Below are 57,671 nucleotides of genomic sequence, written 5' to 3'. Positions count from 1 at the left end.
ATCATCAAGATAAGGGCTATGACCGCAATTTCTCAGCAAGTAAAAGGCCTTATCGGGAGCAGTTATGGACTGGTAATAGTTAAAGACCTGACTAAAAGGCGCGGTCCAGTCTCTTCCCCCAGAGATAAAGTAAACCGGCACCTGGTAGCTATCCCCTTGGGCTAATTTAAATTGATTGGAAACAATCATTAAGGGAGCTTGAATAGCAATATAATGCGACAATTGAAAGAGAAAAAGTCCATACCATCTTAAATCCATCCAAGAAAAATCAGGCGCGGTCAAGGCAAGCCATGTCCCTTTTAAGGCGTCTGTGAGAGGGTTACCCGGTAAATATTTTCCTGCTACCTGTTCAATGGTTAAATAGTCTTGGGCGGGAATCAAACGATGGTTGAGCTGGTCATCACTAGCCCGTTTTAAAGAGCGAATTTCCAGTAGACCATCCTTATCCCCGGATGCTCGGGCAGCACTTTCCGCCTGGTCAAGCAGGCTCCTCTGGGAAGCAATGATATCAATAATCTGGCTCACTCCCAAATAGGCTCTAACCTTATGGGGATGGGTCTTAATATAGAGGCTGCTCAATTGACTCCCCCAAGAGTGGCCGATAATAAAGATTTTCTCTTGCTTAAAACGGGCCCTTAAATAATCCACGACCTCATCCATATCATCGATGACTTGGGCCAGGGTCATCCCCGAGACTTGCCCTTGGTTTAAGTAATAAGTCCGTCCCGCTCCCCGCTGACTCCAATAAGAAAAGGTATAATCAGCTTCAAGGGCAGGTTGGTAGGCATAGGTCAAGAAGGGATTAGCCATCCCTGGGCCTCCATGGACCCATAAAACCACTGGATTAGTCCTTTGATTACCTCTTAACTGCAGAGCCTGTGGGATGCCACCCGCTTGAACGATGACATTTTCTTGGATTCCTTGGGGAGATCTTATTCGACTTTGTCGGGCATGCTTCTTCCTCTGCAGCAGGATAGCTAGACTACTAAGCCCTAAGAGCCCAATACTGGCCTTGAGGAAACCTTTAAAATTCTGTTTCATGGTCGCTTCTTTCCTCTTCTGTTATTTGTTCAATTATAACACGATTTATCGGCCACTCTGCCCGGCAGCTAGGATTTTGACTGGATAAATGCCCCGCCTTCTAAGGGGAAAATTTATTTTTCAGCGAGGTTACAGATAACTTATTATTTGATTAAATATTAGCCAAAGTTTTTTATTTGTCTTTGGGATTTGCTATACTTAATGCAATTCGTAAAAGCGCTATGAAAGGAGTCCTCTGATGAAATTACAAAAATTCTCACTGATAAGCCTATCTCTATTAACTACTGGTCTCCTCCTCAGCTCTTGTCAAAATCAAGCCAATGAGGCAGCCAGTGCTCAAGCTCAAAACGAAAGTCAGTCTCAAACCCATACGATTAAAGAAGATGCCGATAAAGAAGCTAGTCAGCACAATCTGGAAAATCCGGCTGATAGTACCAAACAAGAAAATATTGACAAAGATGCCAACTACCAAGTCAATCAAACAATTCCAATCTTCTGCCCTGACGATCCAGAAAAATTAATTGCCGAATTGAAAGTAACGCAAGTGTCAAATACTGTCAACGCCCTGCCCCAAGACATGGTTGAAGACCCTAACTACGACCATAAGACCCTGGCCACAATTGAAATTGAATATAAGAATATCGCTTCTCAGGATGCCATGGCCATTGGCCCAGAAAACTTCACAATCACGGACCAAAATGGTAATCAATTAGAAGCCATCGACCGAGTAGATGGGGACAAATCCGTAGACCAAGGCCAAATTGCTCGCTCGCAATTCTTTGTCAAGTATGACCCCAGTCAAGCTTTTGACCAAATTACCATGGACCTCCACCCGCTTAATGCCCAAGAGCCCATCGCTCGTATCCATGCCAAGGTTAGCCACGATTAATGGCTAAGTGATCAGCTCACGATTAAATAATAGCAAAAGTGCATCAGACAGCCTTAGAAGCATTGTCTGGTGCACTTTTTGTCATGTATGCGGCCTTTTATCACTAAAGCCCATGTCTTCTCTCTAAAAACGTGCTAAGCTATGATTAATTATAGATAAAGTTCTGCTTTAGAAAGGACGTTTGATGATGGATTATTTACAATTAATTGAAGATCTAACCAATGCTAAAGGGATGTCCGGCTTCGAAGATGAGGTCATCGAGGTCATTAATAAACACAAGGGAAATTATACCTTGCAAGTAGATAATTTAAAAAACTGCTACCTTAACCTGGACCAGGTCGACCCCACTAAGCCTACCGTCATGCTAGACTCTCACCTGGATGAAGTGGGCCTCATGGTGAAAGCCATTGACAAAGATGGCCTCATCCTCATTCAAACCATTGGAGGCTGGGTTCCCTCTAACTTAACCGCTCAAGTCTTCTATGTCCGTAATCGTGAGGGAAAATATTACAAAGGGATTTCAGCCACCAAGCCCATTCACTTTATGACTCCTGAAGAGCGAGAGAAAAAAATTGCCATCAGCGATATCAAGATCGACATGGGCGCTACTTCTAGAGAACAAGTCGTCAATGACTTGGGGATTGAAATTGGTCAACCAATCGTACCAGCCACTAAGTTCTCTTATAATGAAGTCACCCGAACCATCCTGGCCAAGGCCTTCGATAACCGGATTGGAACCGCCTGTGCGATCGCCATTATGCGCGACTTAGCGGATGAAGTGGGCGATTTCCCCTTTAACCTCGTCGCCGCCCCTGCTGCTCAAGAAGAAGTGGGCACTCGAGGCGCTTCGCTAACGGTTAAACGGGTTCAACCTCATATCGCGATTATCCTGGAAGGGACACCCGCCGATGACTTTACCAATGCCAAAGAGCTCTTACAAGGGCAACTTGGCCAGGGACCACAAATCCGTCACCGTGACAATTCCTATGTAGCCAACACCCAATTAATCGACCTCTTTAAGCAAGCCGCAAGAGCTGAGAATATTCCTAGTCAACATGCTGTCCGCGAAGGCGGCGGCACCAATGCTGGTCCTATTCACCTAGGTAATCTAGGAACACCTTGTGCCACAATAGGTATTCCCAGTCGCTACGCCCATACCAATGCCTGCTTCTGTTCCTATGATGATTTTTTGAATACGATCCACCTGGTTAAAACTTTCCTCCGCCGTCTTACGCTAGAAGATATTCAACAATTTGACCTAAAGACCTATTAAAAATAAATAACGAATTTTCTTGAAAAGGGCCTATGTTTTGAATAGCTTAGGCTCTTTTGTAGTGATTTTGAAACATGCCCTTTATCTTATCAAAAAAACTCTGCTAAGCCTGCCTTACAGTTGAATTGTATGTACAAATTATATTTATTATTGCATTATTTATATTTTAAAAATGAAATAATTAACCGTTTAGAAGTCTTTAAGTTGGAAAACGCTTTTATTTTTATTTAAAATATAATTAAGCATAAGTAAAGTATGAATTGTGCGAATTATATCACTGTAATTGGATTTCTTAAGAAAGGGTGTATCATAATGACTAAGCGTTTTGTCTATGATGTATTTTCTACTAATGATCAAGCCCGTGCTGCGATTAGTGACTTGATCAGTAAGGGTGTTCCCCGTTCTGCTGTCGTTTTAGTATCCAATGCTCCAATTGACCAAGAATATGGTTCAGAGGTTGACGTGGTCACTTCTGATGAATTAATTGAAGGAGAAGAAAGAAGTTGGTGGGACAATGTCTTAGGTTTCTTCTCTGATGACGAAGAAGACTCAAGAAGTGACGATATCGACTACAAGGGTTATGAAGCTTCCTTGAACCGTGGCGATATCTTAGTCCTCATCGACCAAGAATATGAAGGCGCAGTAAGCAACCTCGAACGTTCCCCTTACACCACTGGCCCTGAAGCAGGTGAAGAAGCTACTGGCTATGCTGCCGCTGGTGTGGCTGGCGCAAGTGCTGGTGCGGTTGAACCTGAATATGAAAAAGAAGCTGTCCATACTGATACCCAAAGACCAGTCAGTGAGGCAAGCTCCCGTCAAGAAACCCCTCCAAGCGCTGCTAAAACAGCTGATAACGATACCGAAAGAATCCGTCTCCACGAAGAACAAGTTGACGTTCAAAAACACAAAAAAGACCTCGGTGAAGTTCAAGTGTCTAAGAATGTCGTTGAAGACACCAAGACGGTAGAAGTGCCCGTTCAACGCGAAGAAATTCATATTAAGAAAGTAACCCCTAATGAGGGCGAAGTGGATGACAATGCCTTTGAAGAAGAAGAATTTGTGGTTCCAATTTCTGAAGAAGAAGTTTCTGTGAATAAGAATACCGTGGTAACTGGGGAAGTTGAAATTGAAAAACAAACTCATCAAGATACCGAAACCGTTTCTGAAACCACCCGTCGTGAAGAACTTGATGTTCAAGATGACACGGGTAAGGTAATCGATGACGATGCGAAGAAATAGTTTCCTATAAGCCAGCCTTTCATTACAAAACGATCCGCCATTAGAAGCTTTTAATGGCGGATTTTCTTTTTTTGTCTACCATTGATTATATGAGGGATTTAAAAAAAGGAATAAGCGCAAAAAATAAAAATTGCACAATAATTTTTAGTCAATTTTGTCTACACGACTCTGTCTTATCCGCTTGAGCTTGAATCAGCAAATTGGGAGGAAGAAATTATAATGAATACCGATTTAAAAATTACTAACCAATCAAATGACTTTGAAATTCAGCAAGGACTCCATTTATTAGCTGATGTCGACTGGAAAGCCGCTAGCTACCTAGCCACTAAATTAAAAAATAAATGCTTGAAAAATACTGAAATGATTTATTTTTGTAGGGACCAAGCTGGTCAATTAATTGGCTTTGCCGCTCTACTTTTAGAAGATATTATTTCCAATGCCAATTTTGGTCCATTTTTAAGCACGGTTTACGTCAACCCCTCCTACCGCAATCTGGGTTTTTCATACCAATTGGTAAATGAAATCGAGTTATTTACGAAAAATATTGGGTATAAAAAGATATATACGATTACCCAACATGTCGGCCTCTATGAAAAGATGAACTATCATTTCTTTTGCCAAGGAGTTGACGACATGGGAAGAAATGTGCGCGTTTTAGAAAAAAATTTATCAATCGATAAGTAGTTAGTAAAAATCGTAAAATTACCAGTAGATATGATGACTCCCCTTAGTTGGCATCCTATTTATAGGAAACTTAAGCCCGCCTTTCCTTATAAAATTAGCCACTGCTAGATTGTTTAGGAGTGGCTTTTTTATTGCAAAAATCTGTTCACTTGTAAAGTTTATTTAATAATTGAAACTTTATTTTATATTTACACAGATTACTTTTCTTGTATAATAACCCAATATATATATGCTGTATTAGAGAAAGACTTGAAAGGGACCACTAGTCATTAGATAAAGGCTAAGCTTAAAAAAATTGCCCTGGGTGCTTTACTGAATGCTCAACCCGAAAATAAAATGTTTCTATTCAATTTAAGGCTGGATCTAACTTGTGCCCCTTTTAATTAACTTTCTTTAATCCATTAATTAAATCACTTAAAGGGGAGATTTTATGAAGAAATCCATACAGGGATATCCTGGCTGCCTAGGAATAATACTTTCCATCATATTCATAGGCATTATTTTTAGGCTTTTTGCTTATCTGGCACCATTTATACTTGCCCTATCGCTCTTTTTTATCTTCTATTTTACCAAGAGAAAAATCAATCAGAGAAATAGGAATATCGCCATTCTTTGTGCAGTAGTCGGCCTTTTGGGGACATTATTTGTAACCCCTACCCTATTTGACCACAAAGAAAACACTACTAATCAGGCAGCTGTCAGTCAAAGTGCTTCAAAGACTTCAGAATCCAAAAAAGAAAAAGTTAAAAGCGAATCGGAAAGTAAAAAGTCCCAATCCGATGCTGAAAAGGAATTATCTAAAAGCAGAGAGGTCCCTAAGGATAAGGCCTATGTTGAGGTCAATGGTAATAAACCCTTCTTTACTGATGAGGATTTAAAGAGTAATGAAGCCTATGAAAAATACGGTGATCTAGATAAACTCGGCCGGGTTACCGCCGCCAATGCCGTATTAGGGACAGAATTAATGCCCGATAAGGTAAGAGAAAGTATCTCTGAAGTTAAACCTACTGGCTGGAAGCAAGCCCGCTATGTGAATATTCCTGGTGGTTGGTTATATAATCGTTGCCATCTGATTGGCTATCAATTAACTGGCGAGAACGCCAACCCTAAAAATTTAATGACCGGTACCCATTGGTTTAATAATGAGGGCATGCTCCCCTTTGAAAACTTTGTCGCTAATTACATTGAAAAAACCAACAATCATGTGAGATACCGGGTGACTCCAGTTTTTGAAGGAAAGAATTTATTAGCCAGCGGTATCTATATGGAAGGCTATTCCATCGAAGATGAAGGAAAGGGACTTTGTTTTAATATTTACATTCCTAACCGGCAAAAAGATGTTGACATTAACTATGCCGATGGAAGTAGTAAAGGCCCAGCTGGCCCACAAGAATATTCTAAGGATACCCAATTAGAAAAACTGCCACAGTCAGAAAATAAGGCTAAAAGTGAAAACAAGGCGGAATCTGAAAAGCCGACTCCTGCTGCTGAAGATACCGGTCATCCAGAAGCAGAAGGCAAGCCCGCTGATCAGGCATCCGCTCAAGAGCCAGCGCCTAGTCCAGCTCCGGCCCCAGAGCCAGTGCAACCGCCTGCTCCTGCTCCAACACCTGAACCGGCTCCTGTCCAGCCTTCCGCCCCACAAACTTCGCTAGCCGGTATCGATACGGATGGCAATGGTATTGTCACCATCAAAGAAGCTAGAGCTGCTGGCTTCTCCATGCCTATTCGAAGCGACCACTGGTTATATCCTTACATGATCGATCGCGATGGCGACGGTATGGTTGGGGAATAAAAACTGAATTTAACTTTGATTCTTACTCGTCTTATAGCACTAACCGTTGCTGCGGTTTAGCTACTAAGACGAGTTTTTTTATAAACTTTGGTATCGATTCAATACAGCTCTAAACAGCTATCTTTTAATTATTTTTTTATTTATCATTCAAGCATTTACTATCTTTACCATATTTATAAGTTCATCATTCAATTGCCGAATGGCATGTTAAGCTTTCGTATCTACACAGCCGAGTAATTTTATAAATTAATCTTCGGTGTGGTAATTCATTCTACTTCCATTTTCCTATCATTATTAAACAAGTAATATATACTCCATCTATAAACTATATTACATTTATTTTGAATAATCTTTAATTATATAATATAAACATAGAATGGTTAGAATTAAAACTAACTCTCGAGTAAATTGGTTATATTGTAAAAATAGTAAAATCTACTGTAAGAAGCAGAAAAAAGGAAAGAAACAGTGCCTATATATGATATTTCTGAAGAGTTCAGAGTACCTAGTGATATTGTGCAAAATTTAATTAAATACTATAAATGCAAAGGATAGTTACAGAAAGGAGAATAAACTCATGGACTGGAAAGAGAATATGAATAATCTGAGCTTGAAATCAAAGGAATTAGCTAAAACTGCTAAGGATAAATACGATGATTATAAAGTTATTCAAAAGAAAGCAAATCAAGAAATGTATATGAAAATTGGTAATAAGACTATTCGTCAAGATATCACTGGTCATTATTACTTTGGACGTTACAGTGAAGAGGCTCCTCGTTTTATATTTGAAAATATCGACTTTTCTGGTAGTGAAATCATTACTCATACTAAAGGAAAAACAAAGAGAAAAGGACGTGCGGGTAGTGCCCTTTTGGGAGGACTAGTGGGTAGCGCAATTAATCCAATAGGTGGAATTATTGGTGCTGCTGCTGGAGCAAGTCGAAGTAAAAAAGGATCCTATGAATCAACTTCCACACAAGAGGAAAAACCTGGTAAAGGACTCATTTATTTAAGAAGTATTATCGATGGCGAGATCATGCAAATACCTTTTAAGGCTACTTCAGCAGAATTCGAAAATATTAAAAGATTTTTCAATAAATAGAAAGAAATATTTTTAAAAGGATGATTTCAATGAAATTTGGTCCAAGAAAACCAAGCATGAAGAAACGATTTAAAGCAAGAACAACTGGAAAAGTTAAACGCAGTCTTAAAAGCTCAGTCAATCCCAGTTACGGTAAAAAAGGAATAGGCTATATTAAAAATCCTAAGAGGGCTACATACAACAAAGTCTATAATAAAACAACAACCGGATGTCTCATTCCACTTGTATTATTAATCGTTGCACTATTTCTAATATTCTAATAAAGAACCCCCACTCTCTCAAGTTTGACGATTATAATTCCAAAATAAATTACACTCATACACTCAAAATTCAACTTTTGGGGCTTACTGCAGACTCAAGAGTGGAGCAACACTTTCGAAAAACGCTACCAATGTTGGGGCGTTTTTTATATACAAATTTAATATAGTAAAGATGAGAAATAATATTTTAGTATATGGTATCAAAAAGGTATCACAAGAATAAAAAGACCCTTTAAAAGCCTTTTATATCAAGCTTTTAAAGGGTTTGAAATTTTATTCCCACTCCACGGTAGCTGGTGGCTTAGAGGTAACATCTAAGACCACGCGGTTAATGCCATCTACTTCATTAACGATGCGACGGCTAATGTGGTCGAGAACATCATATGGAATCCGCGCCCAATCCGCGGTCATCCCATCCACTGAGGTAATGGCACGGATAGCAATGGTGTATTCATAGGTCCGTTTGTCGCCCATAACCCCAACTGACTTAAAGCCAGGGAGAACGGTGAAGTATTGCCAAATGTCGCGGTCGAGGCCAGCATTGGCGATTTCTTCACGGAGAATGGCGTCTGATTCACGAACAATGTGAAGTTTTTCCTTGGTGACTTCGCCAATCACACGAATAGCTAAACCAGGACCTGGGAAAGGTTGGCGCCAAACAATGTTATCTGGCATGCCTAATTCCGTTCCCACAGCGCGCACTTCATCCTTAAATAAGGTGTTGAGGGGCTCGATGAGTTCAAATTGCATGTCTTCAGGTAGTCCCCCAACATTGTGGTGAGACTTGATGGTTTCAGCGGTTTCGGTACCTGATTCAATCACGTCAGTATACAAGGTCCCTTGGGCTAAGAAATCCATCCCATCTAACTTGGTCGCTTCGTCATCGAAAACAGCGACAAATTCATGGCCAATAATCTTCCGTTTAGTTTCAGGATCAGAAACGCCAGCTAATTTACCTAAGAAGCGTTCTTGGGCATCGGCTTTGATAATGTTTAAGCCAAATTTGCCACCTAGAGTTTCCATCACTTGGTCAGCTTCGCCTTTACGAAGTAAACCGTGGTCAACAAAGATACAGGTCAATTGGTCGCCGATAGCTTTTTGTAAGAGGACACCAACCACGGAAGAGTCTACCCCACCGGAGAGGCCGAGTAGAACTTTCTTATCACCAACACGGTCACGAATGCTCTTAATTTGCATGTCAATGAAGTCAGCCATGGTCCAGTCTCCCTGGCAACCACAAATCTCATAGACAAAGTTTTTCAACATTTGTTGGCCATGGATGGATGAGCGTACTTCAGGATGGTATTGGAAACCATAAACTTGGGCGTCTTCGTTTTCAAAAGCAGCAGCTGGGCTGTGAGGGGCCACACCTGTGATTTCAAAACCTTCAGGGATCTCAGCAATACGGTCGCCATGACTCATTAAGACAGTTTCTTTTTCAGCTAAATCTTTAAAGATTTTTGAATTGGTCTTTTGAATGGTCATTTCTTGTTGACCGTATTCGCGTTTGTCAGAGGCTTCAACCACACCACCGAATTTCTTAGTGATTAATTGCATCCCATAACAAATTCCTAAAACTGGTATTCCTAAGTTAAAAATTTCCTCGTCAATATCGAAAGAGCCTTCTTCATAGACTGAGTTAGGTCCTCCCGAAAGAATGATTCCCTTCACCTGCCCCTGGTCTTTAATTTCTTGAGCAGTTTGCCGGTGAGATTGTAATTCAGAATAGACTCCCAGTTCACGAATACGGCGGGTAATCAGTTGGTTGTACTGGCTGCCGTAGTCAAGAACGATGATCTTTTCTAGGTCCTTTAAGGCTTTCATCCTAAGTTATCACTCACTTCCCTTATAATTTCTTTCTCATTTTATCAAAAACGCGCACATAATTCTAGTATTCCTTTCCTTTAATTCGGATTTATTCCTTTTTCTATCTATTTAACCGATGCAAGAAGAGATCCTTTAACGGGTTTGTCTTTTTATAAAGTATTTATTAAAATACTGCAGGAGATAATTCCAAGTTGTTATAATTAGGGCTTTTATTGTATGATAAGGCTATTAGAAATGCCGGAAACGAGGGAAAATCATGCGCGAAATTTGCGGAAAATCACATGGAAAATTAATTTTAATGGGGGAGCACAGTGTGGTCTATGGACAGCCATCGATTGCCCTGCCCTTTCGAGCAGTAACCATCCAAGTCAAGCTGGAACCGGCTGGTAATTATTCCTACTTATTCAGTGATATCTATGAAGGCCCCGTTGAAGAAGCCCCCAAGAAACTTGACGCCTTGGTGGGGCTCTTTAACCGCCTCCGCCATGATTTCTTAAGCAGTCATGACCATTTCCTGATTAAGGTGAATAGTAATATTCCGGTTGAACGTGGCTTAGGGAGCTCAGCGGCCTTATCCGTAGCCTTTATCCGTGCCTTTTTTAATTACTTAGGTAAAGATTTATCCAATGAAGTCTTACTCGATTATGCAGACTTTGCCGAAACCATTAGTCACGGGACCCCTAGTGGCCTTGATGCCCGGGTTACGGCCTATAACCAACCCCTCTACTTCAAAAAGGGGGAAACAGCCCAACCCTTCCATTTCCATACCCCCTATTGGCTAGTGATTGCTGACACTGGGATTTCAGGAAATACTAAGCAAACCGTGAAAAATGTTCGGGATGCCTATGAAAGCCCCTTTGCTAGCCGGCAGATTGCTACCCAAAAAACCATTAAACATCTGGGACTTTTAACCACCGACCTGACCCAGGCCTTAAAAGCACCGCAGCCTTCCTTAGAGAAACTGGCTGCTTTAATTAATGCGGCCCAACATGACCTGGCTGCCCTCCAAGTCTCCAGCCCAGAGTTGAGCTGGGGAATTGATTACATGCGCCAACATGGAGCCGTGGCTGCCAAATTAACCGGTGGCGGGGGTGGGGGCTGCTACTATGCCCTAGTTCCTGACCGTCAAAGCGGTGAAAAACTCATCCAGGCCCTAGCGGATAGTCCTAGTGCCTGTCAAAGCTGGTTAATGCCTTTTTCAAGTGAATCAAATACAAGTGAAAAGGAGTAAACTATGGAAAAATATCGTGGTATTTGTCGAGCCCATACCAATATCGCCCTAATTAAATATTGGGGCAAACGTGATGATGAACTCATCCTACCCATGAATAGTAATCTCTCTTTAACCTTGGACCGTTTTTATTCAGAAACCCAGGTCCGCTTCTCTAAGGATATCGTGGAAGACTGCTTCCAACTCGATGGTGAGTGGCAAGACAATAGTGAAGTTGAGAAGATTAGCCGTTTTGTTGACCTCTTCCGTCAATTGGCCCAGGTAGACTTGGCTTGTGAAGTCATTTCCTACAACCATGTGCCCACTGCAGCAGGCTTGGCCTCATCAGCTTCTGCCTTTGCGGCCTTAGCGGGCGCTTGTAACCAAGCCCTCCAATTAGACCTGGATCCCCTTGCCCTCTCCCGCTTAGCCCGACGCGGATCAGGTTCAGCTACCCGGAGCATTTTTGGTGGCTTTGTCGAATGGGAAAAGGGAAGTGGCGACCATGATTCCCAAGCTGTCCCCTTCGATGATGCCAATTGGGATGTGGGCATGGTTGTCCTGGCCTTAAACACCAAAAAGAAGGCCATCAGTTCCCGACGAGGTATGAAGCACACGGTTGCAACCTCGCCCTTCTATCAATTATGGCCTCAGGTTAGCGAGAAAAAACTCCTAGAAATGAAAGCCGCTATTAAAGCTCGAGACCTGGATTGGATGGGAGAAATAGCTGAAAACCACGCCATGTTAATGCACGCCACTACCCTATCGGCCGACCCCGCCTTTACCTATTTAGAAGCCGAATCACTCAAGGCCATTGAAGCAGTCAAAGGGCTACGCCAACAAGGCTATAAGGCCTACTTCACCATGGACGCCGGTCCTAATGTGAAGATTCTCTGTCCCTTTTCCCAATCTCAGGCCATTATCGATGCCTTGGCGCCTGAATTTGGAGCTGACCGGCTAATTGCCAGCAAACCGGGGCCAGGAATCCAATATATTGAGAAATATTCTGCTCATGAGACCAGCAATAATAAGACTGCGCCCTTTTTTCAGGAGCATGATGCCGAAGACGACAAGCTAGAACTGCTAAATGAAGAATTAAGTGAAGACAGCTTAGACAGCCAAGAAGAATTTATGAAACGTTTAGCCAAGCAAAAGCTCACCCTGCAAGAAGAGTTAGAAGAAATTTTTAATCACTCTGCTCCTCACAACTTTTTTAGACCATCGAATCCACTCCCCCATGATCCTAATGATTCACAGGAGGAATTGTAAATGGAAACCATTATTAGTAAACGCCCAGGAAAGTTATATCTGGCTGGTGAATATGCCATTGTCCACTCCTTTCAAGGGGCTTTATTAGTAGCGGTTGACGCCTATGTCACCGTCGAGTTGCGCCCCCTTGACCAAGCAGAGTCGCGCTTATCGACTAACCAGGCCCAAGAAACTTTTATCTGGACAGTTAGTGATGACGGTGAGATCAGTGGGATCCCTAAGCAATTCTTATTAGTCAAGACCTTGATCCAAACAGCCTACCAATATTTACAGGAAAGCGGTCGCGTGGAGGATTCCTTTAAGAATATTGACCTAAAAATCTCCAGTGACCTGGATAGTCCTGACGGGAAAAAATATGGCCTAGGCTCCAGTGCTGCAGTCAGTATGGCTATCCTGGAAGCGATTCTTAAGTTCTACCAGGTTGACCAAGACCACTCTAAGAAGGCTTTTGCCTATCTCCTCTACCAACTAGGGGCTATCACCCAAATCAAAATCGACCTCAAGGGCTCCTTTGGCGACTTGGCTGCTTCAGCTTTTGGGGGCTGCATCTACTACCAAAATTTTGACCATACTTGGTTGAAGGAAAGAGTCAAGCATGAAGGAATGAAAGTCCTAGACCTCATCCAGATGCACTGGGATGGTCTCATGATCGAACCGCTGACTCTATCTCCCGATTGGAAGCTCCATGTGGCTTGGACCGAAAAGCCGAGTTCTACCGAAGCCATGCTAGCGGGGAAGTCAACAAGAAAAACAGACAACCATGAGTTTTCACTTAGCGAACGCCATTTCCGTTACGCCAGTCAACAATGCGTGATTCTAATCCGCCAAGCCATTATCGACCAAGATTACTTTGTTTTCACTAAGGCCTTAACTTATAACAGTCATTTATTGTATAACTATACCAAACACCGGCAAAAGCCTTACTTAACCACCGATTTAAGGGCAGCTATTGATTTAGCCCGAGCTGCCGGAGGAACGAGTAAGGTTTCCGGAGCAGGTGGCGGGGACTGTGCCATTGCCTTTAGCGATGAAACAGCCATTGGAGAGCAGATTGACCAGGCTTGGCATGAAGCCGGTATCCACCAACTCGACTTGGGACTGTGCCCTAGCTTCATCCAGTAATTCAACCACTTCTCACAAATAGGAGCCATTGCCCCATTTAATCTTAAGTTAAAAGGAGAATTCCATGAAGAATCGTAAAGATGACCACATTAAGCTTGCCGATTGGCAGTATGCTCAAAGCGCTACCGATTTCGATGCCATCCGCTTTGTCCACCATTCCCTGCCCCATATTGACGCTGACCAAGTCCAACTCAATACCCAGCTCTTCGGCCAAGAATTCCCCTTTCCTTTCTTTATAAATGCCATGACTGGGGGAAGCGAATGGACCAAGGCCATTAATGAAAAGTTCGCCACCGTGGCCCGGGAAACTGGCCTAATGATGGCAACGGGATCAGTCTCCCAAGCCATAAAAGACCCTGACACAGCCGATAGTTTCCAAATTGTCCGCCAAATCAACCCCCAAGGCTTCATCATCGCTAATATTGGCATGAATCACGGTCTAGCAGGAGCCAAACAAGCCCTTGAAATTACGGATGCTAACGCCCTGGCCATCCACCTCAATACCCCTCAAGAACTAGCCATGCCAGAAGGCGACCGTCACTTCCAAGCGGTTAAGGATAATATCCAAGCTATTGTTGAAGGAGTTGACCGCCCTGTCATGGTCAAGGAAGTTGGCTTTGGCATGAGTCGTGAAACGATTGAAGAACTCCTCTCACTTGGTGTCAAGACGGTGGATGTCAGTGGCCGAGGAGGGACCAACTTCATCGCTATCGAGAACGAGCGCCGCAGTCTTAAGGATATGGACTATCTGACACAATGGGGGCAAAGTACTGCAATCTCCTTACTTGAAGCCCAAAGTCTAAAAGAGCAAGTCGATGTCATCGCTTCTGGTGGAGTTAAAACACCACTCCATGTGGTCCTGTCCTTAGCCTTAGGGGCTAAAGCAGTTGGGATGAGTGGGCAATTCCTCCACCTGGTTCTCAATCACGGCGTTCAAGAAACCATTGATTGGGTAGAAGAATTCAAAGACCAGGTGCGTATGCTCATGGTCTTAAACAATAGCCAAACGCTTAGCGACTTAGAAAAGACCGACTTAATTATTTCCGGACCAGTAAGAGACTGGTGTTTAGCCCGCCAGATCCCCTACCAAGAGTTTAGCCACCGTTCCCGCTAATAGAGTTAATAACTAATCGCTCCCTAGCCTCATGGTTAGGGCTTTTTTTGTCTTATTGACCTTTAATAGCCCAGTCTAGCGATCAGTAATGATTGGTAATTTATTTCCAGCTTTTGAAGTGGTTAGCTTTGCAGAAGAAGTATTATGCGTTATAATAGTATTAGCTACTTGCTAACAAAAAGTAAGTGACAATTTATCTTTCTATCCACAGCTTAAGGAGGAATTTTAAAATGGTTTATAATAATATTTCTGAAGCAATTGGTAATACACCAATTATTAAATTAGCACATGAAGACAAAGATTCTGCTGATATTTATGTTAAGTTAGAATCCCGTAACCCAGGGGGTTCAGTCAAAGACCGTCCCGTTAAATACATTCTTAAGAGCCTACTCGACAGTGGCGAATTAGAAAAAGGCGGAACGATTGTTGAATCCACCTCAGGAAATACCGGGGTTGCCCTTTCCATGTTAGGTGCCGCTTTTGGTCTCCATGTGATTATCGTGATGCCAGAAACCATGTCGGTTGAACGTCGTAACTTGATCCAAGCTTACGGGGCTGAACTGGTCTTAACCCCAGGCTCTGAAGGGATGAAAGGTGCCGGTGAAAAGGCAGCAGAAATTGCTAAAGAAAAGAACGCTCCAATCTTTGGCCAATTTGTCCGTCATGAAAACGTTCAAGCCCATGAAGAAACTACCGCTAAAGAAATCTTAGCCGACTTAGACCAAGTGGATGGCTTCGTGGCTGGTATTGGTACTGGTGGTACCGTAACAGGTGTCGGTAAAACCTTAAAAGCCCACGACAAAAACACTGTGGTTTGGGGTGTTGAACCAGAAGGCTCCCCACTATTAAACGAAGGTAAAGCTGGATCACACAAGATTCAAGGGATTGGTGCTAACTTCATTCCTAAGATCTTAGACCAAAATGTCCTTGACAAAGTGGACATCATCTCCAACGAAGATGCTATCCAAGGGGCTGTTCATTTAGCCCATGAATACGGTATCCTAGCTGGTTTCTCTTCAGGTGGTAACTATGTTTCCGCAAAACGTCTCGCTAAAGAACTTGGCCCTGGCAAACATGTCGTGACTGTCCTCCCAGATACAGGAGAACGTTACCTCTCTACCGGAGCATTCTCAAATGACGGAGAATAAGGCAAGCGGTCAAGATCAGCTTCCCTCTGACATGGAGAAAAAAACCATCAAAATTCAGTCACGAACTGTTCCTGGCATGTCTCTCTCCTCACTCACAAGAGATACCTTAGAATCGATGGAAGATAATGAAGACAAGTGGATCCGCTTAGCCAAGATCATCTACGATAATGATCCCGCGGCCCACTCCTGGCAAGAAGTTTATGACCTCTACCCCAGCATTAAAGCGCTCCGAGCCCATGAACAAGCCCACCACTATTACAATAATGGGGACTACTACCTAGCCCGCCAATTAGCTGAAGAAGCCAGAAAAGAAACTGGGATTGAAATTCACCCAGGAGCCAAACTCAGTGATACGATCTTTATAGACCATGGCATGGGCGTGGTAATCGGTGAAACCGCTGTGATTAGTGATAATGTCAAGCTCTTTCACGGTGTTACTTTAGGTGGTGTTGGTACTGAAAAAGGCTGCAAACGCCACCCCACTATCCAAGACCATGTTGAAATTGGAGCGGGTGCCAAACTATTAGGCAATATTACCATTGGCCACCATAGTAAAATTGGGGCTAATGCGGTTGTCCTAGAAGATGTGCCACCCTATGCGACGGCAGTTGGTATGCCAGCGCGGATTATCCTCCATGATAAAAACTGGAACCGTATTGGTGACTATGTCATCTAATTAAAGCATTCAAACAGCTTATCTCGTCATGAATCACTCCCCTAACTAAGACATCGTTTCATGGCTGATAAGCTGTTTTTGTTTATTCATTCTTATGGGTAAGCACTTATAGACTCTTAAGAAAAAAGCTTATGTTAAAATAGAGATCATTATCAAGATTTGCAGAAAGGAATGTGGGCATTTTGACTGTTGGACTTGTTCTTGAAGGTGGCGGTATGCGGGCCTTGTTTTCCGCTGGAGTATTGGATGTTTTTCTAGCGGAAGGAATCCAGGTTGACCAGATTGTTGGAGTATCAGCAGGCGCCCTCTATGGCGTCAACTATCCCTCCCAACAAAGTGGTCGGGCCCTGCGTTATAACAAGAAATATATCAAAGATAAGCGCTATATCAGCCTAAGCAACTGGTTAAAAACTGGAAATATGGTCTCTACTGATTTTGCCTACCATCAAGTCCCCTTTGAACTCGATCCCTTTGACGAGGAGGCTTATGAAGCCAGTCCCAGCGATTTTTATGCGGTGGTTACCAATGTGGAAACAGGTCAGGCTGAGTATCCCTTGATTGACAATGCCAAAGAGCAAATTGATGTCTTGAGGGCCAGTGGGTCTATGCCCTTCGTTTCTAAAATGGTTCCAATCCATGGCGAGAAATATTTAGACGGTGGTTTAGCTGATTCCATCCCCTATCGCTTCATGCAGTCCTTAGGAGTCGACCGATTGATTATCGTTCTAACCCAACCTTATGGCTACCGCAAGGAAGACAAGAATAATTTCCTTGCGAAAAAAGTCTATGGCAAAAAATACCCACATTTAGTCAAAACCATTGAAAACAGACCCTCCATGTACAATCAACAAGTCGCTGACGTGGAGAAATTAGCCAAAAATAACCAAGCCTTTGTCCTGCAACCTGCCCACCCTCTTGAAGTCAAACGTTTGGAACGTGATCCCGATCGCTTACAAGCCACCTACGACCACGGGGTTGAAGTCGCCGAAAAACAAGTAGCCGCTCTGAAAAATTACTTAGCTTAAATAAAAAGCATGGTTAGCATTCTATCTCAGTCATTCCTGAGATGAAGCTTGACCATGCTTTTTTGTTCGGCATTTGCTAAATTGATTGCCTTATTCATGGGCGGTTAGGAAGACCGTCAACAGAATAAAGGCCATGCCCAAATAATCGATCAAGGCAAAACTTTCGCCTAGTAGCATCACCGATAAAATCGTTGCTGTTAAGGGCTCTACCGAACCAATTAGAGAAGCAGCTAAGGGGCCAATAAAGGTAACGCTGGAAAGATAGAAAATATAAGGAACAATGGTCCCTACAATAATGGTTAAGGTAAACCAAGCTAAAAAGTGAAGGGAAAGTTCTGGTGGGACTAGGTGCTCAAAATTAAAAAATATCAAGAAAATTCCACCAAATAGCATGCCAATTCCCGTAACCGGTAAAGATCCATAGTGATCAATGACCTTTAAAGGAAGGACATTGAGGAGTGCTAGGCCTATTGCCGACATCAATCCCCAGAAAAAGGCCTCTTTGGATAAAATAAAGTGGCCTAACTGACCATGAGTGACCAAGAGAAAGACCCCGATAATGGTAAATAAGAGGGCCACAACTTCCCTTCTAATCGGCCAACGCCTACCAACCAAGCAATAATAAACCAGTAAAAAAATTGGCCCGATAAATTGAAGGATAGTCGCCATCCCGGAATTACTATAATGAATAGTCATCAAATAGGAAAACTGGTTAAAAACTATCCCACAAATCCCAAATATTGCCATTTGTAGTAAAGACCTTTTATCCTTTTTTAATTTATCAAAGGGTAATTTTCGCTTATATGCCAGGAAGAGGAAAATCGAGATCCCTGCCGTCAACATCCGATACATGGTCAGCTGCAAAGGCATCATATTATAGGTCTGCATCAGGTGCTGACTCAAAACGCCTCCTAGCCCCCAGGAACTACAGGCTAAAATCGTGGTAATAATGGCTCGTTTTCTAATCCCGCTTTTAATATGCATAAATAACCTCTCATCTTTATTAGTTAAGTTGATTAATAATAATAAAAACTATAATTAACATACCTAACTAATATTAATTTTTTACTCCCTTAAGAATATAAATTATCTTATAAGTAAATTCAATGAGAACTTGGCAGTTTTTCTAAAAACTCTTTTCTATTTTCGATCAAGCTTGACTAAAAAAGCCAGTTGCTCAAAGTTTAGAAGGACTTGCGTTAAAGGCTTCTTCATAGTGTGAACTGTTAGACTATTCTGAACTAAGTGTATCTTCTTTTTGTGGGGATTTTATCGTATCGGCCATGGCATTCACTTCATCTGTAGCAAAGATCTGTCCCTCATAAACTAAATCCGGTCGATGAGCCGTGTATTCAAAAGCGACCACTGGTAGACTTTTTTGGAGAAAACGATTAGCCTTCTACATTAGTTTTCTAAAAATAAAGCAATTTTAAGTTTTTATACGCTTTAGTATATTGTTTTTCAGTAAAAAGAACATTATTTTAAAATATTGTTCTTTATTTGTATTTTTAACCAATATCAGGAATTATCCAGACCTATAAAGGTTTCCCATTAGTTTTTATCAAGTCTTAGAATTAAAATTATTTTGACCAATTTTCCAAGAAAAAAAGCCCTTAACTTAGCGATTAACTAAGATAAGAGCTTAGGAGGTTCTTGTATTTAGTGTTAACTGAATCTATTTATAAAGTCTGACCTGCCTAGTTGCCCTTAGCTAGGGCTACTTGGTGGTCCTCCTTGATTTGGGCTAATTTATCAGGATCAAGAATTAAATCTAAGCCGGTTAAGGCCAGTAAAGTGGCAGCAATACGGATGGAATCGAGCCCCTTGGCTGACTTCGCTGCGGCCACTAGTTCTGTTGAGTGGCCGGGTACGGGTTCTTCAGAAATGGCTAGGAAGGGTTGGATGGTAGGTACCACATAAGAAATATTGCCTACGTCGGATGAGCCATGGGCTTGGCTATCTGGCTCCTTAACCGTATCTAAATCCAAGCCCACTTCGTCAGCATGACTGAAGAAAATCTCATCAAAGGAAGGCGTTATGATCATGTCATCGACCTTATTTTGGAAGAGGCCAAACTTCAGTTGGGCACCGGTAGCATGGGCAGCTCCTTCAGCAATTTTTTGGACTCTCTCTCTGACTTGGTCGAGCGTATGGCGGTTATAAGCACGAATATAGAAACGCCCCCGGCAGTAATCCGGAATCACATTAGCCGCCTTGCCGCCGTCAAGGATCACCCCGTGGATGCTGACATCATCGTGGAGGTGAAGGCGGAGAGCATCGATCCCGTTAAAGGTCAGGATTAGTGGTTCCAGCGCTGAGATCCCGTCTTCTGGGTTAGCAGTAGCATGCGCTGACTTGCCAAAGAATTCAATATCGACAGGATCATTAGCGTATAAGTGGCCACTAGGACTGGTGTCACCACCAGGATGCACACAGAGAGCCGCATCGACATCATCCAAGAAGCCTTCGCGGACGAAACTTTCCTTGGCTGAGCCGTTCTCCCCACCTTCTTCACCAGGCGTCCCGTAGACCCGAATTTCACCGCCGACTTGGTCGACGACCTGCTTCAAGGCCGCTGCGGCCAGGCTGGAATAATTACCAAAGAGGTTGTGGCCACAGCCATGGCCAATGTCGGGTAAGGCGTCAAATTCAGCCAAGTAAACCAGAGTCGGCCCTTCCTTGTCGCTCTTATAGCGGGCATCGAAGCCAGTGGGATGACCAGCGACGTCTTTTTTCACCGTAAAGCCTTCCTTTTCCAACTGCTTAGTTAAAACCTCTTGGGCAAAGTATTCATGGTTACTGGTTTCCGGGTTGGCGTGGATTTTTAGGGCATTGTCTTGGTAAGTGGCTAAATTGTCTTTGACATAGTTTTTAATGGTTTCTTGTAGGGCTTTTTTATCGGTAGCGGTCATTTGACATACTTCCTCTCCATGTGATGGTTTCGTTTTTTGCTAGGGTGTGGTTAAGGTCTAATTGCGGCCAAATAGTTTCCAAGCAGCAACATTGGCCCCGTTGGATTTATCCTTAATCACTTGTTCAGTTTCGTCGGTTTGGTAGGTATCAACAACCTTCTTATAGGTTGGGTTATCCTTATCTTCTTGACGGGCTACCACAATATTCACATAAGGTTTAGACCGTTCATCGACCGGTTCTTTGAAAATAGCGTCTTGGGGTGCTAAGCCGGCATCCACAGCATAACCACTGTTAATGAGAGCAATATCCACATCATTTAAGGTCCGTGGGGTTTGAGCAGCATCCATTTCTTCAATCTTTAGCTTTTTAGGATTTGAAGTAATGTCATCCACTGTTGGAGTAATCCCAGCAGCGTCATCCACTTCAATGAGGCCAGCTGACTCTAAGAGGATAATAGCCCGGCCCCCATTGGTCACGTCGTTAGGAATCGACACGGTGGCCCCGTCTTGTAATTCTGACAGGTCTTTAATCTTATGGGAGTAGATCCCTAATGGTGCCACTACGGTATTCCCAATGGAGACTAAGTCCGTGCCGAATTGTTCATTGAATTTATCTAAGAAAACTTGGTGTTGGAAGGCATTGAGGTCAACTTCCCCCTCTTCCAAGGCCTTATTAGGTTGGTTATAGTCAGAGAATTTGACGTATTCCAAGTTAAGCCCCTCACCTTTGAGACGTTCTTGGACGGTATCCCAGTCGCGAGTATCATCCCCAACCACCCCCAGTTTGACTGTGGTTTCTTGCTTGCCTTCACTGCCACTGCCACTATTAGACCCACAACCTGCTAAGGCGAGAATACTTAATGCACTTGTTACCAATACTTTTTGCCATTTCTTCATTATAAAGACCTCCTAATATTTTCCATAAAAAAAGTCCCTTACTATTCACTTGAATAGCAAAGGACGACGTATCGTGTTACCACCTTTTGTTCAGAGTCCTACTATTGGATATCATTGTAGCAACTCCCTCAACCTAGCCGAGACCTTAACTGTCTAGACTAGTGCTCCTGCTATCGACCGAGCCCAGCCGACCTTGTCTACTTATTGACAAGATATCCTCAAAGGCCATCTTCAGCGCCTTTCACCTAGTTCCTCTCACCAAACGGAACCTCTCTTCAAAGTGGCTAACACTTACTCTCCTTATCAACGGATGATTTTATGGATAATTAACTATGCACTTAGTCTATCACCAGGAATCGCTCCTTAGCAAGTGTTCGCCTGATACTGGTTTATCATCACTAGTGTTCGTTTTTATCGATAGCTAGATTAGGATGAGCCCTATTTCTTGTTTTTACGGTTACGGAAGAAGAAAAATCCGCCCACAATCAGTAAGACGATACCGACAATTAGGGCTGTTCGAGTCACTTGGGCCCCAGTTTGTGGCAAGCTTTGACTGTAATAGGTTCCCGCTAGTACACTAGTCCCATCACCTAGTAAGAATACCACTAAGGCACTGAAAAGACTTAAGAAGTAAGCCGGCAAATTGTTACTTATTTTTAACATGATCTTTGTATTTTTCATCAGAATCTTCCTCTCTCTCTCATTTTCTAAACCCATTATAGCAAAAATGAGACTTACACCAAATTCATAACTATCCTGCTGACTTTTCGATCGCAACTTAAGCCTGGTGGCCGCCGATCAGCTTATTGCGCTCTAAGCCAGTCGCCCCTTCCACCAAACTATTGGCATAGAAGAGCGAGCTAGGGCCATAGTGGTCGTGGATTTTTTGCATGGTGTCATAGAGACGTTCTTTCTGCAAGGTGCGGTCCGGGTCTTCAAAGAGACTAAGTTGAATGCCCACCTTTTCTTGAAATTTACTAGCACTGAGGGCGATTTGACGGATGGGCTGCTTATCCTCATAGTACAAACGAAAGAGTTCCACCCAGGCGGCATTGAGGTCTTCAGGACGGTCAGTGGGATCAATGGGGACTTGATGGCGGAAGCCACGCTCAACCACCTCGTGGGAATACCCGATTGACAGAGAGACTTGGCCAGCGAGTAAATGGTGTTGGCGTAAGCGGGCCGCGATATCATTGCCCATCTCGCGAATGATAATAGCCACTTGACCTGGGTCAGTATAATCGCGCTGAAGGATTTGACTCTTACCAAAAGACCGCGAGGAAGGCACATATTTGTCACGGATAATGCTGTGATCAATCCCGTTAGCATGTTCAAAGAGTTCAACACCAATAATCCCTAATCGCTTTTGCAGGAGGTAAACATCGGCATGGGCTAATTCTTCCACAGTATAGACCCCTAATTGGTTGAGCCGCCGCTCTAAGCCCTTGGCAATCCCCCAGAAATCCCTCAGTGGGTCAATCTTCCAAAGCGTTTCGGGGATCGATTCATAGGACCAGTAATCAATATAAGGCGGAGTTTTCTTGGCTGAATTGTCCAGACACAGTTTAGCCAAGAGCGGGTTATCACCAATCCCTACCGTGGCGGTAATTCCAAAGGCCTGGTAGACATCGGCTTGGATTTTTTGGGCAATGGCTTCATTACTACCAAATAACTTGTGACTATAAGAAACATCCAAGAAACTCTCGTCAATACTATAGATATGGAGATCTTCTGGGGCGACGTAGTTCAAAAAAATCTCATTAATATCAAGATTAATTTCAATATATTGGCTCATATTGGGAGGGACAATTTGAATATTGTGGTGGCGGGGAAATTCAAAGAGCCGCGACCCGGTTTTCAAACCATACTTGGCCTTGACTGTTGGCGTAGCAGCCAGTACCAGGCCGCCATTAGCTTCTCCCCGTGACATGACGACTAATTCTGCTGTCAAGGGGTCCAGTTGCCGGGCCACACATTCCACACTAGCGAAAAAAGACTTCATATCGATGCATAGGACATCGTGTTTAGGTTCTCTACTATAATCAAAATCATAATTGTAGCGTTTCATAACTATTATCCTCTAACTGATTCAGTGACTGCTTGAACAACTTTTCTTCATTTTACGAACATATGTTCTATTTGTCAAGTGGATTACTAAAGCTAACTTTTAGCCACTTATTAAAAGTACTTACTTTTTGTGAGCATAAAATTTGTCATTGGCTTTCTTAGTGGTTAAACTAGGTAGTGTAGTTAGAAATTTAAAAAATAAAAAACGAAAGTAGGAGATATTATAATGACTAAATATGGTGTTGTTTTAGGTTCAATTCGTAAGAACTCATTTTCAGAAGCGATTGCTAAAGGAATCGTAAAAGGTTTACCTGAAGATGCAGAAGTCACCTTCATCGAAACCGCTGACCTTCCCCTCTATAGCCAAGACTATGACGAAGCACCAGAACAACCTAAAGAATATACGCGTTTCCGTGAAGAAGTAAAAGCCCAAGACGCTATCATCTTCGTTACCCCAGAACACAACCGTAGCGTTCCAGCAAGCTTGAAGAACGCCATTGACTTAGGTTCTCGTCCATACGGTTCCAGTGTTTGGGAAGGTAAACCAGCTCTTGTTGCTTCTCAATCACCAGCAGGAATTGGTGGGGCTATTGCTAACCACACTCTCCGTCAATCCTTAGTCTTCTTAGATATGCCAGTGATGCAACAACCTGAACTCTACATTGGTAACTCCGCAAACTTCATCGGTGAAAACGGTGAAATCACTGCCGAAGATACCCAAGAATTCTTAGCTAACGCTGGTAAATCCTTTGCTGAATTTGCCGCAAAATTCGTTTAAGCCTAAAACTTTAACCAGATAAAATATCGACAACGGGCCGTGACCATATGAAAGTCACGGCCCTTTTTTAATGCTTCACTTTGTATAAAATAGTCAAGCGATTCGCTATTTAATGACTTGAGGAACTTCATTTTTTTCATTTTTAAATAAAGTCTGCTGTGTTATCCTAGACTTAAGAAAAATTATTAGTCACTTAAACTCAGGAAAGGAGTTTATTATGGATAAATTAGCGCTTCCTAACCGGGCGATCCGTCAATCAGAAAAGGAAATTACCCCAAAAAGTCTCAAGTTCTTACTGGCTGACTTTGCTATTATTGTGATTCTTAGTTCTGCCATTGCATCAATTACTGACTTTACCTTTGCCCGTTTTCAATTCTCCGAGAATTCCATTGATTTGGTCAACACCTTGATTTCTACCCTGGTCTTTGCCCTGCTGAGCTATGGGATGACTTGGGGCTTGGTCGACGCAGCGAAAAACCGTAGGCCCTACCAAGCTTTGAGTGTGTTCCGACCTTTTAAGAAGAATTTCTGGCATAATGCTTGGACCAGCCTCTTAGCGCAAATCGTCAATATTATTGTGATTTGGCTAATCTCTTTTCTAACAGCCTTTGCCCTCCTCGTTTTCGCCGCCCTAGTCTTTGGCTCTGACGATGCCTGGCTCATAGTTGTCCTGGTTGGTGGGGGACTTTTAATCGGCTTAATTGCTTATTGGGTCAATATTAGTTTAGCTATGACCCCTATTTTGTTAAAGGAAGAACCTGAGATGGGCGCCTTCCAAGTCATCAAGACCAGTTGGGGCTTAATGAGAGGCAACCGCTGGAGATATTTCTGCTTGATGCTTAGCTATAAGTGGATCGCCTATCTGCTCATTTTCATCTCCCTCGTTGTGAGTTTTGGGGTTATCGTCTCTGTCGACACAAGCTATGGTTCAGGACTCAATTTCTTAGGGTTAGTCCTCTTCTTTGCTGTCGCCCTCTTCATCGTGTTCGTTTCTGTTTACTACGGACTGCGTTCGAAAGTAGCCGCTGCAGTCTTCTACCAAGCCCGGCTCGAACAAGAACGCGGTATTATCGAAGGCCAATTTGAATAGATTTAGACATCAAAATAAAATAATATGCCTAAGTGACTCACTAATTTAGGGGTCACTTTTTGTTTTGTATGGAATCTTTAATTTTTATTCTTGTTGACAAGTTATTTAGCAATATTTATTAGTCATCTAGCGGTAAGCAGTAGTGGCGCTTTGAAATCAGTTCTTAGCCATGAACAAGCAAGCCATATGAAGCTCGCTAGGTGAGGAACCTTAGTCTGAGCCGATGCTGCTTTAACCGTTGGAACATCAGTGACTTACGGATAAAGTACAAAACGGCTTTAGCCGTTATTGACCCTCTATATTTCAACGACTAGATTTCAAAAGCAGAACGAATGCTTATTATTGGATGAAGAATTTTTTACTAGTTATTGTCTAAATAAGCTTATCAAAAGTCCTTCTATGCTAGAATGAGAGTAAATGACTGGCACAAATTATCCAGGAAGGAGATTACTATGGCAGCCATCAGCGAAGAACAAAACCACTTACTTTTATCCACTTGTTTACTGGCCGGTAAGATCATGATGGAATCAGGTTCCGAATCCTACCGGGTCGAAGATACTATGCAGCGGATCGCCCAAAACAGCCACCGTTTCGATACCGCCTCCTATGTCACCAACACGGCCGTCTTTATGAGCTTAAATAAGCACTCAGACATGCAAATGGTCTTAGTCAAAAAGACCTCCACCGACTTAGCGAAAATTGATGACACCAACCAACTTTCCCGCTCTTACGCCGAAGGAAAACTTAACCTAGAAGAACTCTATCAGGCGCTCCAGGCCGTTGATAAGCAAGAAAAAACCTTCCCCTTTAGTGTGCAATTATTAGCTGCGGGCGCCGCCAGTGCTGCCTTTATGCTAATGATTGACTCAACCAACTACTGGGATATTGGTTTTGCCTTTGCCATTGCCATCATTGGTTTTGCTATTTCTGAATACTGCAAGGTAGAATTTGAAATTACCTTCCTCAGTGACTTTTTTGCGACTACCGTCATCGGCTTTTTAGCCCTGTCCCTAAACCGCCTAGGCCTGGTCAATAACCTGGACTCCTTGATCACGGGCTGTATCATGCCTCTCCTTCCTGGACTGGCCATTACTGGCGCCCTCCGTGACCTCTTTGCCCGGCAGTTAATTTCGGGCATGGTTCAAGCGGTTAACGCCATCTTAATTGCCATTGTACTCGGTGTCGGTATTGCCCTCACCTTGCAATGGTTAGGTTAGAAAGGAGTTCAGCCATGTTTACCATTATTGAACAGTTTGCCTTGTCCTTTTTTGGGACGGTCGCCTTTTCCACCATTATTAACGTCCCTAAGCGGGCCTTGCTTTATTGCGGCTTAACGGGAGCCAGTGGTTGGATGACTTATTACTTCTTTATGTCCTGGTTTGGTGACTTAATTGTTGCTAACTTCATGGCGGCTATTGTTATTGGGATTATCTATATTTACCTCTCGCGCAAGCTGCGTTTACCGGTGATTATTTTGAATACCCCCGCTATTTTGCCCTTGGTTCCAGGTAATGCGGCCTATCTCTTTATCCGTTATGCCGTGCAAGGCAATTATCAGTTAAGTGTTTCCTACCTGATGGACGTTTTCAAGGTTTCCGGAGCCATTGTTTTTGGCTTTATGTTTGTTAACCTGGCTGAACAACAGATCCGCCGCCAACGCCAAGAACGGGCTCGCCGGCGTTTAAAGAAAAAAGCGGCCAAAGAAAAGGCCGAAAAAATGAAAATAGCTAAGTCTTAATTCTTCAATTAAATCGCTAGTCATCAAAAAAATCAGTGCCACTGTGAGCACTGATTTTTTCTTATTTTATGGCTGCATGCTTGAAATCTTCCACTTTTTGAAGAAAGTACTGGTGGATCCGGTAATCCTGGGTAAGCTCGGGATGAAATGCTAGACCAATTTGATTTTCATATTCAACACCCACCACCTTACCATCCACTTGTGAGAGGACTTCAACTTCTGGACCATAGTCAGCAACATAAGGTGCCCGGATAAAGACTGCCGGGTAGTCACTAAGAGGACCCACTTGACTTTGAGTGGCAAAACTACCCAGTTGACGACCGTAGGCATTCCGCTTCACCGTCACGGGTAGGGTTCCTAGGTAACGGTTGGGATCATTGGCTATGTGATCAGCCAGGAGAATTAAGCCAGCACAGGTGGCTAGGGTTGGTAGGCCATCTTGGATCAACTGACGCACGGGTTCTAATAGGCCTAACTTTTCCAGCAATTGCCCCTGGACCGTACTTTCTCCTCCGGGTAGGACGAGACCATCAATATCATCCAAGTCTTTGAGTTGACGAATCTCTTTTACTTGGGCTCCCAGCTGGCGGAGGATATTCTCATGCTCAATGAAAGCCCCTTGGAGGGCGAGTACAGCGATGGTCATCTTACTGACCTCGCTCTTCCATAATGATTTGAATTTCACTTGGATTGATCCCCACCATGGCTTCTCCCAAGTCTTCAGATAAGTGGGCAATTAATTGGGCATCTTGGTAGTTGGTCACAGCTTGAACGATGGCAGCAGCCCGCTTAGCTGGGTCTCCTGATTTGAAGATTCCTGAACCCACAAAGACTCCTTCCGCCCCTAATTGCATCATTAAAGCGGCATCGGCTGGTGTTGCCACCCCACCGGCAGAGAAGTTAACCACAGGCAGTTTGCCATGTTCGTGGACATATTGAACTAAGTGATAAGGGACTTTCAGTTGTTTTGCGGCTTCATAAAGCTCGTCTGGTGATAAGGAAGCTACTTGGCGGATTTGAGCATTGATCTTTCGTAAGTGACGGACCGCTTGGACCACGTCGCCTGTTCCTGGTTCCCCCTTGGTTCGAATCATGGAGGCCCCTTCTTCAATCCGTCGTAGGGCTTCTCCTAGGTCACGGGCCCCACAAACAAAAGGCACCTTGAAGGCGGTCTTATCAATATGGTAAACGTCATCAGCAGGCGAAAGAACTTCTGATTCATCAATATAGTCAATCTCAATAGCTTCTAGAATTTGGGCTTCAACAAAGTGACCAATCCGTACCTTAGCCATAACCGGAATCGATACTGCCTCTTGGATACCCTTGATCATCTTAGGATCACTCATCCGCGAAACGCCACCGGCCGCCCGAATGTCAGCAGGAATCCGTTCTAAGGCCATGACTGCTGCAGCTCCAGCAGCTTCGGCAATGCGGGCTTGTTCTGGTGTGGTAACATCCATAATTACCCCACCCTTTAGCATCTGGGCCAGGGCTTGGTTTAGTTCATATTGTGTCTTTGTCATGTAATGACCTCCTTGATTTGTTGCTTGTCGCTTGTTAAGCTATATCATAATTCAAAAGTGGTCTTAGACAAATAGTCAAAATCACAATAAAAAAGAAGCCAGTAAGGAGTAAAATAAGATGTTAACCTACCATCTAAAAAAAGGCCCAAATCCCCTTTATCAACAACTATACCAAGCCATTAAAAGCGATATCATTGCCGGTAAACTAGTTAATGAAGAAAAATTACCTTCTAAGCGCAGCTTAGCGAGAAATTTAGGCGTTAGTACCATTACGGTTGAAAATGCTTATGACCAGTTGATTATCGAAGGCCTGGTCTATAGCCAGGAAAAACGCGGCTATTATGTCAATGATTGGCAAGGCCTTCCCAGTCTAAAAGAGCGTGAAAAAGTCGACCACCATATCCGCCTGCCCGAAGAAGAAGACTTTACTTTCAACTTTTCCGAAAAGCAAAGCCAATCAGATACTTTTCCCTTTTCGATTATGAACCGGATGATGCATGATACCATCGCTAACTACCAAGCTGACCTGCTCAAACCGCCCCTGGGTGGTGGCGTGGCTGCCTTAAGAGAGGCGATTGCTAGTCACTTGGCTTCTTTTCGTGGGATGGCTGTCGACCCCAAGCAGATTATTGTCGGAGCAGGGACGGAATACCTCTACGGCTTACTGATTCAACTCTTGGGACGGGATAAGATCTACTGCATTGAAAATCCGGGCTACCCCAAACTACGGCAAATTTACACCAAACAAGGCGTTGACTGTCGCTTAGCCGGGATCGATGACCAGGGATTACGGATTGAAGCACTCGAGAAGCAGCAGGCCCAAATCGCCCATCTTAATCCGACCCATCACTTTCCTACTGGGACCACCATGTCGGTCAGTCGCCGCTACCAATTGCTGGCCTGGGCCAATGAAGCCAATGACCGTTACCTTATTGAGGATGATTATGATAGTGAATTTCGCTTCCATGGTAAGCCCCTCCCTACCCTTCAAAGCATTGATGCCAGTGCCAAAGTGATTTATCTCAACACCTTTTCCAAGTCCCTGGCTCCGACCATTCGTATTTCCTATATGGTTCTCCCAGCCCAACTGGCCAACCAATTCTATCGAGACCTCTCCTTTTACTCCTGCACCGTGTCAACCTTTGAGCAGTACAGTCTAGCCCAATTTATCCAAGAAGGCTATTTCGAAAAGCACATTAATCGCATGCGCCGCCACTACAGTAAGAAAAGAGAAAAAGTCACCCAGTTGATTAAAGACCACTTTTCCACTGATCAATGCCAAATTATCGAAGGCGAGACTGGTCTTCACCTGGTCTTAAAATTACAGACTTCCTTGTCCGATGGAGAAGTAAAAGACCGATTGCTTAGGCAGGGTATCGGGATTAAGAGCGTCTCCGACTATGATATGAGCCAAGTCGTGGAAAGTCGTCAGCTCTTTCTCTTGAATGATGCCGCCGTTGACCTCAGTAAACTGCAAAAAGCGCTCGCACTCGTCAAGGCCGAGCTATTTTCCTAGTCTCTTTCAAGCGAGCCAATGCTGGGCTGACTAGTTTTTTTAAGGGGAATGATATATAATTAATTAACTTTTTGGGGAGGTTAATTATTATGCATCATTTAGGTAGCCAAAGACTGGAAAGTCAACGTCTCATCTTACGTCCCTTTGAAATGGCTGATGTCAACCAAGCCTACAAGCACTGGACCAGTGACCCTAAAGTCACCAAGTACTTAACCTGGCCCCATCACCAGTCTCCTGCTGTCACCAAAGATGTGATTTCCCAATGGGTGGCTAACTATAGTCGCCCGGACTTCTACCAATGGGCCATTGTTTTAAAGGCAAGCAATGAAGTGATCGGTAGCATTTCCGCCGTTGACGTTAAAGAAAAAATAGCTGCCGTCCATATTGGCTATGCTATCGGCAAAAAATGGTGGGGCTTGGGAATAACCACCGAAGCCTTTGAACGTATTATTCCTTTCTTCTTTGATGAAGTCGGAGTCAACCGGATTGAATCCATGCACGACCCTAAGAATCCTGCCTCTGGCAAGGTCATGGAGCATTGCGGCTTAGATTATGAAGGCACCCTCCGCCAAGCCGACCGTAACAACCAAGGCCTCTGCGATGCCGCTTACTACGGCCTCTTAAGGAAAGACTATTATCGGTAAGACAAAAAGCAGCGAACCAATCGCTGCTTTTTAGCTTGTTCTTTATCTTATTTTTTAAGCACACAAGTTTTTACCAATTTTCCTTGTCCCAAGATAGACCATCCAATTGCCCGCTTGCTTGCTGGTAACGCAAGTCCAGGGCCTCAATGGCCGCTTGGCAGGCTGCGAGATAGGCACGTTGACCGTAATCCTGACTTTCCTTTTCCGCCTTCTCGAGAACTTCTTTGGCCCAGGGGCCTAACGGATCATTTTCAATCATAATAACCTCCTAGTGTCGTGTCGTTTTTGGCAAGGTGGCTTCCAGCATTTCTAATTCATCCAGTCGCCCTTCCCAGGCATCGATCAATAAGTCAATTTTGCTGCTAAGTTCAGAAGAAAAGTCTCCCTGCCGAGCTCTTAAATGATCGATTAACCAACGGCTCCTTTGAATAAAGCCGCCCCGCTTGGGATTCAAGAGATAGTATTGAAAGGCAACGTAGTATTTCTTTTGGTCAGCTTCACTGAGATAGTGGTATTGGCTGACAATAAAGGCAGGTAAAAATTCCCACTTTAAGGTCTGACACAGGGTTTGATAGGGGCTAAAGAGGGTCGATAAGCTGACATTGTTCTTCCCACCAGCCTGGTAATAAGACAAGGGACTCCCCAGCGTCACTATCAAGCCTAGTGACTTACCAGCGAGATGCCTATCATTCTGGTCCAGAAAATCATCACTTAACAGGTCCTGTAACCATTGCACCAAATGTCCAGGCGCTTGGTACCAATAAAGGGGAAACTGTAAATAAATCCGGTCACTCTTCAACAAGATTTCTTGGGATTCTTGAATAAAATCCTCATCATAGCTTGTCGGAACAGGGATAAAATTAATTTCTTCAGGACAAGCTGCCCTTAGAAATTGATGGCTACTAGAATTTTCCAAGTCAGGATGCCCACAAAAGATACTTACTGTCACGCTATCCATCTCCTTTTTCCTGATTCGCTTTCTATTCTAACAAATCACTCACAGCTTAGCAGGCTAGCAAACTCAGAAAAAGCCGTTTTATGAATCATGTTAAATTTAATCGTTAAAAAACCAAGTCAGTTTTGTCCTAACTTGGCTTGTTTTCTATAATAATTGTTTATTAATCTTCCCTAGCATTGACTTGGTCGAGGGCTTTTTGAGCGGTTTCTTGGGCTTCAGCTAAGGCTTCTTCTGCTGGGACCACCCTCCCAAAAACAGCAAAGCAGTAAACAGGGTCAGTACAATCTTTACAAATTTCTTCATCTTGATCATCCTTTCGTCCCTGAGCCAGAAATCCCTTGTACAAACCATTTTTGTAGGAGGATAAAGAGAATCAATAAGGGAACCACAACTAAAGGAGTGCCTTAATCTCATTTAGTACTTATTGGCAGGCAATTAACAGGGGGCATATCGCAATCTACATGGGGCAGTGATCGATAAAACCGTTGACAAGCAGACCAAAAATCAGTAAACTAGACTCCTAATAATTTTTTCATTGCTTTCATAATCCATTACTTATGAAAGCATGGCTACAAAGCATAAAGTCCCTGTTTTGTGACTAGCTTATAGATACAATTGATCACGTAAAAAGGCTCAGTTTATAAACTGAGCCTTTTTTCGTTACTTTAATTTTGTCGCACTCTATTTATTTAAAAATTCTTTTTCCGGGAAGAGATAGTGAAGCAAGGCTTCCGTCACCCGGACCCCTTGGCCTTGGGCAGGATAGACATGCATCATCATCATAGGGTTAAAGTTGGCCTCAATAAAGCCATAATTAGCCCCTGTTTCACTGACTTGGGCAGGTTTTTTTATGTCTTGGATCATTAAATCAATCCCCGTAATGTTAACACCTAAGGCTTGAGCCATTTGACTGGCAATGTCAAGATAGGACGGATGGACTTGATCTGTGACATCGATCGAGTCGCCTCCGGTGGAAATATTGGAGTTTTCTCTTAAGTAGGCCTTTTGCCCTTCTCCTAAGACACTGTCAAAGGTCAAGCCTTGTTGTTTAAGATTTAAGGCTTCGATATCTCCCAATTGAATTTTTTCCAGTGGGGTGCGGTGGTCTAAGCCTCGCTTAGGATCTTTATTCTTCTCAGCGACTAATTGAGCGATTGTGGCTTTCCCATTACCGACCACATTAGCGGGCACCCGGAGCAAGACAGCAATGGTTTTGCCATCGAGGACAAAGAAGCGATATTCTACCCCTGGCACATAGTCTTCTAAGAGCACACTATCGTCAGCTTCAAAGGCGATCCGACCGGCCTCTAAGAGTTCCTCACGGCTAGGTCCCTTTTTAAAGATGGAAATCCCAATGCCCATATTAGTCGATTTGGGTTTAACCACTAAGGGGCGGTCAAGATAGAGACCAGCTGCCGCTTCGATTTCGCTTAAACTGTGATAGGTCCGTGACTTGGGCACTTGGAAGCCAGCTTCTTGGATAATCTGCTTGGTGACTTCTTTATTGGCTAAGAGATAGTGGGAAATATAGCTATCCTTGCTGGTGATATTGCCATTCTTAACATATTCAGTGTGGTCGCCTACAGAAAGACGTAGTAAATTGTCCGACCGGTCTAAAATTTCCACTTGGATCCCTGAACGAATCGCATCAGCTATAAAAATCTGGGTTGAGAGCTCCATATCGGTAAAGCCACCTAGTTGATAAGGAGCCTTCAGAGCATTTTTACGGTTCTTTTCAGCAATCGCTAAGCCAGCCGCTAACCAGTCTTCCACAGTTGGATAAGCCTTGACAATTTGGGCCGCCGGAGTTTCTTCTGGAGCCTCCAGGCGATGAAGGATTTCTTCAATCAATGCCAATTTCTCTTGGCTAATCCCTAAGTCAGCCAACATTTGCCGCATCCCCTCGACGATCCGTTGGCCTTCTTCATAGTAGGCGGTTCGGCTGAAAGGATCTTCATTGGCCACTTGGGTTTTGATCTTAACGCCCAGTTCAATTTCAGGGTCATCTGCCATTTCATCGATCCAGAGCAAGTAGAGTAAGAAATATTTAATAAAGACCAGCTCTTTTAATTGAATGCCATAAGGGGCGTCGCCTTGGATATCAGTATTACGAACTTCCAAGTACTTAATCCCGGTATGGAGGAGGTCTCTAACCTTAGCCCCGCCCCGCAAACGCACATTAGAATAGAATTCCTTCTCAGCGTAGAGATGACCGGTTTTGACATTATTTTCCAGAGTAGTGATATAGGTTTCCAAATCATGGTAGGAAACATGGACATCTTCATGGTTAATGTAGCCATGCTCAGAATTACGGATACTCCGCACGGGATGCCCCACAGGCTCCACTCCCGGTTCAAAGAAAGACTCGTGGGCATAAGGACTAGCTCCTAAGAAGTAAACAATCACCCATTGATAGCGTAAAAAGTTACGGGCTAATTTTAAGTAGAGACCATTTCGAGCTTCCTGTAAATTTTCAAATTGGCTATAGTCAGACTGGTAGAAGCCCTTGATAAAATCAGGATCCAGGCCAAAGTTATAGTGGAGGCCAGAAATCATTTGCAATTTCTTACCATAGGCTCCGACTAAGTACTCCCGATAATCCACTGCAGCAGGGTCGTCCAGTTGAGCTACCTTGATATGATCATCACTAGGTAATTGAGGCGGCATGCTGTAAGGCCAGATGGCTTCTTCCTTGTCTAGATGCCTGATGGTAACATCATAGATCGCGTGCATCCACTCGAGCACGCCCTCTTCCCGACCAATCACAGGGGGTGAGACGAGTTCGGTTTGTGACTCCGCAAAGTCACGCTGAATATACTGGTTTTCACTCGACCCATCCACTCTTTGAGGGTGGGGCGTTTGAGCAATATGTCCTTCTGGAGTAACTCGATGGCCTTCTTTTTCAATACCAATGGAGGTATTTTCAAATAAGGCAGCAGTGTTTTCATTTTTGATATAAGCTTGTAATTGATTCATAACTTGTTTTCTCCCTAATAGTACTTGAGGTACTTAGACTATTTCCTTAACTTTACCACGATTAGATAATGGGAAAAAGTGTTTAGCTTACTTTTTGTTATTAAGTTTTCCTTACTAATTTGATATCAAGCTTGAACCCTAAGGACGGTCCAAACTGATAGAAATAATAAACTTTAATATATAAAAATAGGATATACTACTCATTAACAAAATATTGTCATTATAATTAAACTATTGAGAGGTTTATAGCTATGAAACAACTTGGACAAATTTTTAAAAGGCTCCGTGAAGCTAGGCATATTTCCTTAGCCGATGCCAGCAGTAATGACTTTTCCCCTTCTATGCTCTCTAAGTTCGAAAATGGGAAGAATGAAATCTCAGCACTGAAGCTCTTTACCGCTTTGGAAAACACCCATATTGAAGTCAATGAGTACCTCTATCTCGCCAGGGGATTCTCTGAAAGCTCACTGGTCAGACTGCAAGAAAAAATCCTTGAATCTGAATTGAGCACCGACTACCAAGCGCTTAAAGACTTATACCACTCAGAAATAGAAAAATGGGAAAAGCACCCTTCTAAAGCAAACCATAAAATTAATTCAATCATTATTAAAGCCCATATGAAGGGATTGGACGAAAGTACCCAATTAACTGAAGAAGAGAATACCTTCTTACATGACTATCTCTTCAGCACAGAAATTTGGGGAAACTATGAATTAACTCTATTAGCCATCAGCTCAACCCTTATTTCTTCCCGATTATTTACTCACTATACTCGCGAAATGTTACATAAATCTGATTTTCTCGGGTCATTAAAGAGCAATAGACACTTAATCCAAACGCTTTTAATGAACGGCTTCCTTCTCTGTATTGATAAGAAAGATTATGTCAACGCTGACTACTTTGACAAACAAATACAGGACCATTTCTTTAAAGAAAACGAAACTTACTACCGGATTATCTACCTCTGGGCCAAGGGGCTATATGCTTATAAATTAAATGGGGCCTCAGAGGGTATCGATCAAATGAAAGCAGCCGTTAATATATTGAAGGCGCTTCATTGTGATAATGCTGCTAATTACTATCAAAAAGCCATGATTAAAGAACAAACGAATCGGAAAGGTTGAATATATTCAATCTTGCCAATTTATTTTTGACACTTATTTCACTTTAAAAGCTTACCTCTACTCTATTAAAGGGGCTTTTTTAAGCAGATAGCTATTGGAATATATTCAAAATTCATTTTCTTAAATGAAGTAAATCATACAATACTTGAAAAGAGAGGATGTATGAATAATGAATTTACTGTTTAAGAATAGAATTTACCGCTATTTAACCCTATCACGTTTCTTTAATACTATGGGATCAGCCCTTTATAATATTGTTTTTATTGTCTATGCGGCTAATTGTTTTCATTCGAATTTAATCGTTGGGATGGCCAATATTATCATGGTGCTCCCAAGTCTTTTCACAGTCTTTGTTGGTATTAAGGCTGATAATACCATTAATAAAGATAAATATTTAATTTTATGCGGATTTATTCAGGCAATATTATTTACCCTGGTAGCCCTTATTATTAACCAGGCGACCCTATTCATTTTTTCCACTGTCTCTCTAATTAATATAATCAGTGATATATTGAGTGATTACAGCAATGGCTTAAAAATGCCCATGATTCAAAAACATGTTGCTCAAAAGGACCTAATAGAGGCTTATTCCTTTACTCAGTTGATTACTTTTATTTGTAGTCTGACTGGTCAAGCTATTGGGGTCTGGCTACTTACTTTTTCAAATAATAATTTCAGCCAAGTCGCACTCATCAATGCCCTATCCTTTTTAATATCTGTTGGACTGTTATTTCCCATAGTCAAAAAATTAGACTATAACAGAGTAAGCAGGGGCAGTCATCGACCGAAAGGCTTAGTAAAAGAAATTATCCCTATCTTCACCCAAATCAAACGATTATTTGACCAGTCTACTCATTCAAATTTTATTCACTTATTAATCGCTGTCCTCTTGCTAAACGCTCTAGGGGGGTCTACCACAGCAATCTATAATATTTTTCTTCTGAAAGAAAATCTATTTAACTTGTCATATAGCCAAGCCCTCTTAGTCGTTGAAGCTATAACAGTCAGTGGTATTCTCTTAGCAAGTCTCAGGCCCTACGATTATTTTTCTCAACTGTCTATTGGTCAGCTATTAAAAGTAACTGCCACCATCTTTATTTTGATGGGGCTGGCGAACTTTTTACATTTGCCAGTTATCGTGGGATTATCTTTTCTAGGATTTGCCGCCTATCTCTCGGGAAAGATTAACCCCAAAATTAATGCTTTACTCCTATCCCGAGTTCCCAGCCATCTTTTAGCCCGAACCAGTAACTTTCTTTCCTTACTTTTTACCCTATCCATTCCCCTTGGAACAGGAATTTACAGTCTTATTTCTGCTTGGAACATGTCTATGACCTGGCTATTATTTACTAGTACTGCCGGACTGATTACATTATTATCTATAAGTGAAAATAATGATCAGTAACGAAGAAAGGAAGCCTCTAAAATGATTGATATCGAAGCCATCATTGAATCAAGCCCAGAACTCATCCACCTACTTAAAATTATTCGTTCATTCAAACTTCCCGATTCTTGGCTCTGTGCGGGATGCTTACGCAATTATCTTTGGAATTATCTTAGCCATGGAGACCTCAACAAAAGTATCTATTTCTCAGATATCGATGTGATCTTCTATGATAAAAATATTTCCTACCAAGAAACCCTTAATATTGAAAAGACCATCAAAGAAAGATATCCCCACTACAATTGGGAGGTCAGAAATCAATATTATATGCATAAACACAGTCCCCATAGTCAAAGATATACTTCATCGAAAGACGCTGTCAGCAAGTTCCCGGAAAAGTGTACGGCTATTGCGGCTCGCTTAGATGAAAACGGTCAGGTTGAATGCTTTGCCCCTTATGGCTATGAAGATATTATCCACTTTAAAGTGGCTCCTACCCCTCACTTTTTAGAGGATAGCGACCGGCTAAAAGTTTATCAAGAACGCATTAAGAAGAAAAATTGGCAAAAAACTTGGCCACAACTTTCTTTTGAAAGTATACAGCAGATTGAAGAACCATAAAAAACAGCGAGCGACTGAAGTCCCTAGTCCAGTGGACAGGAAAATTCAATCACACGCTGTTTTATTATGTATACGAAAACACAAAGTCAATTATTTTAAAACATAGTTATTTAGCAAATTTTTAAGCTAACCTTATCACCTTACAGGGTCTCCTTCCATTGGTATTGGCGGATGTCTACCCCTTCAGCTTCCAAGTAATCGGTTAAAGGTTTGAGCTCTTCTGCATAATAACGTTCTTTAAACTTAGTGATGGCTTCTTTGGAATGGAGTTTAGGGTCCAGTTCCAAGTGTTCCACTGGGATTGGGCGGTCAAGACTAATCTTACAGTCAATCACAACTACTTTACCGTCTTTTTCATCGGCGATAGCTTGGGTAAAGACATCCTTCAATTGGCTAATCTCAGTCACGGTGTAAGCAACGGCGCCTTGAGCCTTACCAATCATCGCGAAGTCGACATCCGCGATATCAATTCCATAGAAATTATCGTTAGTATCTTCTTGTTCGTCACGGATAAAGCCAAAACGTTCATTGGTGAAGACCACGTTAATCATAGGGAGCTTGTATTTGACTGCGGTAACGATATCTTGCATGGCCATGGAGAAGCCCCCGTCGCCGGCTAAGTTCCATACTTGACGGTCTGGCATTTCCAGTTTTGCGGCGATGGCTCCCGGTAGGCCATTCCCCATGGTAGCGAAGATATTTGAGGTCCGCCAAGTATTCTTCGGCGTCATATGTAGGTGGCGGATAGAGGTTTGGGTAGTATTGCCCACATCAATCGAATAAACGGCATCTTCATCAGCCACTTGGTTAATAGCGTGGTAGACTTGGAAGAGTTGCAAATCGCCGCTCTCTCTTTGCTCTAGACTTTGGAGATAGTCTTTCCAGTTCTTCGCATTGGCGATATTGGCCTTGTACCAGCCACTATCGGTTTTCTCTTCAATTTTTTCTGTGATTTGGCGGATAGCTTCTCCCGCATCCCCTAAGATGCTAACATCAGCATCATGGCGCTTACCCAGTTTTTGTTGGTCGATATCGATTTGGATGAAATGTTTGACATGGTCAAAGGTTCCTTCAACTTCAGCAAAAGGAAAGTTAGACCCAGCAAAAAGAATGGTATCCGCTTCTTCTAGGGCTTCATTGGCAGGCTTCCAAGCCACCCGGTAGGCAGAACCTAAGAGGGCATCAAATTCATAGTCGAAGTTATCAAAGTTAATCCCGGTCACTACTACTGGGGCTTTGATTTTCTTAGAAAGTTCGATCACTTCTTGGCCACTGCCTTGGGTCCCAATACCAGCATAGATAATTGGCCGTTCACTGGCCTCTAAGACTTTAACCGCTTCATCGATATCCTTTTCACCGGGTGTCATTAAAGGATAGTCGCGGTAACTCTTAGCAGAAGAATACCAAGAATCCTCTTCCAGTGGTTCCCAACCAAAGCTTACTGGAACTTCAACTGCAGCCACGCCTTTTCTAGCAATGGCAGTACGGATCGCTTCATCTAAGACCTTAGGCAGTTGTTCAGCATAGGCCACCCGACGGTTATAGACAGCGACATCAGCAAAGTAAGGGTTTTGGTTGAACTCTTGGAACATGTCATAGTTAGACTGCACTTCTGGACGTTGGCCAATAATTGCTAAGACCGGCACATTATCCTCCTTAGCATCATAGAGACCATTGTAGAGGTGGGTTGCTCCTGGTCCCGCTGACCCGATACAAGCAGCAATCTTCCCTGTGAATTTAGCACTCATGGAAGCAGCCAAGGCCCCAGTTTCTTCGTGACGGACCTGGATAAAGTTAATCTCGCCCTGTTCCTTTTCAAAAGCATCCATTAAAGAGTTGAGCGAACCAGCTGGCAGGCCGTAAACATTCTTAATACCCCAGTCTTCCAATACGCGTAGTCCTGCTACCCATGCATCGATAGTCGCCATTCTATTGTCCCTTTCCTTTCTTTCCATTTGAATAATTTACTTTTTCACTATCACTTTATCAAAAGCAAGGCAAAATTATGAATAATATGCTCAATTTTTCCTTTTAAGGATTAAAATATGGGTTATAATTTAAAGCAAATTGATTTAAAAGGAGCGATAACTTATGCATAAAAATAATACTCTCTTTGAATGGGTAGCCATGGGGATGTATGCAGCTCTCATTATTTTAGCAATTACATTTATTCACATTCCCATGCCATCCGCCATTTCTAAAAGTTTTGTCCACCCAGGTAACGCCCTAGTGGTTCTCGGCGTACTCTTAATGGGAGAGAAACGGGGGACTTTAGCCGCTGTAGCCGGCCTATTTCTCTATGATGTTCTCAATGGCTATGCCTCAGTCGCTATTTTTACGGTCCTAGAAAACCTGGTAGTAATTGCCGTGGTATCCCTACTCTTCCGCAAGGTCTTCCATTCACAATTAAGTATTGGACGCTTGGCCACCATCGGGATCGTGGCTGGTGTCACTAAGGTGATTGTGATTTTCATCAAATATACCTTCCGCCAGGTCCTACTAGGAAATTCCCTAGCAGCAGCCATGGCCATCGCTGCAACTGGCATGCCAGCTAGCTTATTCACAGCAGCAGTTACCGCGGTTCTGGTTACCCTGCTCTACTATCCAATGAAGAAGGTCATTGACCGTTACCCCGCTTTAGCCGCTTAAAACAGATTAATTACCCATAATAAAAGGGACTGTGAATTTTTTCACAGTCCCTTTTATTATATATAAATGCTAAGTTCACTACTTTTTATATTGATGAATAGCAAATATACATAATTTGTTTGATCAATTAGCCATGAGCAGTAGTGACGCTTTGAAATTAGTCGTCAGCCATGAACCAGCAAGCGGTGTGAAATACGGATAGTAGGCGCTAGCCATACTAGCCGTTTGAAGCTCGCTAGGCGAGAGACCTCGGGCTCGAGCCGGTGCCATGGCTCTTAGACGACTAAATTTTAAAAGCAAAACGAATGCTCATCCACTCTATTTATTTAAAATCAAAATCTATACTAGGCTTTAGGATTTTTAGCCATCAAGTCTTCGAATTGGTCAATGTATGATTGAACAAAGTTGATGGTTGATTCTTGTTTAAACTTGCCGTTTTCATCTAGGAGGTCAGCCGAATGCCCCAAGAAGACTTCAGGTTGTTGGATAGTCGGCATAACAAAGTAAGATAAAGCCAGACGTAAGTTCTTGTTAGCACTGTAACCACCCATAGCCCCTACTGAATGAGAAATAATTGCAGCCGGTGTATTGGTCCAAGCCACTGCGCCCTTAGGTTTGGAAGCCACATCAACAGCATTCTTTAAGCAGGCAGGAATGGTGCGGTTATTTTCAGAAGTTACAAATAATACCCCAGCTGCATCTGTGATAGCTTGACGGAAGCTTACATAGCTTTCTGGTAAAGGTTTATTAGTCATTTCAGCATCATCATAGTCAGCATCATATAGAGGCAAGTCACGAATTTCGACAATTTCAGCGTCATAGTCGTCACTAAACATGTCGATCGCATTTTTAGCAATCTTACGTGCATAGGATCCCTCACGTAAACTACCTACTAAAACTACAACTTTTTTTGCCATAATAATTCCCTTTCTCCTTTAAAATAATATTTATTAATATTAAACTATATTAACTTTATTAACATTAAATTATAAAAGCAAGTAAGATGCCTATCTTTTTTATCTTCTTTTTAACCAATCATTGCAAGCCCCTCGAATGCTTGTTAAAGACTGGCTTTGGCAGGATAAAGCGCTTCACCAGCCCAATAACAAGGTACAATTTTTGGTATTTATTATTGGTTTTATCCTTAACTTAGTAAAAAGATTTCTCCCATAAAATGATTGGAGTGAGAATTTACTTTAAAGAAGCTTTTATTTAAAATAGAGAGGAAAAATCAATGGAAGGAGTAAGCTTATGCTTATATTACTGCGTCATGGACAAAGTAGCTCCAATTTAAATAACTTATTTACTGGTTGGTACGATGCCAAACTCACCCAAAAAGGAAAGGCCCAGGCCTATGCTGCAGGACTGCGATTGAAAGAAGCTGGGTTTCAAATCGACACCATCCATACTTCTCTGCTAAGCCGGGCTATCCAAACCAGCAACCTCGTTTTGGAAGCCATGGATCAACTCTACCTGCCCTTACAAAAATCTTGGCGCTTAAATGGCCGCCATTATGGAGCTTTAGAAGGGATGAATAAAGACTTGGCCCGGGAAAAATTTGGTAAAGACCAAGTCCACGCCTGGCGACGTTCCTACGATATTCGCCCTCCCCTGGCTACTGATAGCCAACTCAGCGAGCGCTACCCCTTTTTAGATAGCTCTAGCCTACCGCAAAGTGAAAGTTTAAAGGATACCCAAACCCGCCTACTGCCTTACCTAGAAGACCAAGTCATCCCCCAACTTAAACAGGGGAAAAATGTCCTTATTGTCTCCCACGGTAACCTCTTACGGGCTTTGACCCTAGTCATTGAAGACCTGGATCCCAAAGAAGCCAGCCAAATTGAGATCGCCAATGCTCTTCCTATTGTCTACCATTTTGACCACGACTTCCACATTCAAAAAAAGGAGATCCTATCATAATCACAGGCTAGCTTTTAACTTGGTGAATATAATCACTTTCTTTTAAAAGCTATTGCCCTCTGCGCTTTTCTCAAGTAAAATAAGAATAAAGTGAGATATTATGGTCTAGGCCATGGTGTTTTGCAAGAATTATTTAGGAGGAAAAAAATGAAATTAGTATTCATTCGTCACGGTGAAAGTGAATTAAACTTAGCCAATGTCTTTACCGGTTGGTTAGATCCAAAATTAAGTGAAAACGGTCGTAAAGAAGCGGCTAAAGCGGGTCAAGATTTAAAAGAAACGGGTATTGAATTTGATTCTGTACATACTTCCGTACTAACCCGTGCTATCCAAACCTGTAACATTGTTTTAGAAGAAATGGACCGCCTCTACTTACCAGTAGAAAAAAATTGGCGTTTAAATGAACGTCACTATGGTGGTTTACAAGGTTTAAATAAAGCTGAAACCGCTGAAAAATATGGTGATGAACAAGTTCATATCTGGCGTCGTTCCTACGATGTACGTCCTCCACAAGCTAGCGGTGAACAAGCCTTTGACCATCGTTATGACCACTTAGACACCCGCCACATGCTTGCTGGTGAATGTCTAAAGGATACCCTTGACCGTACCCTTCCTTACTGGGAAGACCACATTGCTCCAGAATTAAAAGACGGCAAAAATGTTTTAGTTGTGGCTCACGGTAACAGTTTACGTTCCCTAACCAAACACATTGAAAACATTTCTGACGATGACATCATGGGCGTTGAAATTGCAACTGGTGAACCAATCGTTTATGATATCGACGAAAACCTCAATGTTGTGAATAAAACTGTCTTACATAAATAGAATGTGGCAAAGGGCATAAAAAGTCCCAACCACTGAAATCGCTTTATACTAAAAAAGCAGCTCCTTCCTTTATCGGGATAGGAGCTGCTTTTTTGCATGCTTTTAATTGTTCATTCACTAGGGGGTTCGCCTAGATCATACAGGATTCACACTCGGAGTCGTTATTGCACGATAGACGGTCTGAAGATGAAGAATCTGGAGAGACCACTTCATCACTTTCTAAATGTTCACTGCCGGCTAAAACATCTTGACGGACACGGACATAGTAAATGGTGGAACAACCCTTGCGATAGGCATAGATATAGGCCCGGTTTAAATCACGGGTGGTTGCTTCCGAGGACATGAAGAGGGTTAAGGAGATAGCTTGGTCCACATGCTTTTGGGCGGCTGCCACAATATCGATGATGGCTTGAGGTCCAACTTCATAGGCTCCCCGTTGATAATAAGCATAGTTGTCATTATCAATCTGATAAGCGGGAACATAAACCCGACCTAATTTACCTTCTTTGCGGGTTTCTACCGGTGAAACCACTGGTTGCAAGCTCGGTGTGCAGGAGGACAGGTAGGAAATTGACCCTGTGGGAGCGACTGCTAGCAGGTGGGCATTAGCGATACCGTCTTCTTGAATAGCCTTAGCGAGGGCTTGCCAGTCTTCTTGGCTTGGCAACTGCAAGCCGTAATCTTTGAGTAATTGGCGGACTCTTTCGGTCTTGGGTTGGATCCTTGATTCAGTATATTTCTTGAAGTAAGAACCATCTGCATATTCCGATTCAGCAAAGCCTGCAAAAGGTCCATGTTGTTTCACTAAAGCGTGTGAGGATTTGAAGGCATGGTAGGCTAGTGCATAGAAGAACATGTCGGTAAAGTCTACTGCTTCTTCTGAATCATAGTAAATATGGTTGGTGGCTAAGAAACCGTGTAAGTTCATAGCCCCTAAACCAACAGCATGGTTGGCTTGGTTACCCTTCTTAATGGATGGAGCAGACTCGAGGTCAGACTTTCTCGAAATACGGTCCAAGGCCTGAATGGCATGGCTGACTAAGTGACCGAAGTCGGGTGCTTGATCCATGGCCTTGGCGATATTGAGCGAACCCAGGTTACAACAAATGTCTTCCCCGATAGTACGGAAGGAAAGATCTTCCTTATAGCTGGAAGGAGTAGATACTTGGGTAATTTCCGAACATAAGTTGGACATCACGATCCGTCCTTTTTTCTTATGAGGATTGCGGCGGTTAACCGTATCTTCAAACATTAAATAAGGGTAACCTGATTCAAAGTGCAGTTCCGCAATGACTTGGAAAAGTTTTCTCGCTGAAATAAAGTCCTTATGAATGGCTGGATTAGCCAATAATTCGTCATATTTTTCGGTAATGGAAATATCTGACATGGCCTTGCCGTAGACTTTTTGAATGTCGTAAGGTGAAAAGAGGGCCATGTCCTTATTTTCCTTAGCGAGTTGGAAGGTGATATCTGGAATCACAACACCTAAAGACAGGGATTTAATCCGAATCTTTTCATCAGCATTTTCTCGTTTGGTGTCCAAAAATTTAAGGATATCAGGATGGTGGGCATGGAGGTAAACCGCCCCTGCTCCTTGCCGTTGACCGAGTTGATTAGCATAGGAAAATGAATCTTCCAAGAGTTTCATCACGGGCACCACCCCAGAGGCCTGGTTGGCCATTCCCTTAATAGGAGCAGTGGTCTCTCTTAAGTTAGTCAAGCAGAGCGCCACGCCCCCTCCTCTTTTGGACAATTGCAGACTGGTGGCAATACTTCTGGCGATGGATTCCATATTGTCCTCTACCCTTAAGAGATAACAGGAAATATATTCACCCCGTCTTTTCTTAGCCGCATTGAGAAAGGTAGGCGTCGCCGGTTGAAAGCGATTAGACAAGATATCAGCTGCCAAATCCTTGGCTAAGTCTTGGTCGCCATTGGCTAGGAAGAGCGCATTGGCAATCACTCGGTCTTCATAAGTTTCTAAATAATAAGCCTTATCGTCGGTCTTTAGGGCATAGGCGGAATAGAATTTCATGGCCCCAATTAAATTAGGAAAGGCAAAATTTTGGTCATCCGCCCATTGGTAGATTTCATGGATAAAGTCTTTAGAATATTGGTCAAAGACTTCCTTTTCATAGTAATTATTCTCAAAAAGATAGTCCAACTTACTATCCAAGTTAGCAAAAGTCTTGGTCTTGGCTTGGATATAGTCTCTCATATAGACAGCTACGGCTTCTTTATCGGCTTGAAAATTATAGTGGCCTGCTTGGCCTTTAAAACGGGTTAAAGCATTCAGTGACAGGTAGTTTTCCTCTTGCTTGAATGTCATTAAGACATACTCCTTTCAATAATTGCCACTAGGGCTTGGCTTGCACTTGCTTATTGGTCAGCGGTAAAGGTTTCGCTAATGATGTGGTTAACTTCTTCAACATCCTCTTTAGTACCGATCAGTTCAAATTGATATAAGAGCGGAACCTTTAATTTATAAGAGATCACCGGCCCGGAAATGGCAAAGGAATCACCAAAGTTGGTATTGCCAGATGAAATCACCCCAAGACAATGCTTGCGATTATCAGGGTCATTGAGGAAGTGAATAACCTGCTTAGGCACAGCGCCATGGGCATCGACCTGCCCGGCATCTGTAACTTTCCCGCCTGAATATGTAGGTACGATTAAAACATAATCTTCGTCCACCTTAATGCGTTCTTCCTCATCAATAGGAATACGGATGGATTCAGCGTCCAACTTTTGAACGAAACGGTGGGTGTTATTTGATTGTGTTGAGAAATATACAATTAATTCTTTCATTAGAAATCCCAGTCCTCATCTAGTGTTTCTTCACTTGTTCCAATAATATAAGATGACCCGCTTCCTGAGAAGAAGTCATGATTTTCGTCGGCACGTGCAGATAATTGCGCAAAGACCTCTGGAGCAATCCGCGTTTCTTCCTTGGTAAATGGTGACTCATAGCCTAAGTTTTGTAGGAATTTACCAGCATTGTATAAAGAGAAGCGAATGGCTTCATCAGCTAAGCCAAAGCCGTCATAAAGTTGGCGTAAATAAGTTTTTTCTAAGCCAATCATCTTATCCAAAAGGTCGAAAACAAATTGCTTCATTTCGGCTTGTTTTTCCGGGCTTAATTTAGCGACTTTTAATTGATATTTATAACCACTATAGAAATTATGAATCACTTTATCCCGTAAAATGAGGCGGATAATATCTGAGGTGTTCGGCAATTTGCCCCGAGCTGACAGATAAAATGGCAAATAGAAGCCCCCATAAAGTAGGAATCCTGGCATTAAGGCAGCAGCTATTTTCGATTTTAAGGGATCATCAGCAGTGTAGAAAGGAATCAGAGCTTTGGGCCGGGCTTGGAGCGCTTCATTATCTACCACCCATTCGTGGGCTTCTTCAATTTGCTCACTGGTACATAAGGTAGAGAAAATCGTTCCATAAGAACGGGCGTGAACACCAACCATGAAGGCAAAATTGGCATAAATCACTTGTTCTTGTTCAGTGAGGGAATTCTTAATCTGAGCCACATCGCCGACCGAGGCTTGAACTGTGTCTAACAGGGTGAGTCCGGTGAAGGTTCGGGTAATTAATTGTTGCCAATCATCATCGAGCTCATTCCATGACGGGAGGTCATTAGAAACGGGTATATTTTCAGGCAACCAGAAGTTTTGGGTAACCCGATTCCAAACTTCTAAGTCTTTTTCATCGACTATTTTGTTCCAATTGATGGCTCTCATATTTTGGCTTTGATCAAAATAGGCATATTCTACCGGCGACACGGACCGATCATAATAATTTTTTGTCATGATTTCTATCCCACTTTTCAATTAAAATTTTCCAGGACTACATGCATGCGATCTGGCATAGAATAAATTAGCACAATATATAGTGGCTAACAAGTCAACACCCACATTATATTTTGTATGTAAAAATACAAGAGCATAAGCGAAAAATTTCACTAGAAGCCAAGCCTATTTTGATAAGAATTTTCACGGGAGATCATTTTGTCAAGGGGGTAAATTATTTTCATGAAAAAGGCGATTTCCAATACAATTTTTGTATAGAACCTTAGCTAAAAGCGATCAAAAGTCGAGCAATTGCTTCTTTATCTTTTAAACATTATGTAAAAAAAGAGCCTGGGACAAAAGTCCCAGGCCCTTTTTAAAAAACGAACTATCTATTCAAAACGTGCTCCAAAAGTCAGCCCTGACGTCCACTTCACGAACTATGTGCGATAGTTTTGCAACTATCTACCATAGTTCGCTCCAGTGGTTCAGGGCTCTTTTGACTTTTGTCACACACTCTTTCATTCACTATGATTAATAAACTTTTTTCCCATTGAGATAAGTGGCTTGTAATTGCCCTTGGTCATTGAGAACGATGAAGTCCGCATCTAGCCCTGCTTTGATTTGGCCACATTGGTCTTCAATCCCTACTGACTTGGCAGGGTTATAGGAAGCCATTTGGACGGCTTCTTCTAAGGAAACCAAGTTCCAGGCCACCAAATTCTCCACGGCCTTAGCTAGGGTAAGGATAGAACCGGCTAAGTTACCGCCGTTAACTAAACGAGCGGCCCCGTCTTTAACGATAACCGGAAGTTCACCCAACATTGAGGGGCCTTCTGGCATGCCGCCTGCCCGCATACAGTCTGTAATTAGCACCACTTCGCTTTTCTTCCGAGCCTTTAAGACGACATTAATGGCACCAGGTTTAACGTGGAAACCGTCACAAATTAATTCGGTATATAAGTTATCTAAAGTCAGTGCTGCTCCTACTAAACCGGGTTCACGGTGGTGGAGCCCACTCATGCCGTTATAGGTATGGTTAATTAAATGAGCACCAGCTTCAACAGCAGCTTTGGCTTGATCGTAAGTCGCATTCGAGTGTCCGAGAGAAATATGAACTCCTAAGGCCTCAGCTTGGGGGATGAAGTCTACAACGCCTTCCCTCTCTGGCGCCAAGGCTAATTTATTGAGGAGTCCCTGAGAAGCCTCTAACCAGGTCTTTACTTTTTCGATATCAGGGTCAGACATATAGTTCTCATTTTGAGCGCCCTTATGTTCTTCGGTGAAGAAGGGGCCTTCAAAGAATATTCCCCGAATTTTAGCACCGGAGACTTGGTCTTTACTTTGAGCGATTACTTGACAGGCTGTGGTTAAGTTCTCACTGGTATCGGTTAAGGTGGTTGGTAGCCAAGAGGTCACCCCACAAGACAAGAGCCCCTTAGAAATCGCCTCAATGCCTTCTGGGTCTTTGTCCATAACATCGTAACCGTGGAAGCCATGGATATGGGTATCCACTAAACCAGGAGCTAGGATATTATCACTATAATCAATCACTTCTGCCTGATCGGGAACCGCCTTAACCACCTGACCAAAAGTCCCATCATCATTAACGATTAGATAGGCCTCCTCTTCTTTGTGGTCAGCTAATAAGATGGCCTTTGCCTTGATATATTTCATCACTAACACCCTTTCAATATGCTTTTCCTTTGAAATGGAAACCTAATCCTTCACACCAATCCCCAAGAAGTGAGCTACTTATGCAAGCGGATAATCTCATCTCCAGGAGCAACTTTCCCACTAGCCACCGTTTCAATTTGGTCATAGTCACTCGTATTGGTTACCACAAGAATTACCGAGGCATCATAGCCAGCAGATTCAATGGCTTGGCGGTCAAAAGTGATCAGATGGTCACCAATAGTTACCTTGTCGCCTTGTTTAACTGTTGGGGTAAAGCCTTGGCCCTTTAATTCTACGGTATCTAAACCAATATGAATGAGCACTTCCATGCCCTCTTCACTGGTTAAACCAATAGCATGGCCCGTTTCGAATAGACTGGTTACAACCCCATTGACAGGAGAAATCACTTGGTCGCTTTCAGGGCGAATGGCTAATCCTTGTCCCATCGTTCCTTGGCTAAAGACTGGGTCATTCACTTCACTTAAATTATAAAGGGAGCCTGCCACTGGTGTAAAGAGACTCATGGCTTCAGTTGCTTTGGAAAAATCGGAATCAGCTAAAATTTCATTGATTTCAGCGCTATAAATATTCGACTTACCCCCGTAAATGGCTTGGATACCGTTCTTGACATCAAGCACCCCGGTAGCCCCTAAACTTTTGAGAGTGTCTTTATTGACCTTGCCATTTTCTTTAACCGATACCCGTAAGCGGGTAGCACATGCGGTCACATGGTCAATATTTTCTGGACCACCTAAGCCTTCAATAATGGTCAAGGCCTTGTCATGGAGAGAGCCAGATGCTTGACTGGAAGAAGTTTTCCCACTCTTTGCTTGGTCATCCGTCATTTCCATCCCAGGAATCGTCACATGGAACTTCTTAATACAGAATCTAAAGACGATGTAGTAGAGAATCGCCCAGATAATCCCTATTGGAATCACCCGGATCCAGTTGGTTTGGCTGTTGCCTTGGAAGGGGCCAAAGAGCAGGAAGTCAATCAGTCCTCCTGAGAAAGTATTACCGATCCGGATTTGGAGGATATCGGCAATATAGAAGGACACCCCATCAAGGAAGGCGTGGATCACATATAACCAGGGAGCCGCAAAGAGAAAAGAAAATTCAATCGGTTCAGTAATCCCGGTTAAGAAAGAAGTTAGACCACTCGAGAAATAAAAACCTGCATTGGCTGGGCGATTTTCCTTAGGGATAGAATGATACATAGCGAGAGTTGCTGCTGGTAAGCCAAACATCATGGTCGCGAAACGTCCTGCAAAGAAGCGGGTTCCATAAGTATAAAGACCAGTAAAGTTAGGATCAGCTAATTGGGCAAAATAAATGTTTTGAGCCCCTTCAATGGTTTGACCAGCTACCGTCTCTACCCCACCCAGTGAGGTATACCAGAATAATGGGTAAATGGTATGGTGGAGACCCACCGCACCAGTTAGACGGAGGAAGAAGCCATAGAAGAAGGAACCAATACTTCCCATGGCTGCGATCTGTTCACCTAAGCCCACCATGGCTTCTTGAATCGGTGGCCAGATCACATAAATGATCGATCCTAAGAAAATGGCTGCTATCGCTGAAACAATAGGGATAAAACGATTGCCCCCAAAGAAACCTAAGAATTGTGGGAGTTCGATCTTACGATAGCGGTTATGTAAGTAGGTCACAGTTAAACCAATTAACAAGGCGCCCAGCACCCCGGTATCAATCGTCGCATCAGGTTCGGAGAAGAGTTGCAACCAGGCACTGATGGTGGCTGTATAGACGAGAAAGGCCACCCCAGCGGATAAACCAGCCGTCCCGTGGTCAGCTTCCGACAGCCCCACCGCAATCCCAATGGAGAAAATCAACGGCAAGTTAGCAAAGACGGCATTCCCCGCCATGGTCATCACGGTAAAGACCGCTTGGATAAAATCATTAGCTAAAAAGGGAAATTGAGCCAGAGCGGCATCATTAGATAAGGCGCTCCCCAGGCCCAATAAGAGCCCTGCTACCGGCAGGATAGCAATCGGCAGCATAAAGGCCTGACCTAACTTAGAAAATTTTTCAAACATGACTGTTCCTCCTTATTATTCATCCAAAGCCTGGATAAAGCGTTGGGCAATTTCCTTAGGTCGGGTAATCGCTCCGCCTACAACAATGCCTTTAGCGCCCAGGTCTTGAATCTTCTTAGCTTCACTGGGATAGTGAATCTTACCTTCAGCAATCACATCACAACCGGCTTCAACCAATTGGCTAATCAAGTCATAATTGGGTCCATCAATATTTTCACTATAGTCGGTATAGCCGGCTAAAGTGGTTCCGACAAAATCAATCCCCTCTTGGTGAGCATTGAGCCCCTCTTCAAAGGTTGAAATATCGGCCATAAATAATTGGTCAGGGTATTTCTCCTTAATTTGGTGGATAAATTCATTGACCGTAAGCCCATCATGGCGTTTGCGGTCAGTCAGGTCCAGGGCGATCACTTCACAGCCCGTCTCAACCAGCTGATCAATTTCATCCATAGTAGCGGTGATGAAGGGTTCTTCAGGTGGGTAATCTTTCTTGATAATTCCAATAATGGGGAGGTCGACAACTTCCTGGATTTGTTTAATATCTCTAACTGAATTAGCCCGTAAACCAACCGCTCCAGCCTCCTGAGCAGCCTTGGCCATTAAAGGCATAATGCCTCCTTCTTCGGTATAGAGGGGTTCGCCTGGTAGGGCTTGGCAAGAAACAATTAAGCCGCCAGAGACTTGGTCGATAAATTCTGCTTTATTCATTTGTTATCAATCTCCTTTTTTTCTTTAATATATAAATTATTGCGATCAGGATTTACATTTAATGATTTTAAACTTTGTTGGAAGTTGGCTTGACGTTTGAAGCGGTCTTCTTCCATTAAATAGTCATAAATCACATCACACATGACTATCAGGGGCAATTGGGGAGAAATACGATTACCAAAATTAAGGTTTTTTACACTGGCAATTTTAATCAGGTTATCTAAGTCCTGATTCTTATTGGCATTGCTATGGGCCGTAAATAGAACAGTATAGGCCTGATTTTGCTTGGCTGCATGGAGGGCTTGGTTAATGACCTCTGTATGACCTGAAACTGAAAAGCCTAGCACACAAGATTTAGCATTAACTACCACATTATGGACCCGGATTAAATCGTAGTCAGTAATGGCCTGACAAGGAAAACCTAGTCGCATCAATCGTTGACTAAACTCGCGGGCGGCCAATCCAGAACTGCCGATACCATAGATATAGATCTGATCTTGACTAATCAAGGCATTCACTAGGTCATGAATATCATTTTCGTCAAGTAAGTTATAGCTTTTATTGATGATGGCATTGTAGTCCGAGAGCACCCGCATGGTGTGTTTGTTGGAAGCCTCAATCCCCGGATGACTAGGTATTTGCTGGTACTCAAACAAAAATTCCCGATAGCCCTTGAAACCTAATTTTTTGGCAAAGCGGGTAAAGGTGGAATCCGAAACATGAAGTTTCTTACCCAGTTGGTCAACCGCTAAATCCTCCTCGCCTGGATCAGCCTGGATAAAATAATCGCCAATGATTTTCTCCCCAGGGGATAAGGATTCATAAGATGCTTCAATTAAAGGAATAATGCTATCAGTAAACTTTTTCATTTTGCCCTCCTTTCCAGCTGTAATCGCTTTCACCTATAATCATAGACTTTTATGAATGCATTTTCAATATTCAATTTAAAAAGTGGTTCTTCTTTCAACTATTTACATAATCTTCCTGCCCACTTGAAAGTAAAATTAGTCACAAAAAAGGCCCTTGCCAAACGACAAGGACTAAATAAGAGTCAGATTAACTTAAATTTTCTTAATCAATACAGCAAATTTTTTATGGCTTCGATTTCCTGGCCTTGGTAGCCTAAGTGACGGAAATAATTCTCAATGGACGTATATTTAGCCATAAAATCACGGTCAAAGTTTTCCATAATTTCTGGATAAGATCGGTTCACATTTTGACTGTGGCCTTCCTTAATAATCCTAGGGTCATGTTTGATATAGGCATAGGAGACTTGGTAATCGGCAACGATATCCACTAGGGGGAGTCCAGCCGCCTTATAAATCAAATAAGTAATCACTCCAGTCCGGTCCTTACCAGCACTGCAATGGATGACCGTCCCCCAACCCTTGGCCTTATTGCTCAATAAGTGGTCAAAAACCCCTTTAATAGCTGAGTAATTATCACAATATTCCAAATAGCGAATGGCCATAAAATAAGGATCATCACTTTCTTTGGCCAATTGAGCTGAGCGTCCGACGTCCTGGCTCCCGCTCAGGTTAATATTTTGGTAATCCTTGAGAAGATTTTGATAGGGATTAGGCTGTTTTTCAGCTTCCTTAGGGGCCCGCAGATCAATAATGGCTTGAACATTTAAGTCTTTTAGCCAATTAAGGTCAGCCTCATCAAGGCCAAAGAGCATAGAAGACCGGAAAAACTTTCCCCGGGGAAGCCATTGGCCCGACTCCTTATAACAGCCACCAATATCACGAAAATTACAAATTTCATTGAAGGGATAACGCAAAATACCCACCCTTTCCTCTCGACTAGGTCATTTCTCTGCCTTTAGAATAGCACAAAAATGCCGGCTGAAGTATTACACAGCCCCTATGAGACATTATTCAGCTTTTGTCTCAATATTAGACATTTTCAGAATTATGAATCTTTTCCTTATTTTACTTTATATTATCATAAGTTTTGTAAGCAATATAATGAAAAATACGAATAGATCGGGAGGATTTAACATGGATGCTAACTTGAAAATCGCTAAAGAGTTAGATTGTGACGTGTTGGTTGTAGGAGCTGGTAATGCAGGTATGCAAGCAGCAGCTGCAGCAGTTGAATCTGGCAGCAAAACAATTCTGATTGAAAAAGAAGAAAATGAGAATATGCTACGCTTATCTGTTGCGGCTGTTGGTTCCAAATCGCAAAAAAGAGCTGGTAATTATATTGACAAACACGATTTAGTCAATTACATGACTGCTTTTGCTCAAGGTCGAGTGGATCAAAAACTCATTTATACCTGGGCCAATCACTCTGCTGAAACTGTAGACTGGACAGAAGAACAAGTCTTAAAGCCCAACGGACTGAGCTGGCGGTCGGAACCCGATGCTTTTAATAGAAATTTACGCTACCAAGCTTGGCCAACTCAAAATGATCCAGAGCTTGATAATAACAAGGGAAAACTATCTCCCTATACTCCATTTTTCATCGAAAAATTAAAAGACCTTGGTGTTGATATTCATTTCAAGTTAGCTATGAAATCGATCAATAAAGAAGACGGAAAAGTTACGGGAATCATCGCTTACGACCTTGAAAATGAGATTTACCTCAAAATCAATGCTAAAAAAGGAACCATCCTGTGTACGGGAGGATATTCTGCTAATACCGAACTCTTGGAAAAATGGAATCCCCTCTCTCTTAAGAAAAATGTTACCAATGATTCCCCTAGGGCCAATGGTGATGGTATTGTCGAAGCCATAAAAGTTGGTGGATGGAAGGATGAAGAACCCGCTCAACTGGTCTTTGATAGGGGCATGTATAAGCCTGGAGAAGAGGCAACTGAGATCTATAAAGAGTCAGAAGAATTCGGAGATTGGCTCTGGCTAGGCAGTCAACCCTTCTTAAAAGTAAACAAAAATGGGGAAAGATTTGCTAACGAATCCTCTCCTTATGAGTATATCTTGAATGCTGCAGCCTACGAACCGGACTATGCCTATGCAATGATCTTTGACGCTAATTATGGAGATGACGCTTTAGAAAATCATATGGTGGGCTGTGCGCGTATTGGATTCCCAGGATATATGCTGAGCAAAGAATCCTTAATCGAAAACACTGAAAAGTATATCGATAAAGGATTTGTTCAAGTTGCAGATAGCTTAGAAGAACTTGCTGAAAAACTACAAATGCCAAAAGACAAGCTGATCCAAACTGTTGAACGTTATAATGAATGTTGCGAAAAAGGCGTCGATGAAGATTTTGGCAAGGAAAAAATGAGACTTCACCCTGTAAAACAAGGACCATACTATGGCGTTTATTTAGCTGGTAGAAATCTTTGCACCTTGGATGGTTTAAGGATTAACACCAATATGCAGGTTATTGATAAAAATTACGATCCAATCCCTGGCCTTTATGCAGCTGGTAATGACTCTGGTGGATTCTTCTGCGGATCCTATAGTGAAAGATTACCAGGACTAGCTGCCAGTCGTGCTCAAACCTTTGGGAGACTTGCTGGAAAACACGCCGCTCAACAAGGCTAAGCTGTTTTACTAAGACAATATTTTTACAGCATTTGCTGAATTCTTGATTTTCAGCATTTAAAAAATCGATAGACTTTTCTATTCAAAAGACCTCCGCCTAGACTAGACGGAGGTCTTTTTTATTGTTTATAATGTAAGCGCTTCTTTTATTTACAGCCTAATCATATGTTAAAATAAGATAAATGAAAACAATCACAAAGTCACCAATGTCTCATTATGAGATATTTCACCTTTCTTGTCGCAAGGGGATAAATTAAATGAATACAAAAATTATTATCTTTTTAGCTTTAGAAAAATTATTAAAGAGCAAGCCATTTGAGAAAATCACTGTCATTGAAATTGCCCAAGCGGCTCATATTTCCCGGGCCACCTTCTACCGTCACTTTGAAGATAAGTTTGACCTGGCCAATTGGTATTACCGACAAAAGGCTGAAGAGGTCTTCCAAGATACTAGTCAAGATTCCCCTTGGTACATTTTCTATGGTCTCTCCCTATTTATGGGCCAAGAAGATGCTACCTTTATGCAGGTCATGTTAAATGAACGCGGCCAAAATTCCTTCTTTGATTTCGTCTCTGATATCTTTTATGACTACTGGTTGAGCCGCTATCAAAAAAATATTCACCGGCCTAGCAATACCAAAGAACGCTTTGCCCTAGCCATTTGGTCTCGGGGCGGGGCCAGTGTCTGGCAATACCGCTTAAATACACAAAAGCGCTTGGAAGCTAAAGAAATGGCCGATTTATTTGAATTCTCCATGCCTGATTTTCTCAAAGCAAGCGAAAAAACAAGCAGCGATTAATCGTAAAAAATCGCTGCTTGTGCCTTTTTAATCAGTCTGAGTCTCCGTTAACAAAGCATAGTAAACTTGGCAGGTCTTATTGACTTTATCATAAGTTAGGTCAAAATCCTGGTAGCGGTAAAGCCCTTGAAGAATTTGTTGATAAAAAAGTGGCTGTCTCGAAATTAGCCGGTAGGCTTCTGCTTCATCAAGCGGCTTATCGAGGTCATTCAAACGAAGCGCCAGTTCAGTCACTAGTCGCCCATCTGAGTCTTGATAGCTATAAATCAGGGATTGATCACTCAGGGCCCGGATTAAAAAGCCATGCTTGTGGTCCAAGCCCTTTAAATTGACGAGGCCGTAATGATGACGTTCCCTATTGACTAAGTCTAAAAATACTTTATCGCTCATGACACTCTCGCTTTTTTTAGGCTGCTTAGCCACTCTTACCGAACTTTCCTCATCATCCGGCTGACTACTTTCCTGATTTGCCTGTCTGGCTTGGACTCCTTGGTTGAGCATACGCACCTGGGGCTTGGCAGTTGGCTCTTGGTCTGGGCTAGCTTCTTCATCACTAGTTTTTGAATCTTGAGCTTTTTCTTGGTCAGACCCACCCTTGACCGGCCATAAGTTCTTCAAAATCGTTCCCGTATTTAGACGGTCCTCATATTCTAAGTCATTCTCATCAATTAATTGCAAGACATCTTTCTTAGTCGCCTGAGCTAATTGGGACAATGTGTCGCCCCACTGGCTGACATAAACCTTAAGCCCATAGCGCTGTTGCCGTTTCATCTCCTTTTGAATGTCAGTCACCGTCTTTTCTTTAAAAGGCTCTTTTAACATGGCTTCCAAGGCTCGGTCTTGGACCTTAGCTACTTTTTCTGCATGGCTTTTCTTATTGCCAACTTTTTTATTTCTTTTGCTAGTCTTTTTCTTATCTGCTGGGGTCATAATAATAAGGCCTCCTTGATTAACTGATGTCGACCTTATTATATAAGAAATTTGCTTTTTTCACTGGAAAAAGCCTTATCAGCTACTATTGACCCAGAATTTGGGCTGAATAAACCAGGTTATAGTCGCCATCTTTTACGAATTCTAGACCAATAGCTTGTGAATTGAAGCCAGGATCAATCATATTTTCATAGTGGCCAGGACTAGCCTTCCAATTATCGAATAAGTCCTGGGCAATGGCTTGGGGACTAGTACCAGGCTTAGCATAACTTTGTTGGATATTTTCACCGACATAGTTTCCAGCGCCTTCAAATCCGCTAGCAGTGTTAAAGGCTTGGCCATTGGGACGGGTATGGGAAAAGACGTCAATAATTTCCTTAGTCCGGATATCGGAAGCCGCTTGATAAGCATTACCATAAGAGAGACTAGTTAAGCCCAAACTTTGTCGTTCAGCATTAACTAGGTCATGGAAATGAGCGACTACTTCCTCTTCCATGCTTACTCCTGGATCGACTTCTGGCTGACTGGTCGAAGTCTGGTAAGCGATTGGTTGATTGTCGCCAGGTTTTTCAGGAGTAAGCTGGTCAGTTTGACTTTGGCTGGATGGGCCTTGCTTTTGGTCAGCTTTTAAGTCTCCTTGTCCGTTTTCTGGACGTTGACTTGCTTGTGGTTGAGGGCGATTCTGACCTTGATCTTCTTTATCTTGGTATTTTCTACTATCGTCATCCCAATTATCATCAAAGTCATCATTACCTTGTCTATCATCATCTAGATCGTCATCGTGGGCATCATCATAAGGATCTTCATCGTCTTCATCATCATAGTCATGTTCATAGTCTAAAACCGCAGCATTCAAGCCGTCGATCAAGTATTCATACTCAATAGCGC

The 57,671-nt window shown here is 42.7% G+C and carries 53 protein-coding genes (2 of these 53 running past the window's edge); 28 read left to right on the top strand and 25 right to left on the bottom strand.

The features are described from left to right. A protein-coding gene (locus JFU01_RS06925) for an alpha/beta fold hydrolase (RefSeq protein ID WP_195856379.1) crosses the window boundary here: on the bottom strand, window positions 1-1,041 show its 5' portion. 48 nt of this gene lie to the left of the window's left edge; the window shows 1,041 of its 1,089 coding nt (coding positions 1-1,041); its start codon is at window positions 1,039-1,041; the stop codon falls past the left edge of the window. Between the two features lie 238 nt (window positions 1,042-1,279). On the opposite strand from JFU01_RS06925, the gene JFU01_RS06920 reads away from it, so the two are divergent. The 7 genes from JFU01_RS06920 (at window position 1,280) to JFU01_RS06890 (ending at window position 8,283) form a co-directional block, all read left to right on the top strand. After that, window positions 1,280-1,930, top strand: coding sequence for a hypothetical protein (locus JFU01_RS06920; RefSeq protein WP_195856378.1), 651 nt, complete (start codon window positions 1,280-1,282; stop codon window positions 1,928-1,930). Window positions 1,931-2,117: 187 nt separating this feature from the next. Further along, window positions 2,118-3,203, top strand: coding sequence for a M42 family metallopeptidase (locus JFU01_RS06915; protein WP_195856377.1), 1,086 nt, complete (start codon window positions 2,118-2,120; stop codon window positions 3,201-3,203). Between the two features lie 312 nt (window positions 3,204-3,515). After that, window positions 3,516-4,442: a YsnF/AvaK domain-containing protein gene (locus JFU01_RS06910; protein ID WP_195856376.1), complete on the top strand. Its 927-nt coding sequence runs from the start codon at window positions 3,516-3,518 to the stop codon at window positions 4,440-4,442. A gap of 219 nt (window positions 4,443-4,661) precedes the next feature. Then, window positions 4,662-5,126, top strand: coding sequence for a GNAT family N-acetyltransferase (locus JFU01_RS06905; RefSeq protein ID WP_195856375.1), 465 nt, complete (start codon window positions 4,662-4,664; stop codon window positions 5,124-5,126). Between the two features lie 631 nt (window positions 5,127-5,757). Continuing rightward, window positions 5,758-6,921, top strand: a complete 1,164-nt coding sequence (locus JFU01_RS08955; protein WP_198434214.1) for a DNA/RNA non-specific endonuclease — start codon at window positions 5,758-5,760, stop codon at window positions 6,919-6,921. 577 nt (window positions 6,922-7,498) lie between these two features. Further along, window positions 7,499-8,023, top strand: coding sequence for a hypothetical protein (locus JFU01_RS06895; protein WP_195856374.1), 525 nt, complete (start codon window positions 7,499-7,501; stop codon window positions 8,021-8,023). A gap of 29 nt (window positions 8,024-8,052) precedes the next feature. Then, the gene (locus JFU01_RS06890) at window positions 8,053-8,283 is read left to right on the top strand and encodes a hypothetical protein (RefSeq protein WP_195856373.1); all 231 of its coding nucleotides are present in this window, start codon (window positions 8,053-8,055) and stop codon (window positions 8,281-8,283) included. A gap of 273 nt (window positions 8,284-8,556) precedes the next feature. Here JFU01_RS06890 and guaA read toward each other — a convergent pair whose 3' ends face one another. After that, window positions 8,557-10,107, bottom strand: coding sequence for a glutamine-hydrolyzing GMP synthase (guaA, locus tag JFU01_RS06885; protein WP_198434213.1), 1,551 nt, complete (start codon window positions 10,105-10,107; stop codon window positions 8,557-8,559). Window positions 10,108-10,366: 259 nt separating this feature from the next. Here guaA and mvk point away from each other — a divergent pair, with 259 nt between their 5' ends. From mvk to JFU01_RS06850, 7 genes are all read left to right on the top strand, one after another. Beyond that, entirely contained in the window at window positions 10,367-11,341 is a 975-nt protein-coding gene (gene mvk / locus JFU01_RS06880) for a mevalonate kinase (RefSeq protein ID WP_070559789.1), read from the top strand. Window positions 11,342-11,344: 3 nt separating this feature from the next. Continuing rightward, on the top strand, window positions 11,345-12,589 hold the full coding sequence (gene mvaD / locus JFU01_RS06875; RefSeq protein WP_195856372.1) for a diphosphomevalonate decarboxylase: 1,245 nt from the start codon (window positions 11,345-11,347) through the stop codon (window positions 12,587-12,589). After that, window positions 12,590-13,711 carry a phosphomevalonate kinase gene (locus tag JFU01_RS06870; protein ID WP_195856371.1) on the top strand — a complete coding sequence of 374 codons (1,122 nt, stop codon included), beginning with the start codon at window positions 12,590-12,592 and terminating at the stop codon, window positions 13,709-13,711. A gap of 64 nt (window positions 13,712-13,775) precedes the next feature. Continuing rightward, complete coding sequence (gene fni / locus JFU01_RS06865; RefSeq protein ID WP_195856370.1) at window positions 13,776-14,825, top strand: type 2 isopentenyl-diphosphate Delta-isomerase; 1,050 nt, start codon at window positions 13,776-13,778, stop codon at window positions 14,823-14,825. Between the two features lie 230 nt (window positions 14,826-15,055). Then, complete coding sequence (gene cysK / locus JFU01_RS06860; RefSeq protein ID WP_064292135.1) at window positions 15,056-15,973, top strand: cysteine synthase A; 918 nt, start codon at window positions 15,056-15,058, stop codon at window positions 15,971-15,973. Between the two features lie 115 nt (window positions 15,974-16,088). Then, window positions 16,089-16,649 carry a serine O-acetyltransferase EpsC gene (gene epsC / locus JFU01_RS06855; protein WP_442778705.1) on the top strand — a complete coding sequence of 187 codons (561 nt, stop codon included), beginning with the start codon at window positions 16,089-16,091 and terminating at the stop codon, window positions 16,647-16,649. Window positions 16,650-16,831: 182 nt separating this feature from the next. After that, window positions 16,832-17,674: a patatin-like phospholipase family protein gene (locus JFU01_RS06850; protein ID WP_195856368.1), complete on the top strand. Its 843-nt coding sequence runs from the start codon at window positions 16,832-16,834 to the stop codon at window positions 17,672-17,674. Window positions 17,675-17,764: 90 nt separating this feature from the next. On the opposite strand, the gene JFU01_RS06845 is transcribed toward JFU01_RS06850, so the two are convergent. From JFU01_RS06845 to JFU01_RS06825, 5 genes are all read right to left on the bottom strand, one after another. Then, window positions 17,765-18,658: a DMT family transporter gene (locus JFU01_RS06845; protein ID WP_195856367.1), complete on the bottom strand. Its 894-nt coding sequence runs from the start codon at window positions 18,656-18,658 to the stop codon at window positions 17,765-17,767. Between the two features lie 713 nt (window positions 18,659-19,371). Then, a complete protein-coding gene (locus tag JFU01_RS06840) occupies window positions 19,372-20,586 on the bottom strand; it encodes a M20 family metallopeptidase (protein WP_195856366.1) in 1,215 nt (404 codons plus the stop codon). A gap of 57 nt (window positions 20,587-20,643) precedes the next feature. Next, the gene (locus tag JFU01_RS06835; RefSeq protein WP_195856365.1) at window positions 20,644-21,483 is read right to left on the bottom strand and encodes a MetQ/NlpA family ABC transporter substrate-binding protein; all 840 of its coding nucleotides are present in this window, start codon (window positions 21,481-21,483) and stop codon (window positions 20,644-20,646) included. Window positions 21,484-21,921: 438 nt separating this feature from the next. After that, complete coding sequence (locus JFU01_RS06830) at window positions 21,922-22,164, bottom strand: LPXTG cell wall anchor domain-containing protein (RefSeq protein WP_195856364.1); 243 nt, start codon at window positions 22,162-22,164, stop codon at window positions 21,922-21,924. Window positions 22,165-22,261: 97 nt separating this feature from the next. Continuing rightward, window positions 22,262-23,551: a Y-family DNA polymerase gene (locus JFU01_RS06825; RefSeq protein ID WP_195856363.1), complete on the bottom strand. Its 1,290-nt coding sequence runs from the start codon at window positions 23,549-23,551 to the stop codon at window positions 22,262-22,264. 225 nt (window positions 23,552-23,776) lie between these two features. Here JFU01_RS06825 and JFU01_RS06820 point away from each other — a divergent pair, with 225 nt between their 5' ends. The 4 genes from JFU01_RS06820 (at window position 23,777) to JFU01_RS06805 (ending at window position 27,156) form a co-directional block, all read left to right on the top strand. Then, the gene (locus JFU01_RS06820) at window positions 23,777-24,328 is read left to right on the top strand and encodes an NADPH-dependent FMN reductase (RefSeq protein ID WP_195856362.1); all 552 of its coding nucleotides are present in this window, start codon (window positions 23,777-23,779) and stop codon (window positions 24,326-24,328) included. Between the two features lie 217 nt (window positions 24,329-24,545). Continuing rightward, window positions 24,546-25,418: a DUF975 family protein gene (locus JFU01_RS06815; protein ID WP_195856361.1), complete on the top strand. Its 873-nt coding sequence runs from the start codon at window positions 24,546-24,548 to the stop codon at window positions 25,416-25,418. A gap of 452 nt (window positions 25,419-25,870) precedes the next feature. Next, window positions 25,871-26,635, top strand: a complete 765-nt coding sequence (locus tag JFU01_RS06810) for a threonine/serine exporter family protein (RefSeq protein ID WP_064292118.1) — start codon at window positions 25,871-25,873, stop codon at window positions 26,633-26,635. 14 nt (window positions 26,636-26,649) lie between these two features. Further along, window positions 26,650-27,156: a threonine/serine exporter family protein gene (locus JFU01_RS06805; RefSeq protein ID WP_195856360.1), complete on the top strand. Its 507-nt coding sequence runs from the start codon at window positions 26,650-26,652 to the stop codon at window positions 27,154-27,156. A gap of 61 nt (window positions 27,157-27,217) precedes the next feature. Here JFU01_RS06805 and pdxT read toward each other — a convergent pair whose 3' ends face one another. Next, window positions 27,218-27,802, bottom strand: a complete 585-nt coding sequence (gene pdxT, locus JFU01_RS06800; RefSeq protein ID WP_195856359.1) for a pyridoxal 5'-phosphate synthase glutaminase subunit PdxT — start codon at window positions 27,800-27,802, stop codon at window positions 27,218-27,220. Between the two features lies 1 nt (window position 27,803). Next, the gene (gene pdxS, locus JFU01_RS06795) at window positions 27,804-28,679 is read right to left on the bottom strand and encodes a pyridoxal 5'-phosphate synthase lyase subunit PdxS (RefSeq protein ID WP_064292754.1); all 876 of its coding nucleotides are present in this window, start codon (window positions 28,677-28,679) and stop codon (window positions 27,804-27,806) included. 118 nt (window positions 28,680-28,797) lie between these two features. On the opposite strand from pdxS, the gene pdxR reads away from it, so the two are divergent. Beyond that, window positions 28,798-30,195, top strand: coding sequence for a MocR-like pyridoxine biosynthesis transcription factor PdxR (gene pdxR, locus JFU01_RS06790; protein ID WP_195856358.1), 1,398 nt, complete (start codon window positions 28,798-28,800; stop codon window positions 30,193-30,195). A gap of 89 nt (window positions 30,196-30,284) precedes the next feature. Beyond that, the gene (locus JFU01_RS06785; RefSeq protein WP_195856357.1) at window positions 30,285-30,839 is read left to right on the top strand and encodes a GNAT family N-acetyltransferase; all 555 of its coding nucleotides are present in this window, start codon (window positions 30,285-30,287) and stop codon (window positions 30,837-30,839) included. Between the two features lie 70 nt (window positions 30,840-30,909). Here JFU01_RS06785 and JFU01_RS06780 read toward each other — a convergent pair whose 3' ends face one another. The 4 genes from JFU01_RS06780 to gshAB all read right to left on the bottom strand — a co-directional run bounded on the left by JFU01_RS06780 (window position 30,910) and on the right by gshAB (window position 34,773). Beyond that, on the bottom strand, window positions 30,910-31,098 hold the full coding sequence (locus JFU01_RS06780) for a hypothetical protein (protein WP_070560565.1): 189 nt from the start codon (window positions 31,096-31,098) through the stop codon (window positions 30,910-30,912). Window positions 31,099-31,107: 9 nt separating this feature from the next. Beyond that, complete coding sequence (locus JFU01_RS06775) at window positions 31,108-31,788, bottom strand: NAD(P)H-dependent oxidoreductase (RefSeq protein ID WP_195856356.1); 681 nt, start codon at window positions 31,786-31,788, stop codon at window positions 31,108-31,110. Between the two features lie 169 nt (window positions 31,789-31,957). Next, entirely contained in the window at window positions 31,958-32,143 is a 186-nt protein-coding gene (locus JFU01_RS06770; RefSeq protein WP_195856355.1) for a hypothetical protein, read from the bottom strand. Between the two features lie 335 nt (window positions 32,144-32,478). Next, a complete protein-coding gene (gene gshAB / locus JFU01_RS06765; RefSeq protein ID WP_195856354.1) occupies window positions 32,479-34,773 on the bottom strand; it encodes a bifunctional glutamate--cysteine ligase GshA/glutathione synthetase GshB in 2,295 nt (764 codons plus the stop codon). A 251-nt stretch (window positions 34,774-35,024) separates the two neighbouring features. On the opposite strand from gshAB, the gene JFU01_RS06760 reads away from it, so the two are divergent. The 3 genes from JFU01_RS06760 (at window position 35,025) to JFU01_RS06750 (ending at window position 37,902) form a co-directional block, all read left to right on the top strand. Further along, a complete protein-coding gene (locus tag JFU01_RS06760; protein ID WP_195856353.1) occupies window positions 35,025-35,897 on the top strand; it encodes a helix-turn-helix domain-containing protein in 873 nt (290 codons plus the stop codon). A gap of 169 nt (window positions 35,898-36,066) precedes the next feature. After that, window positions 36,067-37,302, top strand: a complete 1,236-nt coding sequence (locus JFU01_RS06755; RefSeq protein ID WP_195856352.1) for a transporter — start codon at window positions 36,067-36,069, stop codon at window positions 37,300-37,302. 21 nt (window positions 37,303-37,323) lie between these two features. Continuing rightward, window positions 37,324-37,902 (top strand): nucleotidyltransferase family protein, encoded by a 579-nt coding sequence (locus JFU01_RS06750; protein ID WP_195856351.1) that lies wholly within the window; start codon window positions 37,324-37,326, stop codon window positions 37,900-37,902. A gap of 140 nt (window positions 37,903-38,042) precedes the next feature. Here JFU01_RS06750 and spxB read toward each other — a convergent pair whose 3' ends face one another. After that, window positions 38,043-39,830, bottom strand: coding sequence for a pyruvate oxidase (gene spxB, locus JFU01_RS06745; RefSeq protein ID WP_195856350.1), 1,788 nt, complete (start codon window positions 39,828-39,830; stop codon window positions 38,043-38,045). Between the two features lie 163 nt (window positions 39,831-39,993). On the opposite strand from spxB, the gene JFU01_RS06740 reads away from it, so the two are divergent. Further along, on the top strand, window positions 39,994-40,551 hold the full coding sequence (locus JFU01_RS06740) for an ECF transporter S component (RefSeq protein WP_195856349.1): 558 nt from the start codon (window positions 39,994-39,996) through the stop codon (window positions 40,549-40,551). Between the two features lie 344 nt (window positions 40,552-40,895). On the opposite strand, the gene JFU01_RS06735 is transcribed toward JFU01_RS06740, so the two are convergent. Continuing rightward, window positions 40,896-41,468 carry an NADPH-dependent FMN reductase gene (locus JFU01_RS06735; RefSeq protein ID WP_195856348.1) on the bottom strand — a complete coding sequence of 191 codons (573 nt, stop codon included), beginning with the start codon at window positions 41,466-41,468 and terminating at the stop codon, window positions 40,896-40,898. A gap of 334 nt (window positions 41,469-41,802) precedes the next feature. Here JFU01_RS06735 and JFU01_RS06730 point away from each other — a divergent pair, with 334 nt between their 5' ends. Continuing rightward, complete coding sequence (locus tag JFU01_RS06730; RefSeq protein ID WP_195856347.1) at window positions 41,803-42,471, top strand: 2,3-bisphosphoglycerate-dependent phosphoglycerate mutase; 669 nt, start codon at window positions 41,803-41,805, stop codon at window positions 42,469-42,471. 147 nt (window positions 42,472-42,618) lie between these two features. Next, entirely contained in the window at window positions 42,619-43,296 is a 678-nt protein-coding gene (gene gpmA, locus JFU01_RS06725) for a 2,3-diphosphoglycerate-dependent phosphoglycerate mutase (protein WP_013669780.1), read from the top strand. Window positions 43,297-43,426: 130 nt separating this feature from the next. Here the strand turns inward: gpmA and nrdE are convergent, their stop codons facing one another. The 8 genes from nrdE to JFU01_RS06685 all read right to left on the bottom strand — a co-directional run bounded on the left by nrdE (window position 43,427) and on the right by JFU01_RS06685 (window position 53,327). Next, on the bottom strand, window positions 43,427-45,625 hold the full coding sequence (gene nrdE, locus JFU01_RS06720; protein ID WP_195856346.1) for a class 1b ribonucleoside-diphosphate reductase subunit alpha: 2,199 nt from the start codon (window positions 45,623-45,625) through the stop codon (window positions 43,427-43,429). A gap of 50 nt (window positions 45,626-45,675) precedes the next feature. Beyond that, complete coding sequence (nrdI, locus tag JFU01_RS06715) at window positions 45,676-46,104, bottom strand: class Ib ribonucleoside-diphosphate reductase assembly flavoprotein NrdI (protein ID WP_195856345.1); 429 nt, start codon at window positions 46,102-46,104, stop codon at window positions 45,676-45,678. Further along, window positions 46,104-47,117 (bottom strand): class 1b ribonucleoside-diphosphate reductase subunit beta, encoded by a 1,014-nt coding sequence (nrdF, locus tag JFU01_RS06710; protein WP_195856344.1) that lies wholly within the window; start codon window positions 47,115-47,117, stop codon window positions 46,104-46,106. The genes nrdI and nrdF overlap by 1 nt, the downstream gene beginning before the upstream one ends. A gap of 513 nt (window positions 47,118-47,630) precedes the next feature. Further along, complete coding sequence (gene nagA / locus JFU01_RS06705; RefSeq protein WP_440201598.1) at window positions 47,631-48,776, bottom strand: N-acetylglucosamine-6-phosphate deacetylase; 1,146 nt, start codon at window positions 48,774-48,776, stop codon at window positions 47,631-47,633. Between the two features lie 71 nt (window positions 48,777-48,847). Beyond that, window positions 48,848-50,827 (bottom strand): PTS transporter subunit IIABC, encoded by a 1,980-nt coding sequence (locus JFU01_RS06700; RefSeq protein ID WP_195856342.1) that lies wholly within the window; start codon window positions 50,825-50,827, stop codon window positions 48,848-48,850. Window positions 50,828-50,842: 15 nt separating this feature from the next. Further along, entirely contained in the window at window positions 50,843-51,535 is a 693-nt protein-coding gene (locus JFU01_RS06695; protein ID WP_195856341.1) for an N-acetylmannosamine-6-phosphate 2-epimerase, read from the bottom strand. After that, window positions 51,532-52,404, bottom strand: coding sequence for a MurR/RpiR family transcriptional regulator (locus JFU01_RS06690; RefSeq protein WP_195856340.1), 873 nt, complete (start codon window positions 52,402-52,404; stop codon window positions 51,532-51,534). The genes JFU01_RS06695 and JFU01_RS06690 overlap by 4 nt, the downstream gene beginning before the upstream one ends. A 206-nt stretch (window positions 52,405-52,610) precedes the next feature. After that, on the bottom strand, window positions 52,611-53,327 hold the full coding sequence (locus JFU01_RS06685) for a tyrosine-protein phosphatase (protein ID WP_195856339.1): 717 nt from the start codon (window positions 53,325-53,327) through the stop codon (window positions 52,611-52,613). 211 nt (window positions 53,328-53,538) lie between these two features. Here JFU01_RS06685 and JFU01_RS06680 point away from each other — a divergent pair, with 211 nt between their 5' ends. Continuing rightward, complete coding sequence (locus JFU01_RS06680; RefSeq protein WP_195856338.1) at window positions 53,539-55,053, top strand: FAD-dependent oxidoreductase; 1,515 nt, start codon at window positions 53,539-53,541, stop codon at window positions 55,051-55,053. Between the two features lie 257 nt (window positions 55,054-55,310). Continuing rightward, on the top strand, window positions 55,311-55,853 hold the full coding sequence (locus tag JFU01_RS06675) for a TetR/AcrR family transcriptional regulator (protein WP_195856337.1): 543 nt from the start codon (window positions 55,311-55,313) through the stop codon (window positions 55,851-55,853). A gap of 27 nt (window positions 55,854-55,880) precedes the next feature. On the opposite strand, the gene JFU01_RS06670 is transcribed toward JFU01_RS06675, so the two are convergent. Beyond that, a complete protein-coding gene (locus tag JFU01_RS06670) occupies window positions 55,881-56,783 on the bottom strand; it encodes a LysM peptidoglycan-binding domain-containing protein (RefSeq protein WP_195856336.1) in 903 nt (300 codons plus the stop codon). 85 nt (window positions 56,784-56,868) lie between these two features. Further along, window positions 56,869-57,671, bottom strand: partial view of a CAP domain-containing protein gene (locus JFU01_RS06665; RefSeq protein WP_195856335.1) — the 3' portion only. It continues 511 nt past the right edge of the window; the window shows 803 of its 1,314 coding nt (coding positions 512-1,314); the start codon falls outside the window, past its right edge; the stop codon is at window positions 56,869-56,871.

It is taken from the genome of Aerococcus sp. Group 2 (assembly GCF_905125285.1).
Classification (GTDB): Bacteria; Bacillota; Bacilli; order Lactobacillales; family Aerococcaceae; genus Aerococcus; species Aerococcus urinae_E.
The sequence above is the reverse complement of the archived record's forward strand: the minus strand, read 5'-3'. Positions and strand labels throughout refer to the sequence as shown.

What these genes read in the sequence shown, in the direction of transcription:
- JFU01_RS06920 (WP_195856378.1), top strand. Translation starts at nt 1,280, where the DNA reads ATGAAATTACAAAAATTCTCACTGATAAGCCTATCTCTATTAACTACT.
- JFU01_RS06915 (WP_195856377.1), top strand. Translation starts at nt 2,118, where the DNA reads ATGGATTATTTACAATTAATTGAAGATCTAACCAATGCTAAAGGGATG.
- JFU01_RS06910 (WP_195856376.1), top strand. Translation starts at nt 3,516, where the DNA reads ATGACTAAGCGTTTTGTCTATGATGTATTTTCTACTAATGATCAAGCC.
- JFU01_RS06905 (WP_195856375.1), top strand. Translation starts at nt 4,662, where the DNA reads ATGAATACCGATTTAAAAATTACTAACCAATCAAATGACTTTGAAATT.
- JFU01_RS06895 (WP_195856374.1), top strand. Translation starts at nt 7,499, where the DNA reads ATGGACTGGAAAGAGAATATGAATAATCTGAGCTTGAAATCAAAGGAA.
- JFU01_RS06890 (WP_195856373.1), top strand. Translation starts at nt 8,053, where the DNA reads ATGAAATTTGGTCCAAGAAAACCAAGCATGAAGAAACGATTTAAAGCA.
- guaA (WP_198434213.1), bottom strand. Translation starts at nt 10,107, where the DNA reads ATGAAAGCCTTAAAGGACCTAGAAAAGATCATCGTTCTTGACTACGGC.
- mvk (WP_070559789.1), top strand. Translation starts at nt 10,367, where the DNA reads ATGCGCGAAATTTGCGGAAAATCACATGGAAAATTAATTTTAATGGGG.
- mvaD (WP_195856372.1), top strand. Translation starts at nt 11,345, where the DNA reads ATGGAAAAATATCGTGGTATTTGTCGAGCCCATACCAATATCGCCCTA.
- JFU01_RS06870 (WP_195856371.1), top strand. Translation starts at nt 12,590, where the DNA reads ATGGAAACCATTATTAGTAAACGCCCAGGAAAGTTATATCTGGCTGGT.
- fni (WP_195856370.1), top strand. Translation starts at nt 13,776, where the DNA reads ATGAAGAATCGTAAAGATGACCACATTAAGCTTGCCGATTGGCAGTAT.
- cysK (WP_064292135.1), top strand. Translation starts at nt 15,056, where the DNA reads ATGGTTTATAATAATATTTCTGAAGCAATTGGTAATACACCAATTATT.
- epsC (WP_442778705.1), top strand. Translation starts at nt 16,089, where the DNA reads ATGGAAGATAATGAAGACAAGTGGATCCGCTTAGCCAAGATCATCTAC.
- JFU01_RS06845 (WP_195856367.1), bottom strand. Translation starts at nt 18,658, where the DNA reads ATGCATATTAAAAGCGGGATTAGAAAACGAGCCATTATTACCACGATT.
- JFU01_RS06840 (WP_195856366.1), bottom strand. Translation starts at nt 20,586, where the DNA reads ATGACCGCTACCGATAAAAAAGCCCTACAAGAAACCATTAAAAACTAT.
- JFU01_RS06835 (WP_195856365.1), bottom strand. Translation starts at nt 21,483, where the DNA reads ATGAAGAAATGGCAAAAAGTATTGGTAACAAGTGCATTAAGTATTCTC.
- JFU01_RS06830 (WP_195856364.1), bottom strand. Translation starts at nt 22,164, where the DNA reads ATGAAAAATACAAAGATCATGTTAAAAATAAGTAACAATTTGCCGGCT.
- JFU01_RS06825 (WP_195856363.1), bottom strand. Translation starts at nt 23,551, where the DNA reads ATGAAACGCTACAATTATGATTTTGATTATAGTAGAGAACCTAAACAC.
- JFU01_RS06820 (WP_195856362.1), top strand. Translation starts at nt 23,777, where the DNA reads ATGACTAAATATGGTGTTGTTTTAGGTTCAATTCGTAAGAACTCATTT.
- JFU01_RS06815 (WP_195856361.1), top strand. Translation starts at nt 24,546, where the DNA reads ATGGATAAATTAGCGCTTCCTAACCGGGCGATCCGTCAATCAGAAAAG.
- JFU01_RS06810 (WP_064292118.1), top strand. Translation starts at nt 25,871, where the DNA reads ATGGCAGCCATCAGCGAAGAACAAAACCACTTACTTTTATCCACTTGT.
- JFU01_RS06805 (WP_195856360.1), top strand. Translation starts at nt 26,650, where the DNA reads ATGTTTACCATTATTGAACAGTTTGCCTTGTCCTTTTTTGGGACGGTC.
- pdxT (WP_195856359.1), bottom strand. Translation starts at nt 27,802, where the DNA reads ATGACCATCGCTGTACTCGCCCTCCAAGGGGCTTTCATTGAGCATGAG.
- pdxS (WP_064292754.1), bottom strand. Translation starts at nt 28,679, where the DNA reads ATGACAAAGACACAATATGAACTAAACCAAGCCCTGGCCCAGATGCTA.
- pdxR (WP_195856358.1), top strand. Translation starts at nt 28,798, where the DNA reads ATGTTAACCTACCATCTAAAAAAAGGCCCAAATCCCCTTTATCAACAA.
- JFU01_RS06785 (WP_195856357.1), top strand. Translation starts at nt 30,285, where the DNA reads ATGCATCATTTAGGTAGCCAAAGACTGGAAAGTCAACGTCTCATCTTA.
- JFU01_RS06780 (WP_070560565.1), bottom strand. Translation starts at nt 31,098, where the DNA reads ATGATTGAAAATGATCCGTTAGGCCCCTGGGCCAAAGAAGTTCTCGAG.
- gshAB (WP_195856354.1), bottom strand. Translation starts at nt 34,773, where the DNA reads ATGAATCAATTACAAGCTTATATCAAAAATGAAAACACTGCTGCCTTA.
- JFU01_RS06760 (WP_195856353.1), top strand. Translation starts at nt 35,025, where the DNA reads ATGAAACAACTTGGACAAATTTTTAAAAGGCTCCGTGAAGCTAGGCAT.
- JFU01_RS06755 (WP_195856352.1), top strand. Translation starts at nt 36,067, where the DNA reads ATGAATTTACTGTTTAAGAATAGAATTTACCGCTATTTAACCCTATCA.
- JFU01_RS06750 (WP_195856351.1), top strand. Translation starts at nt 37,324, where the DNA reads ATGATTGATATCGAAGCCATCATTGAATCAAGCCCAGAACTCATCCAC.
- spxB (WP_195856350.1), bottom strand. Translation starts at nt 39,830, where the DNA reads ATGGCGACTATCGATGCATGGGTAGCAGGACTACGCGTATTGGAAGAC.
- JFU01_RS06740 (WP_195856349.1), top strand. Translation starts at nt 39,994, where the DNA reads ATGCATAAAAATAATACTCTCTTTGAATGGGTAGCCATGGGGATGTAT.
- JFU01_RS06735 (WP_195856348.1), bottom strand. Translation starts at nt 41,468, where the DNA reads ATGGCAAAAAAAGTTGTAGTTTTAGTAGGTAGTTTACGTGAGGGATCC.
- JFU01_RS06730 (WP_195856347.1), top strand. Translation starts at nt 41,803, where the DNA reads ATGCTTATATTACTGCGTCATGGACAAAGTAGCTCCAATTTAAATAAC.
- gpmA (WP_013669780.1), top strand. Translation starts at nt 42,619, where the DNA reads ATGAAATTAGTATTCATTCGTCACGGTGAAAGTGAATTAAACTTAGCC.
- nrdE (WP_195856346.1), bottom strand. Translation starts at nt 45,625, where the DNA reads ATGACATTCAAGCAAGAGGAAAACTACCTGTCACTGAATGCTTTAACC.
- nrdI (WP_195856345.1), bottom strand. Translation starts at nt 46,104, where the DNA reads ATGAAAGAATTAATTGTATATTTCTCAACACAATCAAATAACACCCAC.
- nrdF (WP_195856344.1), bottom strand. Translation starts at nt 47,117, where the DNA reads ATGACAAAAAATTATTATGATCGGTCCGTGTCGCCGGTAGAATATGCC.
- JFU01_RS06700 (WP_195856342.1), bottom strand. Translation starts at nt 50,827, where the DNA reads ATGTTTGAAAAATTTTCTAAGTTAGGTCAGGCCTTTATGCTGCCGATT.
- JFU01_RS06695 (WP_195856341.1), bottom strand. Translation starts at nt 51,535, where the DNA reads ATGAATAAAGCAGAATTTATCGACCAAGTCTCTGGCGGCTTAATTGTT.
- JFU01_RS06690 (WP_195856340.1), bottom strand. Translation starts at nt 52,404, where the DNA reads ATGAAAAAGTTTACTGATAGCATTATTCCTTTAATTGAAGCATCTTAT.
- JFU01_RS06680 (WP_195856338.1), top strand. Translation starts at nt 53,539, where the DNA reads ATGGATGCTAACTTGAAAATCGCTAAAGAGTTAGATTGTGACGTGTTG.
- JFU01_RS06675 (WP_195856337.1), top strand. Translation starts at nt 55,311, where the DNA reads ATGAATACAAAAATTATTATCTTTTTAGCTTTAGAAAAATTATTAAAG.
- JFU01_RS06670 (WP_195856336.1), bottom strand. Translation starts at nt 56,783, where the DNA reads ATGACCCCAGCAGATAAGAAAAAGACTAGCAAAAGAAATAAAAAAGTT.